The 57,001-nt window shown below is 67.7% G+C and carries 51 protein-coding genes (2 of these 51 cut by a window edge); 43 read left to right on the plus strand and 8 right to left on the minus strand.

Features of this window, described 5'->3' with window-relative positions; all coding sequences use genetic code 11:
- The 12 genes from ACR80S_RS02450 to ACR80S_RS02505 form a co-directional block, all read left to right on the plus strand.
- A protein-coding gene (locus ACR80S_RS02450; RefSeq protein WP_435400720.1) for a hypothetical protein crosses the window boundary here: on the plus strand, position 1 shows a 1-nt sliver of it. The gene continues 1,139 nt to the left of window position 1, outside the view; just 1 of its 1,140 coding nucleotides falls inside the window; its start codon lies beyond the left edge, outside the window; its stop codon straddles the left edge of the window (only 1 of its three bases is visible, at position 1).
- A 168-nt stretch (positions 2-169) separates the two neighbouring features.
- Complete coding sequence (gene glyA, locus ACR80S_RS02455; RefSeq protein ID WP_435400721.1) at positions 170-1,435, plus strand: serine hydroxymethyltransferase; 1,266 nt, start codon at positions 170-172, stop codon at positions 1,433-1,435.
- Positions 1,436-1,682: 247 nt separating this feature from the next.
- Positions 1,683-3,092 carry an MBL fold metallo-hydrolase RNA specificity domain-containing protein gene (locus tag ACR80S_RS02460; protein ID WP_435402490.1) on the plus strand — a complete coding sequence of 470 codons (1,410 nt, stop codon included), beginning with the start codon at positions 1,683-1,685 and terminating at the stop codon, positions 3,090-3,092.
- A 23-nt stretch (positions 3,093-3,115) separates the two neighbouring features.
- Complete coding sequence (locus ACR80S_RS02465) at positions 3,116-3,307, plus strand: YgaP family membrane protein (protein WP_435400723.1); 192 nt, start codon at positions 3,116-3,118, stop codon at positions 3,305-3,307.
- Positions 3,308-3,500: 193 nt separating this feature from the next.
- Positions 3,501-4,367: an MBL fold metallo-hydrolase gene (locus ACR80S_RS02470; RefSeq protein ID WP_435400881.1), complete on the plus strand. Its 867-nt coding sequence runs from the start codon at positions 3,501-3,503 to the stop codon at positions 4,365-4,367.
- A 10-nt stretch (positions 4,368-4,377) separates the two neighbouring features.
- Positions 4,378-6,135 (plus strand): SulP family inorganic anion transporter, encoded by a 1,758-nt coding sequence (locus ACR80S_RS02475; RefSeq protein WP_435402491.1) that lies wholly within the window; start codon positions 4,378-4,380, stop codon positions 6,133-6,135.
- 62 nt (positions 6,136-6,197) lie between these two features.
- Positions 6,198-6,659 carry a YeeE/YedE family protein gene (locus tag ACR80S_RS02480; RefSeq protein WP_435402492.1) on the plus strand — a complete coding sequence of 154 codons (462 nt, stop codon included), beginning with the start codon at positions 6,198-6,200 and terminating at the stop codon, positions 6,657-6,659.
- Entirely contained in the window at positions 6,656-7,084 is a 429-nt protein-coding gene (locus ACR80S_RS02485) for a DUF6691 family protein (protein WP_435400726.1), read from the plus strand. Before ACR80S_RS02480 ends, ACR80S_RS02485 begins: the two co-directional genes overlap by 4 nt.
- A 184-nt stretch (positions 7,085-7,268) precedes the next feature.
- The gene (locus ACR80S_RS02490; protein ID WP_435402493.1) at positions 7,269-7,964 is read left to right on the plus strand and encodes a response regulator; all 696 of its coding nucleotides are present in this window, start codon (positions 7,269-7,271) and stop codon (positions 7,962-7,964) included.
- Entirely contained in the window at positions 7,961-9,280 is a 1,320-nt protein-coding gene (locus tag ACR80S_RS02495) for an ATP-binding protein (RefSeq protein WP_435402494.1), read from the plus strand. The genes ACR80S_RS02490 and ACR80S_RS02495 overlap by 4 nt, the downstream gene beginning before the upstream one ends.
- A 57-nt stretch (positions 9,281-9,337) precedes the next feature.
- Complete coding sequence (locus ACR80S_RS02500; protein ID WP_435400728.1) at positions 9,338-10,021, plus strand: c-type cytochrome; 684 nt, start codon at positions 9,338-9,340, stop codon at positions 10,019-10,021.
- 12 nt (positions 10,022-10,033) lie between these two features.
- Positions 10,034-11,080, plus strand: a complete 1,047-nt coding sequence (locus tag ACR80S_RS02505) for a c-type cytochrome (RefSeq protein ID WP_435402495.1) — start codon at positions 10,034-10,036, stop codon at positions 11,078-11,080.
- 83 nt (positions 11,081-11,163) lie between these two features.
- On the opposite strand, the gene dsbG is transcribed toward ACR80S_RS02505, so the two are convergent.
- Together dsbG and ACR80S_RS02515 are read right to left on the minus strand one after the other, a co-directional pair.
- Positions 11,164-11,931, minus strand: a complete 768-nt coding sequence (dsbG, locus tag ACR80S_RS02510; RefSeq protein ID WP_435400730.1) for a thiol:disulfide interchange protein DsbG — start codon at positions 11,929-11,931, stop codon at positions 11,164-11,166.
- A 60-nt stretch (positions 11,932-11,991) separates the two neighbouring features.
- Positions 11,992-12,813 (minus strand): TlpA family protein disulfide reductase, encoded by an 822-nt coding sequence (locus tag ACR80S_RS02515; RefSeq protein ID WP_435402496.1) that lies wholly within the window; start codon positions 12,811-12,813, stop codon positions 11,992-11,994.
- Between the two features lie 212 nt (positions 12,814-13,025).
- Here ACR80S_RS02515 and ACR80S_RS02520 point away from each other — a divergent pair, with 212 nt between their 5' ends.
- The 12 genes from ACR80S_RS02520 to ACR80S_RS02575 all read left to right on the plus strand — a co-directional run bounded on the left by ACR80S_RS02520 (position 13,026) and on the right by ACR80S_RS02575 (position 26,131).
- The gene (locus ACR80S_RS02520) at positions 13,026-13,562 is read left to right on the plus strand and encodes a copper chaperone PCu(A)C (protein WP_435402497.1); all 537 of its coding nucleotides are present in this window, start codon (positions 13,026-13,028) and stop codon (positions 13,560-13,562) included.
- An 89-nt stretch (positions 13,563-13,651) separates the two neighbouring features.
- Positions 13,652-14,134, plus strand: coding sequence for a transcriptional regulator NrdR (nrdR, locus tag ACR80S_RS02525; RefSeq protein ID WP_435400733.1), 483 nt, complete (start codon positions 13,652-13,654; stop codon positions 14,132-14,134).
- A 31-nt stretch (positions 14,135-14,165) separates the two neighbouring features.
- Positions 14,166-15,311, plus strand: coding sequence for a bifunctional diaminohydroxyphosphoribosylaminopyrimidine deaminase/5-amino-6-(5-phosphoribosylamino)uracil reductase RibD (ribD, locus tag ACR80S_RS02530; protein WP_435402498.1), 1,146 nt, complete (start codon positions 14,166-14,168; stop codon positions 15,309-15,311).
- 114 nt (positions 15,312-15,425) lie between these two features.
- Positions 15,426-16,610, plus strand: coding sequence for a bifunctional 3,4-dihydroxy-2-butanone-4-phosphate synthase/GTP cyclohydrolase II (gene ribBA, locus ACR80S_RS02535; RefSeq protein WP_435402499.1), 1,185 nt, complete (start codon positions 15,426-15,428; stop codon positions 16,608-16,610).
- Positions 16,611-16,678: 68 nt separating this feature from the next.
- A complete protein-coding gene (ribH, locus tag ACR80S_RS02540) occupies positions 16,679-17,176 on the plus strand; it encodes a 6,7-dimethyl-8-ribityllumazine synthase (RefSeq protein WP_435400736.1) in 498 nt (165 codons plus the stop codon).
- A complete protein-coding gene (nusB, locus tag ACR80S_RS02545; RefSeq protein ID WP_435400737.1) occupies positions 17,173-17,676 on the plus strand; it encodes a transcription antitermination factor NusB in 504 nt (167 codons plus the stop codon). The genes ribH and nusB overlap by 4 nt, the downstream gene beginning before the upstream one ends.
- A gap of 13 nt (positions 17,677-17,689) precedes the next feature.
- Positions 17,690-18,703, plus strand: a complete 1,014-nt coding sequence (gene thiL, locus ACR80S_RS02550; RefSeq protein WP_435402500.1) for a thiamine-phosphate kinase — start codon at positions 17,690-17,692, stop codon at positions 18,701-18,703.
- On the plus strand, positions 18,700-19,179 hold the full coding sequence (locus ACR80S_RS02555; RefSeq protein WP_435400739.1) for a phosphatidylglycerophosphatase A family protein: 480 nt from the start codon (positions 18,700-18,702) through the stop codon (positions 19,177-19,179). Before thiL ends, ACR80S_RS02555 begins: the two co-directional genes overlap by 4 nt.
- 58 nt (positions 19,180-19,237) lie before the next feature.
- Entirely contained in the window at positions 19,238-20,473 is a 1,236-nt protein-coding gene (locus ACR80S_RS02560) for a DUF945 family protein (RefSeq protein ID WP_435400740.1), read from the plus strand.
- Between the two features lie 86 nt (positions 20,474-20,559).
- Positions 20,560-23,022, plus strand: a complete 2,463-nt coding sequence (gene lon / locus ACR80S_RS02565; RefSeq protein ID WP_435400741.1) for an endopeptidase La — start codon at positions 20,560-20,562, stop codon at positions 23,020-23,022.
- Positions 23,023-23,141: 119 nt separating this feature from the next.
- The gene (gene ilvD, locus ACR80S_RS02570) at positions 23,142-24,986 is read left to right on the plus strand and encodes a dihydroxy-acid dehydratase (RefSeq protein WP_435402501.1); all 1,845 of its coding nucleotides are present in this window, start codon (positions 23,142-23,144) and stop codon (positions 24,984-24,986) included.
- A 56-nt stretch (positions 24,987-25,042) separates the two neighbouring features.
- A complete protein-coding gene (locus ACR80S_RS02575; RefSeq protein WP_435400743.1) occupies positions 25,043-26,131 on the plus strand; it encodes an oxidoreductase in 1,089 nt (362 codons plus the stop codon).
- On the opposite strand, the gene nudE is transcribed toward ACR80S_RS02575, so the two are convergent.
- Complete coding sequence (nudE, locus tag ACR80S_RS02580) at positions 26,132-26,758, minus strand: ADP compounds hydrolase NudE (protein WP_435402502.1); 627 nt, start codon at positions 26,756-26,758, stop codon at positions 26,132-26,134.
- Between the two features lie 74 nt (positions 26,759-26,832).
- Between nudE and yrfG the strand changes: the two genes are divergently transcribed.
- The 8 genes from yrfG (at position 26,833) to rsd (ending at position 36,015) form a co-directional block, all read left to right on the plus strand.
- Positions 26,833-27,546, plus strand: coding sequence for a GMP/IMP nucleotidase (gene yrfG / locus ACR80S_RS02585; protein WP_435400745.1), 714 nt, complete (start codon positions 26,833-26,835; stop codon positions 27,544-27,546).
- Positions 27,539-27,928, plus strand: a complete 390-nt coding sequence (gene hslR / locus ACR80S_RS02590; RefSeq protein WP_379759182.1) for a ribosome-associated heat shock protein Hsp15 — start codon at positions 27,539-27,541, stop codon at positions 27,926-27,928. Before yrfG ends, hslR begins: the two co-directional genes overlap by 8 nt.
- A gap of 13 nt (positions 27,929-27,941) precedes the next feature.
- Positions 27,942-28,817, plus strand: a complete 876-nt coding sequence (hslO, locus tag ACR80S_RS02595; RefSeq protein ID WP_435402503.1) for an Hsp33 family molecular chaperone HslO — start codon at positions 27,942-27,944, stop codon at positions 28,815-28,817.
- Positions 28,818-29,063: 246 nt separating this feature from the next.
- Positions 29,064-30,617 carry a phosphoenolpyruvate carboxykinase gene (locus tag ACR80S_RS02600; RefSeq protein ID WP_435402504.1) on the plus strand — a complete coding sequence of 518 codons (1,554 nt, stop codon included), beginning with the start codon at positions 29,064-29,066 and terminating at the stop codon, positions 30,615-30,617.
- 158 nt (positions 30,618-30,775) lie between these two features.
- Positions 30,776-33,211 carry a Tex family protein gene (locus ACR80S_RS02605; RefSeq protein ID WP_435402505.1) on the plus strand — a complete coding sequence of 812 codons (2,436 nt, stop codon included), beginning with the start codon at positions 30,776-30,778 and terminating at the stop codon, positions 33,209-33,211.
- Between the two features lie 37 nt (positions 33,212-33,248).
- Positions 33,249-34,859: a glutamate--cysteine ligase gene (gshA, locus tag ACR80S_RS02610; RefSeq protein WP_435402506.1), complete on the plus strand. Its 1,611-nt coding sequence runs from the start codon at positions 33,249-33,251 to the stop codon at positions 34,857-34,859.
- Entirely contained in the window at positions 34,856-35,374 is a 519-nt protein-coding gene (locus ACR80S_RS02615; protein WP_435400750.1) for a disulfide bond formation protein B, read from the plus strand. Before gshA ends, ACR80S_RS02615 begins: the two co-directional genes overlap by 4 nt.
- A 140-nt stretch (positions 35,375-35,514) precedes the next feature.
- The gene (gene rsd, locus ACR80S_RS02620; RefSeq protein WP_435400751.1) at positions 35,515-36,015 is read left to right on the plus strand and encodes a sigma D regulator; all 501 of its coding nucleotides are present in this window, start codon (positions 35,515-35,517) and stop codon (positions 36,013-36,015) included.
- 9 nt (positions 36,016-36,024) lie between these two features.
- Here the strand turns inward: rsd and ACR80S_RS02625 are convergent, their stop codons facing one another.
- Both ACR80S_RS02625 and ACR80S_RS02630 read right to left on the minus strand, forming a co-directional pair.
- On the minus strand, positions 36,025-39,090 hold the full coding sequence (locus ACR80S_RS02625) for an efflux RND transporter permease subunit (RefSeq protein ID WP_435400752.1): 3,066 nt from the start codon (positions 39,088-39,090) through the stop codon (positions 36,025-36,027).
- A 1-nt stretch (position 39,091) separates the two neighbouring features.
- Positions 39,092-40,183 (minus strand): efflux RND transporter periplasmic adaptor subunit, encoded by a 1,092-nt coding sequence (locus ACR80S_RS02630; protein WP_435400753.1) that lies wholly within the window; start codon positions 40,181-40,183, stop codon positions 39,092-39,094.
- A 191-nt stretch (positions 40,184-40,374) separates the two neighbouring features.
- Here ACR80S_RS02630 and ACR80S_RS02635 point away from each other — a divergent pair, with 191 nt between their 5' ends.
- Positions 40,375-41,352 carry a malate dehydrogenase gene (locus tag ACR80S_RS02635; RefSeq protein ID WP_435402507.1) on the plus strand — a complete coding sequence of 326 codons (978 nt, stop codon included), beginning with the start codon at positions 40,375-40,377 and terminating at the stop codon, positions 41,350-41,352.
- Between the two features lie 111 nt (positions 41,353-41,463).
- On the opposite strand, the gene ACR80S_RS02640 is transcribed toward ACR80S_RS02635, so the two are convergent.
- The gene (locus tag ACR80S_RS02640; RefSeq protein WP_435400755.1) at positions 41,464-42,120 is read right to left on the minus strand and encodes a histidinol-phosphatase; all 657 of its coding nucleotides are present in this window, start codon (positions 42,118-42,120) and stop codon (positions 41,464-41,466) included.
- Between the two features lie 177 nt (positions 42,121-42,297).
- Here ACR80S_RS02640 and ACR80S_RS02645 point away from each other — a divergent pair, with 177 nt between their 5' ends.
- Positions 42,298-42,789: an RNA pyrophosphohydrolase gene (locus ACR80S_RS02645; RefSeq protein WP_435400756.1), complete on the plus strand. Its 492-nt coding sequence runs from the start codon at positions 42,298-42,300 to the stop codon at positions 42,787-42,789.
- A 117-nt stretch (positions 42,790-42,906) separates the two neighbouring features.
- On the plus strand, positions 42,907-45,165 hold the full coding sequence (ptsP, locus tag ACR80S_RS02650; RefSeq protein ID WP_435400757.1) for a phosphoenolpyruvate--protein phosphotransferase: 2,259 nt from the start codon (positions 42,907-42,909) through the stop codon (positions 45,163-45,165).
- An 81-nt stretch (positions 45,166-45,246) separates the two neighbouring features.
- On the opposite strand, the gene ACR80S_RS02655 is transcribed toward ptsP, so the two are convergent.
- Positions 45,247-46,014, minus strand: coding sequence for an NRDE family protein (locus ACR80S_RS02655; RefSeq protein WP_435400758.1), 768 nt, complete (start codon positions 46,012-46,014; stop codon positions 45,247-45,249).
- A gap of 133 nt (positions 46,015-46,147) precedes the next feature.
- Here ACR80S_RS02655 and ACR80S_RS02660 point away from each other — a divergent pair, with 133 nt between their 5' ends.
- The 6 genes from ACR80S_RS02660 (at position 46,148) to ACR80S_RS02685 (ending at position 52,360) form a co-directional block, all read left to right on the plus strand.
- Positions 46,148-47,164: a response regulator gene (locus ACR80S_RS02660; RefSeq protein ID WP_435402508.1), complete on the plus strand. Its 1,017-nt coding sequence runs from the start codon at positions 46,148-46,150 to the stop codon at positions 47,162-47,164.
- A 133-nt stretch (positions 47,165-47,297) separates the two neighbouring features.
- Positions 47,298-48,086 carry a prolipoprotein diacylglyceryl transferase gene (lgt, locus tag ACR80S_RS02665; protein WP_435400760.1) on the plus strand — a complete coding sequence of 263 codons (789 nt, stop codon included), beginning with the start codon at positions 47,298-47,300 and terminating at the stop codon, positions 48,084-48,086.
- Positions 48,087-48,216: 130 nt separating this feature from the next.
- Positions 48,217-49,038: a thymidylate synthase gene (locus ACR80S_RS02670; RefSeq protein WP_435402509.1), complete on the plus strand. Its 822-nt coding sequence runs from the start codon at positions 48,217-48,219 to the stop codon at positions 49,036-49,038.
- A gap of 18 nt (positions 49,039-49,056) precedes the next feature.
- Positions 49,057-49,617 (plus strand): dihydrofolate reductase, encoded by a 561-nt coding sequence (locus ACR80S_RS02675; RefSeq protein ID WP_435402510.1) that lies wholly within the window; start codon positions 49,057-49,059, stop codon positions 49,615-49,617.
- A gap of 81 nt (positions 49,618-49,698) precedes the next feature.
- The gene (locus ACR80S_RS02680) at positions 49,699-50,982 is read left to right on the plus strand and encodes a ProQ/FINO family protein (protein ID WP_435402511.1); all 1,284 of its coding nucleotides are present in this window, start codon (positions 49,699-49,701) and stop codon (positions 50,980-50,982) included.
- 301 nt (positions 50,983-51,283) lie between these two features.
- Positions 51,284-52,360 (plus strand): porin, encoded by a 1,077-nt coding sequence (locus ACR80S_RS02685; protein WP_435400764.1) that lies wholly within the window; start codon positions 51,284-51,286, stop codon positions 52,358-52,360.
- Positions 52,361-52,619: 259 nt separating this feature from the next.
- On the opposite strand, the gene ACR80S_RS02690 is transcribed toward ACR80S_RS02685, so the two are convergent.
- Positions 52,620-53,783: a DcaP family trimeric outer membrane transporter gene (locus ACR80S_RS02690; protein WP_435402512.1), complete on the minus strand. Its 1,164-nt coding sequence runs from the start codon at positions 53,781-53,783 to the stop codon at positions 52,620-52,622.
- A 339-nt stretch (positions 53,784-54,122) separates the two neighbouring features.
- On the opposite strand from ACR80S_RS02690, the gene ACR80S_RS02695 reads away from it, so the two are divergent.
- Both ACR80S_RS02695 and ACR80S_RS02700 read left to right on the plus strand, forming a co-directional pair.
- On the plus strand, positions 54,123-54,854 hold the full coding sequence (locus tag ACR80S_RS02695) for a helix-turn-helix domain-containing protein (protein WP_435400766.1): 732 nt from the start codon (positions 54,123-54,125) through the stop codon (positions 54,852-54,854).
- Between the two features lie 236 nt (positions 54,855-55,090).
- On the plus strand, positions 55,091-57,001 hold the 5' portion of the coding sequence (locus tag ACR80S_RS02700) for a sensor domain-containing diguanylate cyclase (RefSeq protein WP_435402513.1). The gene runs 63 nt beyond the window's last position; the window shows 1,911 of its 1,974 coding nt (coding positions 1-1,911); it begins with the start codon at positions 55,091-55,093; the stop codon falls past the right edge of the window.

Consider the following 57,001-nt stretch of genomic DNA (forward strand, 5'->3'; position numbering starts at 1 on the left):
ACCCCAGCGTCCAGGTCAGGCGCCAGGGCCGAGATGAGCGACGCCGCCAGGCGCGGGATGGGATGAAATCGCCTCAGCCCGGGATGATGGTGTTTCATATGAAAGCGCTTCGGGGCTGGGGTATCATAAGGGCCTTGGATTTTTACCTTTGATGCGAGGTCCCCCGCCCATGTTCAGCCGCGACATGACGATTGCCGGTTTCGATGATGCCCTGTTCGACGCGATGCAGAAGGAAGTCGCGCGCCAGGAAGCGCACATCGAACTCATCGCCTCCGAGAACTACGCAAGCCCAAGGGTGATGGAAGCCCAGGGCAGCCAGCTGACCAACAAGTACGCGGAAGGCTATCCCGGCAAGCGCTACTACGGCGGCTGTGAGTACGTCGACATCGTCGAGCAGCTGGCCATCGACTACGCCAAGCAGCTGTTCGGCGCGAGCTACGCCAACGTCCAGCCCCACTCCGGCTCCCAGGCCAACGGCGCTGTCTTCCAGGCGCTGATCAAGCCGGGCGACACCGTGCTGGGCATGAGCCTCGACGCCGGCGGCCACCTGACCCACGGCGCCAAGCCCAACTTTTCCGGCAAGCATTACCACGCCGTGCAGTACGGGATCGACGAGAGCGGTCGCATCGACTACGAAGAGGTAGCGAAGCTGGCCCACGAACACCGGCCGAAGATGATCATCGCCGGCTTCTCCGCCTATTCCCAGATCATCGACTGGGCGAAATTCCGCGAGATCGCCGATGAGGTGGGCGCCTACCTGCTGGTCGACATGGCCCACGTGGCCGGCCTGGTGGCCGCCGGTGTCTACCCGACCCCGCTGCCTCACGCCCATGTCGTCACCACCACCACCCACAAGACCCTGCGCGGCCCGCGCGGCGGCCTGATTCTTTCCGCCGAGAACGATGCCGACATCGAGAAGAAGCTGCAGTCCGCGGTCTTCCCGGGCATTCAGGGCGGCCCGCTGGAGCACGTCATCGCCGCCAAGGCGATCTGCTTCAAGGAGGCCATGGACCCCGGGTTCAAGACCTACCAGCAGCAGGTGGTGAAGAACGCCCAGACCATGGCCACCGTGTTCATCGAGCGGGGCTACGAGGTGGTCTCCGGCGGCACCGAGGATCACCTCTTCCTGCTCGCGCTGATCAAGCAGGGCCTGACCGGCAAGGACGCGGACGCGGCCCTGGGTCGCGCCCACATCACCGTCAACAAGAACGCTGTGCCGGGCGACCCCCAGAGCCCGTTCGTCACCTCCGGCCTGCGCATCGGAACCCCGGCGGTGACCACCCGCGGCTTCGGCGAGGGCGAGTGCAAGGAACTCGCCGGCTGGATCTGCGACATCCTCGACGTGATGGCGAAAGGTGAAGACCCCACCGCCATCGAGGCCGAGGTGAAGGCCAAGGTCGAGGCCGTCTGCGCACGGTTCCCTGTGTATCGCTGAGTCGGTCTTTCGCTGAGTCGGTCTTTCGCTGAGCCGGTCTTTCGCTGATCAGCCGGCGGCTTCGGCCGAGCTCCCAGCCCGCGCCCCGCCCCGTGACAACGGTGCGGGGCGCGGTCGTTATGTCATCCTTCATTGGCCAAGATCACATATCGTTATTTTCTGATGCGCACCCTCGCCTCCGATCCATTATTCTGCTTGTAAGAGGGAATCACCCAGGGCACCTCCGCTGGCAAAGGAGCGCACCACCATGTCGACATTGACCTTCCAGGGCGCGGTGAAGGAAGTCACCGGCTCTCGCTACCTGATCGAGCTGGACGGCAACGGTAGCCCGAAGACGCTGCTGCTGGAGTGTGGGCTGCACCAGGGCGGGCCCGATGCCGACGAGGCCAACGCCAGATCCTTCGGCAAGTTGGCCCATGAACTGGACGGGGTAGTGCTCTCCCACGGCCACCTGGACCACTCGGGCCTGCTGCCCAAGCTGGTGCGCGAGGGCTTCAGCGGTCCGATCCACTGCACCCGGGGCACCCGCGACCTGCTGGCGATCATGCTCCTGGATTCCGCCTTCATCATGGCCAAGGACGTCGAGTGGGAGAACAAGTGGCGCAGGCGCAACGGCAAGCCGCTGGTCGAGCCGCTCTACGAGCTGGACGACGTGGAGCGCACGCTGGCCCTGTGCGAGTCGCACCCCTACGGCAAGCCGGTCGATCTGCCGGGCGGGGCGACCCTGGTGTTCCGCGATGCCGGCCACATCCTCGGCTCGGCCATCGTCGAACTGGGCATCCCCTCCGGCGGCCAGACCAAGCGGCTGGTGTTCTCCGGCGACCTGGGCAACCCCAGCTCGGTACTGATGCGCGACCCCGACAAGGTCCATGAGGCCGATGTGGTGCTGATGGAGAGCACCTACGGCGATCGCGACCACCGCCCCCTGGACGAGACCCTGGAGGAGTTCGCACAGGTGCTGGAGGAGGCCCACGCGGCGGGCGGCAACGTGCTGATTCCCGCCTTCGCCGTGGGGCGCACCCAGGAGGTCCTCTACCACCTCAGCGTGCTCTACCACGAGGGGCGGCTGCGTCAGCAGATGGTGTTCCTCGACAGCCCCATGGCGATCAAGGTCACCGAACTTTACCACCGGGCGCGCAAGGCGCTGGATGCCGAGGATCTCAAGGTGCTCAACATCGCCGCTGGCGGCGACACCAGCCAGTACCTGCCGATCCTGCGCATGACCCGCACGGTGGAGGAGTCCATGGCCATCAACCGCATCCACGGCGGGGCCATCATCATCGCCGGGGCCGGCATGTGCACCGGCGGGCGCATCATCCACCACTTCCGCTACAACCTGGAGAAGCCCACGACCCGGCTGGTGATCGTCGGCTTCCAGGCCGCCGGCACCCTGGGCCGCCAGATCGTCGACGGCGCAAAGCGGGTGCGCGTGCTGGGCCATGACCTGGCGGTCAAGGCGAAGGTGCACACCATCGGTGGTTTCTCCGCCCACGCCGGCCAGACCGACATGATCGGCTGGGCCGGCGCCTTCAGAAACAACCCCCGATTCTACCTGGTCCATGGCGAGCCCGGGACCCAGGAAGCCTTCAAGGCCGCCCTGGCCGAAAGCGGCATCGAGGCCGAGATTCCCGCCTACGGCGACCGCATCGAGCTGTAGTCATTACCCGAGAGGAGAGCACCATGAAGAGCAACGTGGGAGGCATCGACAAGATTGCCCGTATCGTGATCGGCGCTGTGCTTATCGGCATGGCCATGACCGGCGTCATCGGCGCCTGGGGCTGGATCGGCGTTCTGCCGCTGGCCACCGGGCTGATCAACTTCTGCCCGGCCTACGGCTTGCTGGGCATCAGTACCTGCAAGCTGAAGAAGTAGCGGCAAGGCGTTGCCGCAGCGAAGCGAGGCCCATCGCCATGGCGGTGGGCCTCGTGCGTGTTTGAGGGGGGCCGGGGCAGAGACGAGGCTTAATATGCAATAATAATCTAACGTTATAACCTGTTTTGGGTTATACTGGGTTCATTCCCCAGCATTGACATCCAAGGAGGCTCCTTCCATGTCACATACGACCGTGCTTCATCCCATCGTGACCCACTTCTTCGACGAGCCCACCAATACCTTCAGCTATGTGGTTCAGGACCCCGATAGCCGTGCCTGTGCCATCCTCGATTCGGTGCTCGATTTCGACTATGCCGCCGGGCGTACCGACGTGCGCTCCGCCGATGAGATCATCGCCTTCGTGCGCGACAACAACCTGAAGGTGGAGTGGATCCTCGAGACCCACGTCCACGCCGATCATCTCTCCGCCGCGCCTTACCTCCACGAGGCACTAGGTGGCAAGACCGGTATCGGCGCCAGGATTACCGTGGTGCAGGACGTCTTCGGCAAGGCCTTCAACGCCGGCACCGAGTTCGCCCGGGACGGCAGCCAGTTCGACCGTCTCTTCGAGGAGGGCGACACCTTCACCATCGGTAGCCTGGAAGGGCGGGTGCTGCATACCCCGGGCCACACCCCGGCCTGCCTGACCTACGTGATCGGCGACGCCGCCTTCGTCGGCGACACCCTGTTCATGCCCGACTACGGCACCGCCCGCTGCGACTTCCCCGGCGGCGACGCGCGCACTCTCTACCGCTCCATCCAGAAGGTGCTGGCCCTGCCGGACGAGACCCGCCTCTTTCTGTGCCATGACTACAAGGCGCCGGAGCGCGAGGAGTTCCAGCACGAGACCAGCGTGGTCGATCAGCGAGAGCAGAATGTGCACGTGCACGAGGGCATCAGCGAGGATGAATTCGTCAAGATGCGCACCGAGCGCGACGCCACCCTCGACATGCCGAAGCTGATCCTGCCCTCGGTGCAGGTCAACATGCGTGCCGGCCATATGCCGCCTGCCGAGGACAACGGCCAGGTCTACCTCAAGGTGCCGATCAACACGTTCTGAGGCCCGCCGCGTGAATCCCAAGCGCTACCTGCCGATCCTTCAGTGGTTGCCGAGCTATGGCCGCGCCACCCTGACCAGCGACCTGCTGGCGGCGGTGATTGTCACCGTCATGCTGATCCCGCAGTCGCTGGCCTACGCCATGCTGGCCGGGCTGCCGCCCGAGGTTGGGCTCTACGCCAGCATCGCGCCGCTGATGGTCTACGCGGTATTCGGCACCAGCCGTACTTTAGCGGTGGGGCCGGTGGCGGTAGTCTCGCTGATGACCGCCGCGGCGGTGGGCCAGATCGCCCTCCAGGGCACGCCGGAATATCTCGGCGCAGCCCTGGTGCTGGCGCTGATGTCCGGCCTGATCCTCACCCTGATGGGGGTGGCGCGGCTCGGTTTTCTGGCCAACTTCCTCAGCCATCCGGTGATCTCGGGCTTCATTACCGCCTCGGGGCTGATCATCGCCGCCAGCCAGCTCAAGCATGTGCTGGGCGTGGAGGCCGGCGGCCATAATCTGCTGGAACTTCTTGTCAGCCTCGCCGACAGCCTGGGCCAGGTGAGTGCCCCGACCCTGGCGATCGGCCTCGGCGTTCTCACCTTCCTCTACGCCGCGCGGCGCTGGCTCAAGCCTTCCCTGGTGCGCCTGGGCGTGGCCCCTCGGCCGGCAGACATGTTGACCAAGGCCGCGCCGATCCTCGCCGTGGCGGTCACGACGCTGGCCACCTGGGGGGCCGGCCTCGACGCCCATGGCGTGGCCGTGGTGGGCGTAGTGCCGGCGGGCCTGCCGCCGCTGACGCTGCCCGGCTTCGACAGCGGCCTGTGGAGCCAGCTGTTCGTGGCGGCGCTGCTGATCAGCATCGTCGGCTTCGTCGAGTCGGTGTCGGTGGGCCAGACCCTGGCCGCCAAACGCCGCCAGCGCATCGACCCCGACCAGGAGCTGGTGGGCCTGGGTACCTCGAATATCGCCGCGTCGTTCACCGGGGGCATGCCGGTCACCGGGGGCTTCGCCCGCTCGGTGGTCAACTTCGACGCCGGCGCCGAGACCCCGGCGGCCGGGGCCTTCACCGCGGTGGGCATCGCCGGGGCGGCGCTGTTGCTCACCCCGCTGATCGCCTACCTGCCCATCGCCACCCTGGCGGCTACCATCATCGTCGCGGTGCTCTCGCTGGTTGACCTTCCTGCCATCAGGCGCACCTGGGCCTACTCCCGCGGTGACTTCGCCGCCATGTTGGCGACCATCGTCGTGACCCTGATCGTCGGTGTGGAGAGCGGCATCACGGTAGGGGTGGGGCTGTCGCTGGCGCTTCACCTCTACCGTACCAGCCGTCCCCACAGCGCCGTGGTGGGGCGGGTGCCGGGCAGCGAGCACTTCCGCAACGTGAAGCGCCATGAGGTGGAGACCGACGACCGACTGGCGATCCTGAGGGTCGACGAGAGCCTCTATTTCGCCAACGCCCGCTACCTCGAAGACACCGTGATGGAACTGGCCGCCCGCCAGCCGGGCCTCGACCACATCGTGCTGGCCTGTCAGGCGGTCAACGTCATCGACGCCTCGGCGCTGGAGAGCCTGGAGGCGATCAATGCACGACTCAAGGACTCGGGTGTCGCCTTGCACCTGGCGGAGGTGAAGGGTCCGGTGATGGATCGCCTCAAGCAGACCGAGTTCTGCCATGAGATGACCGGCCAGGTGTTCCTGAGCACCTATGACGCCTGGCGGGAGCTGCATGGCGAGAGCGATGGGACTCTGTCCCGCCGCTGCGCCGAGCTGCCGCCGCCGTCCTAGACGACAGGCGTCAACGATTCGACATACCCGCATCCGCGGATTCACAACGAGGAGAGAGTAGCGTGGACTGGAGTTCATCCCTGCAAGGGCTGGCCGGCGGCATCCTGATCGGTCTATCCGCCACCTGGCTGATGGCCACCCTGGGCCGTATCGCCGGCATCAGCGGCATCATCGGCACCCTGATCACCGCGCGGCCCCAGGGCGATAGCGCCTGGCGGCTGACCTTCCTGCTGGGCCTGATCAGCGGCCCGATCGTGTTGATACTGCTCGGCGGAGGCCTGGGCAACGTGGCTGGCAGCCCCGGCGAGGTCGTTGGCCAGCCCGCCGGCGGTGTGTTGCTGATGCTGGTCGCCGGCCTCTTGGTTGGCGTGGGGACCAGCCTGGGCAGCGGCTGCACCAGCGGCCATGGCGTCTGCGGCCTGGCGCGCCTCTCGCCGCGCTCCCTGGCGGCGACCCTGACCTTCCTGGTCGCGGCGATCATCACTGTCTATGTGGTTCGGCACTTGACAGGAGGTGGCGCATGAAAACGTCGATCTTGAAACCCGTGATGGGCTACATCGCCGGCCTGCTGTTCGGCCTCGGACTCGGCATCTCCGGCATGACCGACCCGGCCCGGGTCCTGGGTTTCCTCGACCTCTTCGGCGCCTGGGACCCGACCCTGATGTTCGTGCTCGGCGGCGCCGTGGTGACCAACTTCATCGGTTACCGTCTGGTCTTCAAGCGGCCCAACCCGATCTACGGCGAGGCCTTCCAGCTGCCCACCCGCCAGGATCTCGACGCTCGCCTGATCGGCGGCGCTGCGCTGTTCGGCATCGGCTGGGGGCTCTCCGGCTACTGTCCGGGTCCGGCCTTCGCCTCCATCGCCGGGCTCACCCTGCCGCTGGCGGCCATGCTGGTGGCCATGGTGGCCGGCTGGTTCCTGGCCAAGGCGATTCCGGCACGAAGCTGAATCACTCCCTCCGGGTGACACCTTTGCGTCCCCGCCGGTCTTGCCGGCGGGGACGCCTGCGTCTGGGCCGGTCGCGAGTGGCCTTTGACCAATGGACCAGTCGATCCGGTCGTACTCTTATCACGGGTTAACGCCGTCTTAATTGACGAGTGACACGATGTCGCTCACACGAGGATTCCATCTCATGCACATTCTGCTGATCGAGGATGACGCTCTGGTTGCCTCCGGTATCCAGGCCGGTCTGACCGTCCACGACTTCGTGGTCGACCATGTGGAGACGATGGCCGAGGCGCGAAGCGCCATGGAGACCGTCTCCAGCGACGCCGTGATCCTCGACCGGGGGCTACCCGACGGCGATGGCCTGGCGCTGCTGGAGGAGTGGCGCGCCGCTGGGGTTAACACCCCGGTGCTGGTGCTGACCGCACGTGACACCGTGCAGGACCGCGTGGCGGGTCTGCATGGGGGAGCAGACGACTACCTGATCAAGCCCTTCGACCTCGACGAACTGGTGGCTCGTCTGCAGGCCTTGCTGCGCCGTGCCGCCGGGCGTCCGCGCACCCTGATCGAGCATGGGGCGCTATGTCTCGACCCGTTGGCCCGGGAGGTCACCGTGGCCGGGCACCGGATCGCGCTGTCGCGCCGCGAGCTGGTGCTGCTTGAGACCTTCCTGCAGTCGCCGCGCAGAGTGCTCTCCGCCGACCAGCTCAAGGACAGCCTCTACGGCATGAACGACGAGGTGGAGAGTAATGCCCTCAATGTGCATATCCATCACTTGCGACGCAAGCTCGGCAGCCGAGTGATCGAGACGGTGCGTGGGCTGGGCTACCGGCTGGGCAAGCCCTCGGCGGTGGAGCTGCCCGACAAGGGGAGGGCGCCATGAGTCTGCGCACGCGACTGGTGCTGACCCTGGGGCTTACCCTGGCGTTGCTCTGGAGCCTGGCCGCGGCCTGGCTGATGCGTAATCTCGAGGAGCAGTTCGTCGCCACCCTGGATCAGCGCCTGGCTCAATCGGCGCGCATGGTGGCCGGGTTGATGGCCCAGTTCCCCGAGGACGTGTGGCTTCAGGCCGACCAGCGGGCGCTGTCGATCCCGCCCATCGAGGGGCTGGCCTGCCAGGTGCATTCGCCCCGTGGCGAGATCATGGCGCGTACCCACACCGATCTGGAGACGATTCTGGCCCCGGGCGAGCGGGGGCATGCCTACCGCGAGGAGGGCGGCGTCACCTGGCGGGTGTTCACCTACGAGCGTGGTGGGCTGACCATCACCACCGCCGACCGCATGGACGAGCGCGACATGCTGCTGCGCAACGTCTTCCAGGTGGCCGTGGTGCCCTTCGCGGTGGCGCTCTTGGGCAGCATGGCGGCGCTGTGGCTGGGCGTGTGGCGGGGCCTGGCCCCGCTCTCCCGGCTTCGCGACTCCCTGGCGCGCCGCCATCCGGATGCCCTCGCGCCGGTGGCGACCTACGGTGTGCCGGTGGAACTGCGTCCGCTGATCGAGACGCTCAACACCCTGCTGGCACGGATCCAGCAGGCCATCGTGCGCGAGCAGCGTTTCACCAGCGATGCCGCCCACGAGCTGAAGACGCCGCTCACCGCGATCAAGACCCACCTGCAGGTGGCGCGTCGCGTGGAGGGGGACGCCGCCCGCCAGTCGCTGGCCTATGCTGAAGAGGGAGTGGGGAGGCTCGCGCGCATCCTGGACCAGCTGCTGATGCTGGCCAGGGTGGAGGGGCGCGTGCAGTTCGAGGACGGTGAGCCGTGCCGCGTGGCCGACGTGGTCGAGCTGGCCCTGCGCGATACCGGGGTGGCCCCGGAACGCTTCGTGCTGCCTGAGGCGTGGCCCGAGGCGGAGCTAGCCCTGCCTCGGGAGCTGGCCGTTACCGCGCTGCGCAACCTGGTCGACAACGCCCTTCGCCACGGTGGCGAGAGCGAGCCGGTGGCGGTGAATGCCGAGTGGGACAAGGGGGCCGGTGAGCTGACCTTTCGGGTGCGCGATCAAGGACCGGGGGTGGACGACAAGGCGCTCACCCAGATGTCCCAGCGCTTCTGGCGAGCCAGCAAGCAGGGAGGCAGCGGCCTGGGGCTGGCCATCGTGATGGCCATCGCCGAGCGCTTCGCCGGCCGGCTGGATTTTGCCCGCCCTGAAGGGGATGGGCTGGAGGCTTGCCTGATCGTTCCGGTCAAGGTGGGTCGTTGAACTGCCCTTTCTGAACGTTCCGTACAGGGGTCGATGACAACACGAGGGGAAACCGCTATGTCCGACAAGGGGATCATGGGGACCAGCAAGAGGATCACGGGGAGGCTCGGCCTGCTGCTGGGCGTCGCCCTGGCCACTGGCCAGGCCATGGCATTGGAAGGGGATGCCGAGCGGGGCCAGGCGGCGGCGGGAACCTGCGTGGCCTGCCATCAGACCGACGGCAGCGGCATGAACCTGCCCGGCGGCGAATCCTGGCCGCGCCTGGCAGGAATGGACGCCGACTATATTGCCAAGCAGCTACACGACTTCAAGGAGGGTCGTCGCCAGAACGCCTCCATGATGGCCTTCGCCAACATGCTCGATGATCAGCAGATCGCCGACGTGGCGGCCTATTACAGCCAGATGTCGGTCACCGCCGCCCAGGGGGGCGACATCGATGACGAGTTGCTGGCCCGCGGCGAGCAGCTGGCCCTGCGCGGCGACTGGGACGAGTACATCGTCTCATGCAAGAGCTGCCACGGCCCGCGCAACGAGGGTGCCGGCAGCAGCTTCCCGGGCATCAGTAGTCAGCACGCCGGCTACATCGAGAGCCAGCTGCGCGCCTGGCAGGCCGACGAGCGCAGCAATGACCCGCAGAACCTGATGGGGGCCATTGCCAAGCGCATGAGCGACGAGGACATCCGCGCCGTTTCCGCCTGGCTGGCCAGCCAGTCCGTGGCGTCAGAAGTGGCGTCAGAATAAGGGGAGCAGACCATGAAACATCACAGGACAATCCTGGGCAGGACCACCCTGGCGGTGGCCAGTGCCACCCTGGTGGCCGGTGTCAGCCTGGGGGTGAGCGCCGAAACCCAGCACCCGGCGGTCGATACCCTGGTGGAGATGGGCTATCCGGCGCCCCAGGAGGGCGAGCTGGTGCACATCCCGCCCACCATGGCAGATCTCGAGGCTTCCGATCTGCACCCGGAGACCAAGCAGGTCATCCGTCGCGGCTACGATCTCTTCACCAACACCCAGCAGCTGCGCGGCGAGAACGTCTTCAACGACATGAACTGCTCCAGCTGCCACCTGGGCGAGGGGCGTCAGCCGTTCAGCGCGCCGGTGTGGGCGGCGGCGGTGACACTGCCCCACTACCGCGGCAAGAACGATCACGTCAACAACCTGGAGGAGCGCATCGCGGGCTGCTTCGCCTACTCCATGAACGGCGTGCCGCCGGCGTACGGCAGCGACGACATGCTGGCGATGACCGCCTACCACCAGTGGCTGGCCAAGGGTGCGCCCGTGTATCCCGACCAACCGATCTACGGTCGCGGCTTCCCGGCGCCGGATCGCCCCGACGAGCTCAGCTACGAGAACGGCGAGGCGCTCTATGTGGAGAACTGCGCGATCTGCCACAGCGAGGACGGCTCCGGTTACTACCAGGACGGTGAGTACATCTTCCCGCCGCCCTGGGGCGATGGCTCCAACAACTGGGGCGCGGGGATCGTGCGCCTGTTCACCGCGGCCGGATTCATCAAGAACAACATGCCGCTGGGTCAGCCGCTCTCGCTCTCCGACCAGGAGGCCTGGGACATCGCCTACTACATGAGCAGCCAGGAGCGGCCGCAGGATCCGCGCTATAACGGCGATGTGGCCGAGACCCTGGAGCGCTTCGGCCCGACCTTCCACCGCCACTCCCTCTACGGCCAGGAGGGCCAGGACGGCCAGGTGCTGGCCGACCACGCCAACTGGGGCGAGAAGGGCGACGAGGTGAAACCGTGGAACGTTGGCCAGCCGCGCTTCGAGGCTCTCAAGGAGGAGTGATCCCCGACGCCCTGGCGGCACCATGAGACGCCCCGCCTGGCCAAGCCAGGCGGGGCGTCACGCATCAGGGGTTTGCTTAGGCCTCAGGGCGCCTCGCCGCCCATCACCTCGATCATCCGCTCGTCGCTCGGCAGCCCCTGGACGCGGTCGACCCGCTCGCCGTCGCGAAACAACGTGGAGGGGGTGGCGATCATGCCTAGCTCCTCGAACAGCTGGTTGTTGGCATAGACCTGCTCCTCGATCTCGCGAGCCTGGGCGATGGGGATAACCTCCTCGCCGCCGTCGCTGTGGGCGTGCAGCGCCTCGGCCGGGTCTTCGGCGCCCAGCAGGGTCGCCGCCTTGGCGGGGCTGTTGGAGGCGAGGATGCCCACCATGATATGGCGAAGCTGCACCTCACCGGCCTCCACCCAGGGACGCGCCGCCTCCCAGAACTGCCGGCAGAAGGGGCAGTTGGGGTCGGTGAAGGTGTAGACCACCCGCGGTGCCTCGGCATCGCCGTCCTGGATCCAGTGGCTCTGCTCCAGACGCTCCCACACCTCGGCGAATTGGGCGGCGCGCACATGCTCGTCCAGGGCGGCGTCGGAGAGGTCGTTGCCCTCGGCGTCCACCAGGGTGCCGACGATGGCGTGCTCGCCGTCCGGGGTCAGGTAGATGGCCACCTCGCCGCTGGGGTAACTGGCCGCAAAGCCGGTGAGGCCGCCGGGGGCCTCGAACTCGGCGTGAATCTCCAGGCCCTGGGCGCTGAGCGCCTGCACCGGTGCAGGCCAGTGGTCATCGGCCAGGGTGGGTGTGGCCACGGCCAGGGCCAGGGCCAGGGCGCCTATCGGCAGCAGGGGGTAGGGCAGTCGCATGGGGAGATCCTTTCTCACAACATCGGGGGGCTCATGACATCGGGGGTAGCGGGGCGATCCTCAGCGCAGGCGCTCAAGCCCGCGCGTGAGGGTGGCGCGCGACAGTTCACCGAAGTGAGTGTCCACCAGGCGGCCCTCGGCGTTGTAATAGAGGGTGGTCGGCATGGCCATGGCGCCGGTGGCATCGCCCAGGGCGTTGCGGGCATCGAGCAGCACGTTGTCCAGGGTCAATGACTCGTGGTCAAGGAAACGGTTCACCAGGGTGGCGTCCTCACCCTGATTGACGAATACGAAGGTGATGTCGCTCTCCTCCTGCTGGGCCTGCTCGAACACCGGCATCTCCCGGCGGCAGGGCGGGCACCAGGTGGCCCAGAGGTTGATCACCATGGGTTGGCCGTCGCGCTCGGCCAGGGCCGGTAGGTCGATGATGTGCCCCTCGAGGGTCGCCAGTGCGACGTCCGGGATGGGTCGGCTCTGGCTCTCCAGCAGCAGCAGGGGGCCGGCGGTGAGACCCCAGGTGAAGGCGCCGGCCAGCAGGGCGCCAGAGAGCGCCGCCCGCTGGCGGGGTGCCTTCCACAGCCGCCATGCGGCGTAGCCCAAACCCGCCAGCAAGCCGCCCAGCGGGTCGAAACCGCCATCGCGAATATCCAGCATGGAGAGCGGACCCTCGTAGCTGCCCCAGTAGCGGGCCACGAACAGCAGGCGGGCGCCGACCAGGGCGACCAGCAGCAGGGTGAAGAGGGTGTCGGTGGTGGGCGTGCGATGGCGTCGCCCGATCAGCGCCCCGGCGAGCAGGGCGATGCCGAAGGCCAGCATGATCAGCAGCTGGCCGATGGAGAGGCCCAGCGGGCCGATCGCGATGCTCTGGTTCAGTCCGTGCATGTGGGGCTCCGTGTGGGTCGAGGTGACCGGGTGTCGGCAGGGTAGGGTGGCAGGGCTGCCGGTAGCGAGTGTGTCAGTCGTGGATTAGCGGGGTATTATCCGCCGTGCCTCAGCGGCGGCGTGGGGCGTTATGTCGCAAGGGCGTTCCGCGCGCTCGACAGTAGGATGGCCGGACACGCCCGCCCGCTAAACTCGCACAAGGAAGCTCTCCCATGCGTCATCCCGCCCTGTCTCTCCTTCGCGCGTCCCTTGCCGGCCTGGCCCTGGCGCTGGCCAGCCAAGGGGTATTGGCCCAGCCGCTGGCGGTCGAGAACGTCCAGGTGCGTGCCGTGCCGCCGGTCTCCACCACCACGGCGGCCTTCATGGTGCTGCATAACCGGGGTGATAGCGACCGGGCGGTGATCGATGCCCATTCGTCGGCCGCCGAGATTACCGAACTGCACAACCATGTGGACGTGGACGGCGTCATGCAGATGCGCCGCGTAGCCGAGGTCGCTGTGCCCGCCGGCGGACGCGTCGAACTGGCCCCGGGTGGCCTGCATCTGATGCTGATCGACCTGGTGGCGCCGCTCCACGAGGACGACGAGGTCGAGATCACCCTGGTGCTGGACAACGACGAGACCCTGACCCTGTCGGCTCCGGTCAAACGCATCGAGGTGATGGGTGGCGACATGCCCGGGATGGATAGCGGCCACGGTGGCGGCCACGGTGGCGGCCACCAGGGCCACCAGGGCCACCAGGGCCACTGAGGGGTTCTTGCGGGGTCACGCTGGGCGGGGGCGGTCGCAGTCGCTACAATGCGTCAACGCTCCCCGTCTCTCCAACCCGGAACCCCGCGATGCACTGCCCCTTCTGCGGTACCCATGACACCAAGGTCACCGATTCGCGGCTGGTCGCCGAGGGGGACCAGGTACGTCGCCGCCGCCAGTGCGTGGCCTGTGGCGAACGCTTCACCACCTACGAGACCGCCGAGCTGGTGATGCCCCGGGTGATCAAGGCCGACGGCTCCCGCGAATCCTTCGACGAGCAGAAGCTGCGCGCCGGCATGCTGAGAGCGCTGGAGAAGCGCCCGGTGAGCGCCGAATCCATCGAGGCGGCGGTGCAGCGCATCCGCCAGACACTGCGGGCCCGGGGCGAGCGGGAGATCCACGCTCGCGATATCGGCGAGCAGGTGATGCTCGCCCTCAAGCGTCTCGACCAGGTCGCCTACATCCGCTTCGCCTCTGTCTACCGCAGCTTCCAGGACATCGACGAGTTTCGCGCCGAGATCGATCGCCTGGCCCAGGAGCCGACCTTCGGCCCCGACGAGCCCCGCGGCTGACCGCCGCCTACCCGACACCCCAAGGAGTCCCATGGCCCAACAGCCTCCCGAAGCCTGGATGGCCCGGGCCCTGGAACTGGCCCGCCGCGGCCTCTATACCACCGACCCCAACCCCCGCGTCGGCTGCGTGCTGGTCAGGCACGAGCGCCTGGTCGGCGAGGGTTTTCACCTGCGCGCTGGCGCGCCCCACGCCGAGGTCCACGCCCTGGCCCAGGCCGGCGAGGCCGCCTGCGGTGCCACTGCCTATGTCACGTTGGAACCCTGCTCTCACCAGGGTCGCACCGGGCCCTGCGCCGTGGCGCTGGTCGAGGCCGGCGTGGCGCGGGTGGTGGTGGCCATGGCCGACCCCAACCCGGCGGTGGCCGGACGCGGCATCGCCCTGCTGCGCGAGGCCGGCATCGAGGTGGAGGTCGGCGTGCTGGAAGAACAAGCCCGCGCGCTCAATCCCGGCTTTATCATGCGCATGGACCACGGCCGCCCCTTCGTGCGGCTGAAAATGGCCATGAGTCTCGACGGCCGCACCGCCATGCGCTCCGGCGAGTCCCAGTGGATCACCGGCCCCCAGGCCCGTCGCGAGGTGCAGCGCCTGCGCGCCCGCTCCAGTGCCGTGCTGACCGGGGTGGACTCGGTGATCTTCGACAACTCGCGCCTCACCGTGCGGCCGGAGCAGGCCGAGCTCGAGGGCGTCGAGCTGATCGCTGGCCGCCAGCCGCTGCGGGTGGTGGTGGATACCCACCTGCGCCTGCCCGAGGCCGCAGCCTGCCTGATCGAGCCCGGTCGTACCCTGGTGGCCACCGTCGAGGAGCACGCGCCGGAGCGGCGCGAACGGCTCGAGGCCGCCGGCGCCGAGGTGGTGTCCCTGCCGGCCGACGGCAATGGCCGCGTCGACCTCCATGCCGTGCTGCGTTATCTGGCCGACGTGGAGCAGGCTAACGAGGTGCTGCTGGAGACCGGCGCGACGCTGGCCGGGGCCATGCTCGACGAGGGCCTGGTGGACGAGATGCAGCTGTTCGTGGCGCCAACCCTGCTGGGCGGCGAGGCCCGGCCGCTGTTCCAGCTTGCCGGCATCGAGAGCATGGCCCAGCAGCGCGGCCTTACGATCCTCGATATCCGCGCCGTGGGCCGCGACTGGCGCATCACCGCCCGGCCCGAGCGCCGCACACTGGCCGAAAAGTAGCGCCCGACGCCGCGCCACGTTACTCTGACGCCGTTTCGAGGCGGGGTGCTGCCTGCGGACGACACCGCTGTCGCCGTCTGCCGACGCCCGCCAGGCTGAATTTCTGGAGAACTCATGGTGAACTCAACTGCCGGCGGTCTGGCTCCCATCGAGGACCTGATCGAGGACATCCGCCAGGGCAAGATGGTGATCCTCATGGACGATGAGGATCGCGAAAACGAAGGCGACCTGATCATGGCCGCCGAGAAGGTGCAGGCCGAGCACATCAACTTCATGGCGCGCTACGGCCGTGGGCTGATCTGCCTGCCCATGACCCGCGAGCGCTGCGAACGTCTCAACCTGCCGCTGATGGTCAGCGACAACGGGTCGGGGTTTGCCACCAAGTTTACCGTCTCCATCGAGGCCGCCGAGGGCGTGACCACCGGCATCTCCGCCGCCGATCGTGCGCGCACCGTGCAGGCCGCGGTCACTCGGGATGCCACCGCCGCGGATATCGTCCAGCCGGGGCATATCTTCCCGCTGATGGCCGAGCCTGGCGGCGTGCTGCGCCGTGCCGGCCACACCGAGGCCGCCTGCGACCTCTCCGCCCTGGCCGGGTTCGACCCCAGCGGCGTGATCTGCGAGATCATGAACGAAGACGGCACCATGGCCCGCCGCTCGGAGCTCGAGGTGTTCGCCGCAGAACACGGCCTGAAGATGGGCACCATCGCCGACCTGATCCACTACCGCATCCATAACGAGCAGACCGTGCAGCATGTGGAAGCCACGCCGGTCCACACCGCCCACGGCGAGCTGACCCTGCACGTATTCCGCGACAGCATCCAGGGCGCCCACCACCTGGCGCTGGTCAAGGGGCGCCCCAGCCCCGAGACGCCGACCACGGTGCGCGTCCACCTGGCCGATGCCATGCGGGACCTGCTCTGCCTGCAGAAGGGGGAAAGCGCCCAGTGGAATTCCCACCGGGCCATCGCCGAGGTGGCGCGCGCCGATCGCGGTGTTTTCGTGCTGATCGACGACGGCCGCCCGCGGCAGGACCTGCGTGACTACCTGGACACCTTCCTGGAGCGCCGGCGGGCGCCGCGCACCAGCGACTCCGACGGCGCCGGCAACTACCTGACCATCGGCACCGGCTCGCAGATCCTGCGCCACCTGGGCGTGGGCAAGATGCGCCTGCTCAGCTCGCCCTGGAAGTTCTCGGCCCTCTCCGGCTTCGACCTGGAAGTGGTCGAACGGCTGAGCCCCGAGGACATCGCATACCCCGCCGCCGAGGCCGAGCCCTCCGAGACCCGCGGCGACTGACGCCGACGCCCCGACCATCGAGCGGGCGCGGCCATGGGTCGCGCCCCCGCATCATCAGGAAGACTGACATGGAACCCATTTCTCAAGTGGAAGGCAGCTTCATCGACGTGGATGGCCGCTACGTCATCGTCGTGGGCCGCTTCAATCATCACGTGGTCGACAGCCTGGTGGAGGGCGCCGTCGACAGCCTGGTGCGCCATGGCGTCGCCGGTGAGAACATCGATATCGTCCACGTGCCGGGTGCCTGGGAGCTGCCGCTGGCGGTCAAGAAGGTCCTCAGGGTGGCACGCCCCGATGCGGTGATCGCGCTAGGCGCGGTGATCCGCGGCGGCACCCCCCACTTCGAGTACGTGGCCGGCGGCTGCAACGCGGCCCTGGGCACCCTGCAGCTGGAGTTCGAGACTCCCATCGCCAACGGCGTGCTCACCGTCAACTCCATCGAGCAGGCCATCGAGCGCTCCGGTACCAAGGCCGGCAACAAGGGTGCCGAGGCGGCCATGGCGGCCATGGAGATGGTGTCGCTCTTGCGCTGCTTCGGCGACGACGAAGAGGGGGAAGAAGCATGAGTCGCGAGCGTGATCGCGGACCCTCGAAGGCGCAGCTCTCTCGTCGTGCCGCTCGGGAGCTGGCGGTGCAGGGCCTCTACCAGTGGCAGATGACCGGCAAGTCGATCAGCGCGGTAGAGGCGGAGTTTCGCAGCCAGCTGGCCGATGATGACCTCGAGGACCACGAGAACTGGCTCAAGGTCATGGAGATCGCCGACCTGGCGCTGTTTCATGAGCTGCTGCACAACGTGGCGCGCTTCAAGGCCGACCTGGATGCCAGCATCGCGCCGCTGCTCGACCGCAAGCTCGAGGAGCTTGACCTCATCGAACTCTCCATCCTGCGCCTGGGGGCCTATGAGCTCTCGCGCCGCCTGGAGGTGCCCTACCGGGTGGTGATCAACGAGGGCGTCGAGCTGGCAAAGTCCTTCGGCGGCACCGATGGCCACAAATACGTCAACGGTATCCTCGACAAGCTCGCCGGACGCCTGCGCGCCTCCGAGGTGGCCGCCCGCCGCCGCTGAAGGGGATCTCCCCATGGTCAGTGAAACCATGCCCAGTGGAACCGTGCCCAGTCAATCTCCGCACGGTGAGTTCGGGCTGATCGCCCGCTACTTCACCCCGCCGCCGCCCGGGCCTGATGCCGGCGTGGCGCTGGGGGTGGGTGACGACTGCTCGCTGCTGGTCCCCGCGGCGGGGCGGCAGCTGGTGGTGAGCGTCGATACCTCGGTGGCCGGCATTCACTACCCCGAGGATGCGCCCGCCGACGCGGTGGGACATCGTGCCCTGGCGGTCAGCCTCAGCGACCTGGCGGCCATGGGCGCCCGTGCCCGCTGGTGCCTGATGGCGCTGACCCTGGCCGAGGTCGACGAGGCCTGGCTCGACGGCTTCTCGCGGGGCTTTCGCGCGCTCGCCGAGGCCAGCGGCACCGCCCTGGTGGGCGGCGACGTGACCCGGGGGGCCACCGCCATCGGCGTCACGGTGATGGGAGAGGTGGCGCCCGGGGCGGCGCTGACCCGTCATGGCGGGCGCCCGGGCGATCTGGTCGCGGTGACCGGCGCGCTGGGCGGCGGGGGCGGCGGCCTGGCGCTCTGGGAGCGCGGCGAACGCGACCCGTCCCATCCGCTGCTGGTCCGCTACCTGCGACCCCAGCCGCGCCTGGCGGCCGGCGAGGCGCTGGTGGGGCTGGCTACCGCGGCCATCGATGTCTCCGACGGCCTGCTGGCCGACCTGGGCCATCTCCTGGAGCGTACAGGCCTGGGTGCTTCCCTTGTCCCCGAGGCGCTGCCCCTGGCGGAAGGGCTCATCGAGGCGCTTGGCGAGGAGGAGGCCCGCCAGGCGGCGCTGACCGGCGGCGACGACTACGAGTTGCTGTTGGCCCTTCCCGGGGAATGCATCGACGAGGCCCGCGCGCGACTCGCCGCCCTGGGCCTGCCGCTCACCGTCATCGGCCGCCTCGAAACCGAGCCCGGTCTGCGAGGTGTGGAGGACCAGTGGGAAGGCGGCTGGCAGCACTTCCATGGTCGGTCATCACCGGGGGAGAGCCCATGAAAAAGAAAAACGCACCTGCCAGCGTCTGGCATCGCCCGACCCACTTCCTGGCCTTCGGCCTGGGCAGCGGGGCATCGCCCTGGGCCCCGGGGACCTTCGGCACCCTGGCCGCCATTCCCTTCTACTGGCTGCTCTCCGAGCTGCCCTTGGGCTGGTACCTGTCGGTGGTGTTCGTGGCCTTCGTCTGGGGGGTCTGGCTGTGCGAGAAGACCTCCCATGACCTCGGCGTCCATGACCATTCCGGCATCGTCTGGGACGAGTTCGTGGGCTACTGGATCACCATGGCCGCGGTGCCCTTCTCCTGGGAGGCGGCGCTGTGGGGGTTCGTGCTCTTCCGCATTTTCGATGTCATCAAGCCCTGGCCGATTCGCTGGGCGGACCGCCGGGTGGCGGGTGGCTTCGGCATCATGATCGACGACGTGATGGCGGGCATCTACGCCTGGAGCATCATGCACATCTGGTTCTGGTTACACTGAGCGGCCTGGGCGTTGCGGCTCGCCCGCCCGGACGACGCCGAGCAGGGAAGGGGGTGCCATGCGCAAGGAACGACTGATCGTCCCCGTGGTGGTGGCGTTGGCCGTGGCCTGGGCGGTGGCTCAGTACCTCGCCTCCTGGCTCTTCGAGCGGGAGCTGGTCCGTGCCCTGGTCGATCTGGAGGCCCGCGGCGAGATGGTGATGGAACGCAGCGAGGTGGAGCGGGGCTGGCTGGGCTCTTCGGGGGTCGTGCAGGTCTCCCCGGTGCTGGGCGACGGCTGGCGGCTCGAGCTCTCCTACGCGGCTCGCCATGGCGTCTTCAGTACCCGCATCGAGGGCGACGCGCGCCCCTTCACCGGCACCCGCCAGCTGCGCCTGTTCGGCGACTGGCTGCCGTCGAGCCCCCCGCGCTGGCATGCCCGCTACCAGACCCTGGGCGGCACCCTGGAGGGCAGCATTCAGCTGGCCCCTTTCCTCATCAGCCAGGGCCCCCGCGAGCTCGACTTTCGCGGCGGCCAGCTCGGCTTCGGGGGGCAGCAGGGCGACTGGCGGCTGCGCGCTCGGCTGCAGCCCTGGCGGCTGACCGACGGCACGGCCATGCTGGAGTCCGGGCCGGTCTCCCTGGAGAGTCGCTACGCCTATACCGCCGGCGCCCACCACTTCACCCAGCTGGACCTGCTGCATATCGACCAGCTGACCTGGCAGCAGCCCGGCCTGGAACTCGAGGCTCATGAGCTGCTCTACCGCAGCCGCATGCAGCTCGATGACAGCGAGTTGAGAATCGACAGCGAGCTGACCCTTGGCGAGGTGCTGGCGGCGGAACAGGTGCTGTTGAGTGGGCGGGTGGCCATGGAGGTGTCGCGGATCAATGCCGACGCGCTGCGCGAGGCGCTGGCCGGGCTGCGCCGGGAGGCGGCCCAGGCTCGAGAGCTCTCCCCCCGGGAGCTGCTCGCCCGCCTGGAGCCGGAACTGCTGGCGACCCTGATCGATTCGCCGCGCCTGGACCTGACCGAGGTGGCCCTGGAAAGCCCGATGCTGGGGCTTGCCGCCCGCGCCGACGGGTCGCTGTTCTTCGACCCGCGTCGCCTCGACGAGCTAAGCCTGGTGCGTCTCGACGACGAGGCCGAGCAGGCACGTTGGCTGTCGCGGCTGGACGGCGACTTCACCTGGCATGAGGTGCCGGCGGTGGTGGCCCTGTGGCTGGGCCTGCCGCTGGGCACCAAGGACCTGGAGATCGACGTGATCCGCGGCAGGCTCAGGGTCAACGGTCGGCCGATGCCGCCTCTCTGGCGCTGATATCTCCCCGATGACTTGAAGTGGCGGCCGTTCGCCCGCATTCCTGAGCCAACGGCACGAGCCATCATCGGATCAGGACGATAACCATGAGCGACGAGCAGGATCGCCACCACGACCCGGACACGCCGGAGTGGCTGCACGACTCCCAGGACGAGGACGAGCTCTTCGGCCTCGATGACCCGCACGGTGATCGCCAGCCCGGCGAGAGCCAGCGCGCCATGGTGCCGGCCCGTGACGCCCTTCCCGAACGTATCTACCTGCTGCCGATCCACAATCGCCCCTTCTTCCCGGCTCAGGTGCAGCCGCTGGTGATCAACCGCGAGCGCTGGGAAGAGACGATACAGCGCGTCGCCAAGACGGCGCACCACACCGTGGGGCTGGCCTTCGTCGGCGAGGCCGCCGTGGAGGGGCTGGCCCACGACGACTTCCCCGAGATAGGCACTGCGGTGAAGATGCACAAGCTGCAGGGCGAGGAGGGGCAGCTGCAGTTCATCGCCCAGGGCCTGCAGCGCTTTCGTATCCAGCGCTGGCTCTCCAAGGAGCCGCCCTATCTGGTGGAGGTGAGCTACCCCCGCGAGCCGGTGGACGCCGAGGCCGACGAGGCCCGCGCCTATGCCATGGCGCTGATCAACGGCATCAAGGAGCTGCTGCCGATCAACCCCCTCTATGGCGAGGAGCTCAAGCACTACCTCAACCGCTTCAGCCCCCACGAGCCGAGCCCGCTCACCGACTTCGCCGCCGCCATCACCTCCGCCAAGGGGCGCGAGCTGCAGGACGTGCTGGCCACCCTGCCGGTGCTTGCCCGCATGCAGAAGGTGCTACCGCTGCTGCGCAAGGAGATCGAGGTCGCCCAGCTCCAGAGCGAGATCAGCGACCAGGTCAACGCCCAGATGCAGGAGCGCCAGCGGGAGTTCTTCCTGCGCGAGCAGCTCAAGGTGATTCAGCGTGAGCTGGGCATCTCCAAGGACGACCGCGAGAATGACGTCGACACCTTCCGCGACCGCCTGGAGAGCCTCGTCGTGCCGCCCAAGGTGCTGACCCGCATCGAGGAGGAGCTCGACAAGCTCTCGGTGCTGGAGACCGGTTCGCCGGAGTACGGCACCACCCGCAACTACCTGGACTGGTTGACCAGCATGCCCTGGGGCGTGCACAGCCAGGACCAGCTCGACCTGACCCACGCCCGAGAGGTGCTCGACCGCGACCACGACGGCCTGGCCGACGTGAAGGAGCGCATCGTCGAGTTCCTCGCCGAGGGCACCTTCAAGGGCGACGTGGGCGGCTCCATCCTGCTGCTGGTGGGCCCGCCCGGGGTCGGCAAGACCTCGGTGGGCCGTTCCATCGCCGAGACGCTGGGGCGCGAGTTCTACCGCTTCTCGGTGGGCGGCATGCGCGACGAGGCGGAGATCAAGGGCCATCGGCGCACCTACATCGGCGCCATGCCCGGCAAGCTTGCCCAGGCGCTCAAGGAGGTCGAGGTCGAGAACCCGGTGATCATGCTCGACGAGATCGACAAGATGGGCCAGTCCTTCCAGGGCGACCCCGGCTCGGCGCTGCTCGAGGTGCTCGACCCGGAGCAGAACGTCGACTTCCTCGACCACTACCTGGACGTGCGCCTGGACCTCTCCCGGGTGCTCTTTGTGTGCACCGCCAATACCCTGGATTCGATCCCGGGGCCGCTGCTCGATCGCATGGAGCAGATCCGCCTCTCCGGCTACATCGCCGAGGAGAAGCTGGCCATCGCCCGCAACCACCTGTGGCCCAAGTTGCTCAAGCGCGCCAACATCCCGAAGAAGCGCATCAACCTCACCGAGGCGGCCCTGCGTCAGGTGGTCGAGGGCTATGCCCGGGAGGCCGGGGTGCGTCAGCTCGAGAAGCAGCTGCACCGCATCGTGCGCAAGGCGGCGGTGAGACTGCTGGAGAACGATCAGCAGTCGGTGAAGGTCTCGGTGAAGAACCTCGAGACCTTCCTCGGCGCGCCCATCTTCCGCAAGGAGCAGGTGCTCAAGGGGGAGGGGGTGGTCACCGGCCTGGCCTGGACCTCTATGGGCGGCGCCACCCTGCCCATCGAGGCGGGCAAGGTGCACTCGCTTACCCGCGGCTTCAAGCTCACCGGCAAGCTCGGCGAGGTGATGCAGGAGTCGGCCAACATCGCCTACAGCTATGTGCTGGGCCACCTGGCCGAGTACGGCGCCGACGCCGACTTCTTCGACTCCGCCTTCGTGCACCTGCACGTGCCGGAGGGCGCCACCCCCAAGGACGGCCCCTCGGCGGGGGTCACCATGGCCACGGCGCTGCTCTCGCTGGCCAGGCACCACTCCATCGATCGGTCGCTGGCCATGACCGGCGAGCTGACCCTCACCGGCCAGGTGCTGCCGGTGGGCGGTATCCGCGAGAAGGTGATCGCCGCCCGGCGCAGCGGCATCTTCGAGGTGATACTTCCCGACGCCAATCGCCGCGACTACGATGAGCTGCCCGACCACCTCAAGGAGGGCATGACAGTGCACTTCGCCAGGCGCTACCAGGACGTGGCCAGACTGGTGTTTGGCTAGCGAGATGCGCTTGGCCGGCGCCGGTGGCAAGGCCGCGTCGGCCATGCCAGAATCCCCGGCTGACTGAACAGCAGAACCGCCCGGGCCCTGTCACGGGCGGCGCACCACGAGAGGACACCATGCCCGAGTATCGTTCCCGCACCACCACCGCCGGCCGCAACATGGCCGGCGCCCGCGCCCTGTGGCGTGCCACCGGCATGAAGGACGACGACTTCCACAAGCCGATCATTGCCGTGGCCAACTCCTTCACCCAGTTCGTGCCCGGTCACGTGCACCTGAAGGACATGGGGCAGCTGGTGGCCCGCGAGATCGAGAAGGCCGGCGGCGTGGCCAAGGAGTTCAACACCATCGCCGTGGATGACGGCATCGCCATGGGCCACGACGGCATGCTCTATTCGCTGCCGAGCCGTGACCTGATCGCCGACAGCGTCGAGTACATGGTCAATGCCCACTGCGCCGACGCCCTGGTGTGCATCTCCAACTGCGACAAGATCACCCCCGGGATGCTCAACGCCGCCATGCGCCTGAACATTCCGGTGATGTTCGTCTCCGGCGGTCCCATGGAGGCCGGCAAGACCAAGCTGCTCGACCACGGCCTCGACCTGGTGGACGCCATGGTGATGGCCGCCGACGACAGCGTCGACGACGAGACCCTGGCCGAGGTGGAACGCAGCGCCTGCCCCACCTGCGGCAGCTGCTCGGGCATGTTCACCGCCAACTCCATGAATTGCCTGACCGAGGCGCTGGGACTGGCGCTGCCCGGCAACGGCACCGTGCTGGCCACCCACGCCGACCGCCGCCGCCTGTTCGAGACCGCGGGCCACCGCATCGTCGAGCTGGCCAAGCGCGTCTACGAAGGCGACGAGAGCCAGCTGCTGCCCCGCGCCATCGGTTCGAAGGCGGCCTTTCGCAATGCGATGACCCTCGATATCGCCATGGGCGGCTCCACCAACACCATCCTGCACCTGCTGGCCGCGGCCCAGGAGGCCGAGGTCGACTTCACCATGTCCGATATCGACCGCCTGTCGCGGGAAGTGCCTCAGCTGTGCAAGGTGGCGCCCAACACCCAGAAGTACCACATCGAGGACGTGCACCGTGCCGGTGGCATCATGGCGATCCTCGGCGAGCTCGACCGCGCCGGAGTGCTGGATACCTCGGTGCCCACCGTCTACGGCGACTCCCTCAAGTCAGCACTGGAGGAGTGGGACATCATGCGCAGCCCCAGCGCCGAGGTGGTGGAGTTCTTCAAGGCCGGCCCCGGCGGAGTGCCCACCCAGGTGGCCTTCTCCCAGAGTGTGCGCTGGCCGAGCCTCGACGGTGACCGTGCCACCGGCTGCATCCGCGACCTGGAGCATGCCTTCTCGCAGCAGGGCGGGCTCGCCGTGCTCTCCGGCAACATCGCCCTGGACGGCTGCGTGGTGAAGACCGCCGGTGTCGATGACTCCATCCTGGTCTTCGAGGGCTCGGCCCACGTGGTCGAGTCCCAGGACCAGGCCGTGGCGGACATCCTCGACGGCAAGGTGAAGGAGGGCGACGTGGTGGTGATCCGCTACGAGGGGCCAAAGGGAGGCCCGGGCATGCAGGAGATGCTCTACCCGACCTCCTACCTGAAGTCCCGGGGACTCGGCAAGGCGTGTGCGCTGCTCACCGACGGGCGCTTCTCCGGCGGCACCTCGGGGCTCTCCATTGGCCATGTCTCGCCGGAAGCCGCCGCCGGCGGCGCCATCGGCCTGGTGGAGCAGGGCGACACCATCCAGATCGACATCCCCAACCGGGCGATAAACGTCAAGTTGACCGACGCCGAGCTGGCCGCCCGCCGCGAGGCCATGGAGGCGAAGGGCGCAGAGGCCTGGAAGCCTGACACCCCGCGCGACCGCAAGGTATCGGCGGCGCTCAAGGCCTACGCCATGCTGGCCACCTCCGCCGACAAGGGCGCGGTGCGAGACCTCTCCAAGCTTGACTGAGCCGCTCCTGCCCCGGCCCTGCGCCGGGGCGTCCATTTCAGCAGGGAAGCCTCATCATGAAGACCCACACCCTTAGCGTCGGCCTGATCGGCTACGGCATGGCGGGCCAGTTCCTTCATGCTCCCCTGATCCAGGCCACCCCCGGCATGCAGCTGACCGCCGTGGTCAGCAGTGAGGTCGACAGGGTTCACGCCGACCTGCCCGATGTGGAGGTGCTGGCCAAGGCCCCGGCGCTGCTTGCTCGGCGGGATATCGACCTGGTAGTGATCGCCACCCCCAACGAGACCCACTACCCGCTGGCCAAGGCGGCGCTGGCGGCGGGCAAGCACCTGGTCATCGACCAGCCCTTCACGGTATCGCTCTCCGAGGCGCGGCTGCTGCGTACCCAGGCAGAAGGCGCCGAGCGGCTAGTCAGCGTCTTCCACAATCGCCGCTGGGACAGCGACTTCCTGACCTTGCAGGCACTGCTGGAGGCCGGGACCCTGGGGCGGGTGGCGGCGCTGGAATCGCGCCTCGACCGCTTTCGACCCACGGTCACCGACCGCTGGCGGGACCACCATCAGCCGGGCGGAGGGATCTGGTTCGACCTGGGGCCGCCCCTGCTCGATCAGGTGCGAGCCCTGTTCGGCATGCCTCGGGCGATCCTGCTGGAGTTGGCTACGGTGCGTGACGGCGCCGAAGTGGATGATGACTTCCTGTGCCTGCTGGAGTATGACGGCCTGCGGGTGACCCTGCAGGCGAGCTCGCTGGTGGCCGATCCGACGCCGCGCTTCAGGGTCCACGGCACCCGCGGCAGCTACGTGACGTTCGGGCTGGACCCTCAGGAGGCGTGGCTCAAGGCGGGGCGTATTCCGTCACCCGGCTGGGGGGCCGATCCCGTGATGGGGCGTTTGACCCCGGCCGAAGGCGATGGTGAATCAGTCGAGAGTCGGGAGTATCCCAACCTGCCGGGCGACTGGCCCGCCTACTATGCGGGCCTCGCCGAGGCCCTGCTGCACGGAGCGGCACCGCCGGTGACCCTCGATGAGGCCATGGACGTCATGACCCTGCTCGAATCCGGCCTGGACAGCTATCGCCAGGGGCGCTGGCTGCGCCTCAAGGAGGGCAACGACCTGAGGCGCCGGCTGCACGCCGCAGGACGCTGACTACCAGAGCGAATCCTGGCTGGCCTCGGCGCGCAGCCGATCTCGGGCGATGTAGAGGGCAGCGATGGCCCTGGCCTCATGAAAGTCGTCTCGGGCGAGCAGTGCGGTCAGCTCGTCGATCGGGTGGGTCTCGACGATCAGCGGCTCGGGCTCGTCGCCGGGCAGCCGCTTCGGGTAGAGGTCCTTGGCCAGCAGCACCTGCATGCGATGGCGCATGTAGTTGGGCGCCAGCGACAGCTCCACCAGCGGCTCGATGCTGCGCGCGCCGAAGCCGCACTCTTCCATCAGCTCTCGATTGGCGGCGGTGACGATATCCTCGCCCGGGTCCACCAGCCCCTTGGGCAGGGTCAGCACATAGTCCTCGAAGCCGGCGGCGTACTCGCGGATCAGCAGCACATGCTCGGGGTCGGGCATGGCGACGATCATCACCGCGCCCTGGTCGCTGCCGGTGAGCCGCTCGAAGGTACGCTCCTCGCCATTGGAGAAGCGCAGATCCAGGGATTCGACGTGGAAGAGGCGGCTCCTGGCCACCGTCTGGCGGGCGAGGACCCGGGGTTTCTGCGGCCACTGTGGCTCTGATCCGGGAGCGTTGGGCGCGGGGGCCCGGGACCTGGGGGCGTCAGACATGGAGGCTCCGTTTCTGGGAGGGGAGGGCGCCTGATACAATAGCATTCCTTGCCAGCTACCACCCGGGAGTCGCGATGATCGACTGGCGTGCCATCGATACCGTCCTGCTCGACATGGACGGTACCCTGCTGGACCTGCATTTCGACAGCCACTTCTGGCTGGAGCACCTGCCCAGGCGCTACGTGGAGCTGCACCAGCTCGACGAGGCCACCCAGGAGGTGGTGCGCTCCAAGGTGCTTCACGAGCAGGGCACCCTCAACTGGTACAGCCTGGCCTACTGGAGCCGCGAGCTGGACCTCGACATCGTGGCGCTCAAGCGCGAGATCCAGCACCTGATCGGCCTGAGAAGCGACGCCCTGGACTTCCTCAAGTGGCTCAAGCTGGCCCACCCCCGGGTGGTGCTGGCCACCAATGCCGACCGCGCCAGCCTCGAACTGAAGCTGCCGCTCACCGGCCTGGAAGAGTACCTGGACGCCATCGTCTCCTCGGCAGATCTGGGCGTGCCCAAGGAGGAGCAGGCCTTCTGGCCCGCCCTGCAACGGGTCGAGCCCTTCGACCCGGCCCGCACCCTGTTCATCGATGACAACCCCAGGGTGCTGGCGAGCGCCCGGGAGTTCGGTATCCGCCACCTGCTCGGCATCAAGCAGCCCGACAGCACTCGGCCTGAGAAGGAGCTCGAGGAGTTCGTCGCCCTGGATCGCTTCGCCGCCATCCTGCCCGGCCATCGCCCTCCCGGCCTGCGGGCCACGAAGGGCGACAACGCGCCGGAGGAGGAGGCTCATGGATAGCGTGCGGCTCGACAAGTGGCTGTGGGCGGCGCGCTTCTTCAAGACCCGAGGCCTGGCCAAGAAGGCCATCGAAGGCGGCAAGGTGCACTACAACGGCGCCCGGGCCAAGACCAGCAGGAGCGTCGAGCTGGGGGCCCTGGTGCGCGTGCCCCAGGGCTGGGACCTCATGGAGGTCGAGGTCGTTGCGCTCAGTGACCAGCGCCGCGGCGCCCCCGAGGCCCGCGCCCTCTATCGCGAGACCGAGGAGAGCGCGGTGCGTCGCGAACGCGAGGCCGAGGCGCGGCGTCTCACCAACCAGGCCATGCAGCACCCGCTCAAGCGCCCCGACAAGAAGCAGCGCCGGGACATCCAGCGTTTCCAGCGTCAGCAGCCCGACGACTAGCCAGAGAGTCAAGATGACCGACCAGATCCAGCGTTTCCTCTTTGATAACACCAACGTCCGCGGCGAGCTCGTCACCCTCGAGCGGGCCTACGCCGAGGTGCTCGACCGCCACGCCTACCCGCCGGTGGTCAACCGTCTGCTGGGTGAGCTGCTCGCCGCCGTGGCGTTGCTCACCGACACCGTCAAGCTCGATGGCACCCTGAGCATCGAGGTGCGCGGCAAGGGCGCCCTGGCCCTGCTGATGGCCGAATCGAACCCCGGCGGCGAGCTGCGCGCCATCGCTCGCCTGACCGAGGACGCGCCGACGCCGGCCGATGACGCGGGCTTCCTCGAGCTGCTGGGCGAGGGCCAGATCATGATCACCCTGGACCCCCGCGAGGGGCACCGCTACCAGGGCATCGTCGCCCTGGATCACGACAGCCTGGCCGGCTGCCTGGCCGCCTACTTCGTCCAGTCGGAGCAGCTGCCCACCCACCTGTGGCTGGCCGCGGATGGCCACCGTGCCGGCGGCCTGCTGCTGCAGCGCATGCCAGACGAGTCGCAGAACCAGGACCAGGACGCCTGGGATCGCTGCGTGCTGCTGGCCGATACGGTCAAGGACGAGGAACTGTTGACCCTCGGCCCCGAGATGCTGCTGCACCGCCTCTACCACGAGGAGACGGTGCGGATCTTCGACCCCAAGCCGCTGCGCTTCGGCTGCACCTGCTCCCGGGAGCGTATCGCCTCGGCCCTGCTGACCCTTGGCCAGGTGGAATTGCGCGAGGTGCTGGCCGAGCACGGCAGCATCGATACCCAGTGCCATTTCTGCCACACCCGCTATCACTTCGACGAGGTCGAGGTCGAGGCGTTGCTGGCCCAGGGCGATTCATCGCCCCCCGTGGTCCACTGACGCTGCTGCGATGCACAATGAATTCTGTAGTCAAATGGCGTGATGTTGTAGAAAAACTACATGAATTTCGCCCAAAAACGGCGTTCCCCGCGGTGGCACTTTTTGCCATAATGGTGCCGCTTTTTCGGCTCGATCGCTTCGCCTCCAGACGGGATATCCGCAGCGGCGATCGATGGCAGGTACCCGCTGCGTCGCCACCCGACGCCCGGCACACGAGAGAATCGGCCGCAAGGCCCAGGAACCGACATGACCACACCCCAAGCTCCCAAAGCCCACGTCAACCTCAGCAGCGCCGAACTGATCGAGCGTGCAGTGGCCACCGGCGAGGGCCGCCTGGCCGCCAATGGCGCCCTGGTGGTGAATACCGGTGTGCGCACCGGGCGCTCGCCCAAGGACCGTTTCCTTGTCGATGAGCCCTCCACCAGCGCGCAGATCGACTGGGGCAGCGTGAACCGTCCCTTCGACGTCGAAAAGTTCGATGCCCTCTGGGCCCGCGTCGAAGACTACCTGCTGGGTCGCGAGCACTACGTGTCGGAGCTCCACGTGGGCAGCGATCCGACCTACTACCTGCCGGTGCGGGTGCAGACCGAGACCGCATGGCAGAACCTGTTCGGCCGCACCTTGTTCGTGCGCCCGGCGGCCTACAACCCTTCCGCCAAGGAGGAGTGGACCATCATCAACGCCGCCGGCTTCGAGTGTCAGCCGTCCCGCGACGGCACCCACTCCGACGGCGCCGTGATCATCAACTTCGCCCAGAAGAAGGTGCTGATCGCCGGGATGCGCTACGCCGGCGAGATGAAGAAGGCCATGTTCTCCGTGCAGAACTTCCTGCTGCCGGCCTTTGACGTGTTGCCGATGCACTGCTCCGCCAACGTCGGCGAGGACGGCGAGACCTGCCTTTTCTTCGGCCTCTCCGGCACCGGCAAGACCACCCTCTCCGCCGATACGGCCCGCTATCTGATCGGTGACGACGAGCACTCCTGGGGCCCGGGCACCGTCTTCAACATCGAGGGCGGCTGCTACGCCAAGTGCATCGATCTCTCCGAGAAGAACGAGCCGGTCATCTGGAACGCCATCAAGTTCGGCACCGTGCTGGAGAACGTGGTTCTCGACGACCGCCGTGAGCCGGACTACGCCGACGACAGCCTGACCCAGAACTCCCGCGCCGCCTACCCGCTGGAGCACGTCGAGAAGCGTGTGCCCGAGAACCGCGCCGGTGAGCCCAATGCCATCGTCTTCCTGACCTGTGACATGAGCGGCGTGCTGCCCCCGGTCTCGGTGCTCTCCAAGGAAGCCGCGGCCTATCACTTCCTCTCCGGTTATACCGCCAAGGTGGGCTCCACCGAGATGGGCTCCGCCGAAGGTCTCTCCACCACCTTCTCCACCTGTTTCGGCGCCCCCTTCTTCCCGCGTCCGGCTCGGGAATACGCGGATCTGCTGATCAAGCGCGTGGACGAGAAGGACGCCCAGGTCTACCTGGTCAACACCGGCTGGACCGGCGGCTCCTACGGTGAGGGCGGCTCACGTTTCTCCATCCCCACCACCCGAGCCATCATCAGCGCCATCCAGACCGGCGTGCTGCGCGAGGTCGAGACCCGGCACATCGACGGGCTCAACCTGGAGGTGCCGGTGGCGGTGCCGGGCGTCGACTCCAGCCTGCTCGACCCGCGCGAAACCTGGGAAGACAAGGCCGCCTACGACCGCAAGCGTCAGGACCTGGCCGCGCAGTTCGTCGACAACTTCAAGAAGTTCGACGGCGTCAACGAAACGATCGTCAAGGCAGGCCCCAGTCTGACCTGATCACTCGGCGGCGCTAGCAAGTCTCGCTACCCCTGCAACACAGCCCCGCGTGCCCCGGCCGCGGGGCTGTTGCTTTACACGGACGTCAAGCCTGCCGCAGGCGGAGCGCTTGTGATACCTTGTCGCGATCGATTTTCGAGCATCAGCGAAGGGGTTACATGGACGCCACCAGCCGCATCATCACGCGCCTCGCCGAGGAGCTTTCCGTTCGCCCGCAGCAGGTCTCGGCCACGGTGGAGCTGCTCGACGGTGGGGCGACGGTGCCCTTCATCGCCCGCTATCGCAAGGAGGTGACCGGCGGGCTCGACGACATCCAGCTGCGCAACCTTCATGAGCGGCTCGGCTATCTGCGGGAGCTGGAGGAGCGCCGCGCCGCGGTGCTGTCCGCCGTCGACGAGCAAGGCAAGCTGACCGCGGAGCTTGCGGGGCTGATCCAGGCCGCCGACACCAAGCAGCGCCTGGAAGACCTCTACCTGCCCTACAAGAAGAAGCGTCGCACCAAGGCTCAGATCGCACGCGAAGCGGGCCTCGAGCCCCTGGCCGATGCGCTGCTGGCCGACCCGACCCTGGATCCGGACACCGAGGCGGCCAAGTACCTTCGCCCGGCAGAAGGTGACATCCCCGCCGTCGAGGACACGAAAGCGGCCCTGGACGGCGCCCGCCAGATCCTGATGGAGCGCTTCGCCGAGGACGCCGAGCTGGTGGGCCGGCTGCGCGAGCGGCTGTGGCAGGAGGGTGAGCTCAGCGCCCGGCTGATTGCCGGCAAGGAGCAGGAGGGCGCCAAGTTCTCCGACTACTTCGAGCATGACGAGAAGCTCGCCAGGACGCCGTCCCACCGGGCCCTGGCCATGTTCCGCGGCCGCAACGAGGGGGTGCTGACACTTGCCATCAGGCTGCCCGGCGAGGACGAGGCGCCCATCCATCCCGCCCAAGTGGCCATCGCCCGCCACTTCGATATTTTCAACGGGAGCCGCGACGAGGGGCGCGCCGCCGACAAGTGGCTGCGCGACGTGGTGCGCTGGACCTGGCGGGTCAAGCTCTACACCCATCTCGAGACCGAGCTGATGGGCCGACTGCGCGAGCGCGCCGAGCTTGCCGCCATCGAGGTGTTCGCCGCCAACCTCAAGGACCTGCTGCTGGCCGCGCCGGCGGGGCAGAAGGCGACCCTGGCCATCGACCCTGGCCTGCGTACCGGCTGCAAGGTCGCCGTGGTGGACGCCACCGGCCAGTTCCTCGAGGACGCCACCATCTATCCCCATGCGCCGCGCAACGCCTGGGAGGCGTCCCTGGCCGAGCTGGCTCGGCTGGTCGAGAAGCACGACGTGGCGCTGATCGCCGTGGGCAACGGCACCGCCAGCCGTGAGACCGACCGCCTGGCCGGTGACCTGGTCAAGGCATTCTCTTCAAGGTCCGGGGCCGGCAAGCGTGCGCTTTCCAAGGTGATGGTCAGCGAGGCAGGCGCCTCTGTCTACTCCGCCTCGGAGTACGCCTCCCGTGAACTGCCGGATCTCGATGTCACCATCCGCGGCGCGGTCTCCATCGCCCGCCGCCTGCAGGATCCGCTGGCCGAGCTGGTCAAGATCGAGCCCAAGTCCATCGGCGTGGGCCAGTACCAGCACGACGTTTCCCAACTGCAGCTGTCGAGAAGCCTCGAGGCGGTGATCGAGGACTGCGTGAACGGTGTGGGGGTCGACCTCAACACCGCCTCCAGCGCGCTGCTCTCCCGGGTGGCGGGACTCTCGCCGGCCCTGGCCGAGGCGGTCGTCGCCCGACGCAACGCGCAAGGCGCCTTCTCCAGCCGCCGTGAGCTGCTCGACGTCAGCCGCCTGGGGCCCAAGACCTTCGAGCAGTGCGCCGGTTTCTTGCGCATCATGAACGGCGAGAACCCGCTGGATGCCAGCGCCGTGCACCCGGAGGCCTATCCGCTGGTGGAGCGCATCGCCAGGCAGAGCGGCCGAGACCTCGGCAGCCTGATCGGCGACAGCGCGACGCTGAAGGCCGTGAAGCCCGCCGACTTTGCCGACGAGCGCTTCGGTGTGCCCACGGTGACCGATATCCTCGCCGAGTTGGACAAGCCCGGCCGTGACCCGCGGCCCGAGTTCAAGGCCGCCGAGTTCCGCGAGGGGGTCGAGACCCTCAAGGACCTGGAGCCCGGCATGGTGCTCGAGGGCAGCGTCACCAACGTCACCCACTTCGGCGCGTTCGTCGATATTGGCGTCCATCAGGACGGCCTGGTGCATATCTCGGTGCTCTCCGACAGGTTCATCGAGGACCCGCGCTCGGTGGTCAAGGCCGGCGACATCGTCAAGGTCAAGGTGATGAGCGTCGATCTCCCCCGCGCCCGCATCGGCCTCTCCATGCGCCTGGACGACCAGCCGGACGAGGAGGGCGATAACCTCCGCCGCGGTGGCGAGCGTCGCCAGCCCGGGGGCGAGAGATCCAGCGCCCAGACAAGCGGGACTCAGAGAGCCGCGAGCCAGAAAACCGATGGGCAGAAGCCTTCCCGGAAGAGCGGCGGGGGCCGTCAGGACGATCAACAGGGGCAGGTGGGCGCGCTCGGTGCCGCCCTGCTCAAGGCCAAAAAGAAGCGCTAATCTTCCACGCTAATTTTCCAATACCAGGGGTGTTACCTTGTCCGACTCACTCGCCACCCTCATCGAGCGCCTGACCGGGCCCGCCCGGCAGGGGCAGTTCAGCCGGCTGCGCCGTGGCCTCGAGAAGGAGGGGCTGCGCGTCGACCCCGCGGGGCGCATCGCCCAGACCCCGCACCCGGCCGCGCTGGGCTCCAAGCTGACCCATCCGCACATCACCACCGACTACTCCGAGGCGCTGCTGGAGTACATCACACCGGTCTATTGCCGTCCCGCGGATGCCATGGCCTTCCTCGGCGACCTGCACCGCTTCACCTATCGCTATCTGGGTGACGAGCTGATCTGGCCGGCCAGCATGCCCTCGCGCCTTTCCGGCAACGACAGCGTGCCGATCGCCGACTACGGCACCTCCAACGTGGGCACCATGAAGCGGGTCTACCGCAAGGGCCTGGACGTGCGTTACGGACGCATCATGCAGGCCATCGCCGGGGTGCACTACAACGTCTCGCTGCCCGATGACCTCTGGGAGCTGTTGCGCGAGATCGATGGCGCGGCCGACACCCCAATGAGCGAGTATCGCTCCCAGCGCTACTTCGGGCTGATCCGCAACTTCCGCCGCCACAGCTGGCTGCTGCTCTACCTCTTCGGCGCCTCCCCGGCGCTGGATCGCAGCTTCCTGCCCGACGGCGAGATCCCCGACAAGCTTGAGGCCCACGGCGCAGAGACCCTGATCTCCCCCTGGGCCACCAGCTTGCGCATGTCGGACCTGGGCTACCAGAACAAGGTACAGGCCCAACTGAAGATCTGCTTCAACTCGCTCTCCAACTATGTGGGCACGTTGCGTAGCGCCATCTCCACTCCCTGGCCCACCTACGCGGCGCTGGGCGTGAAGAAGGGCGATGCCTGGCGGCAGCTCAACGCCAATATCCTGCAGATCGAGAACGAGTACTACAGCGACATCCGCCCCAAGCGGGTGACCCGCCACGGCGAGACCCCGAGCCAGGCCCTGGAGGCCAGCGGGGTGGAGTACATCGAGGTGCGCTGCCTCGACCTCAACCCGCTGCTGACCCTGGGGCTGGACGAGGGGCAGATCTACTTTGTCGACGCCTTCGTGATGTGGTGCCTGCTCGCCGAGAGCCCCTGGATCTCCGACGAGGAGTGCGAGAGCCTCGACGACAACCGTCGCCTGGTGGTGGAGCGCGGCCGCGATCCGGAGCTGCGCCTTTGCGACCAGGGCCGCTGCCGCAGCGTGGCGGAGTGGGGCGGCGATATCCTGGCCGCGCTCGACGGCGTGGCCGGCCTGCTCGACCAGCTTGAGGAGGACAGCCCCCATCGGGACGCCCTGGCCGCTCTGGCACCGCGTCTGGCCGACCCCTCGCTCACGCCCTCGGGGCAGCTGCTGGCGCGCCTGCAGGAGAACGACGAGGAGTTCAGTGACGCCATGCTGGCCATTGCCCGGGAGCAGGCCGAGCGGCTGCGCCGCGAGCCCATGGACCCGGCCCGGGAGGCGCTCTTCGAGGAGCTGGTAGGAACGTCCATGCGCCAGCAGGCTGAGATCGAGGCCGCCGACCGCCTCGCCTTCGATGACTTCCTGGCCGACTACTTCGCCCGCGCCCGGGAGTCGCGACTCCTCGGGGAGGCCAGCCAATGAGCCCCCATCTGGCTCGCCTGAGCGTGCGCCACTGGAGCCTCGCCGGGCTGGCCTTCTGCGCGCTGATGATGGCCGTGGCGCTCTACCTCGAGCATGTCGTCGGGCTCGAGCCCTGCCCGCTGTGTATCTTCCAACGGGTGGCGGTGCTCGCCGCCGCGGCGGTCTTCGTTATTGCCGCCCTTCACAACCCCCAGGGACGGGTCGCTCCGGCCGTCTATGGCGCGCTGGGTCTGGCCGCGGTGATTGGCGGCATCGGTGTCGCCTGGCGTCACCTGTGGCTGCAGGCGCTGCCCCCGGAGGAGGTGCCCAGTTGTGGCCCCGGGCTCGATTACATGATGGACCTGCTGCCTTGGCGCGATGTCGTCGCCATGGTGCTCTCCGGTTCCGGCGAGTGCGCCGAGATCGACTTCCTGCTGCTCGGCATCTCGCTGCCTGGCTGGACACTGATCGGCTTCGTGGTGCTGGCCGTGGCGCCGCTGGGTCTTGTGCTCTCGGCGTTTCGGGAGCGGGTCTGAGTGTCCCCAACGCCCTTGGCCATTGGCCTTCCGCTCGGGGATTGACACCGCCGGCGGCAGGGGCGAGTCTTGAGTGCCAACCGGGCGTAGGACGCTCCCGGCCTCACGGAGCAGGCTCCACCAAACGAAGGGAGGCCCCCATGCTGGAAGATTGCAAGAATGCGCTGGAGCGCTGGGGCGGCGTGCACAGGCTGATCGATCGCTGGCTGGACGAGCGCCGCGAATTACTGGTCCACTTCGTCGAGCTCAAGGAGGCCTGCGACGTCGAGCTGGAAGCGGTGAGCAAGGCCCAGATCGACCGCTTCAGCGAGCTGCTGATGGACTACATCAGCGCCGGGCATTTCGAGATCTATCCCCAATTGCGTGAAGAGGCTCGTGATTTCGACGATCCCGAGGCGCTGGTGCTTGCCGACCAGCTGCTGGAGCGCCTGGAGATGTCCACCGAGCTGGTGCTCTCCTTCGATGCCGAGTACGACAGCCCCGGGCGCGTGCGCCAGCACCTCGGTCGGCTACCCGCCTGGCTCGAACGGCTGGCCCACGGTCTCACCGAGCGCTTCAGCCTCGAGGACCGCTTGATCGGCCGGGTCCACGCCGCCCATGCCCCGGATGCCGCCCGCGCCGAGCTTCGCTCGGAGCTTTAGGAACCTGATTTATCGGGCGCGCATCTCGAAGCGCCCACCCAGCACCAGCATGCAGGGTGTGAGCAGCAGCGTCAGGGCGGTGGCGAAGGTCAGGCCGCCGGCGATGGCGCTGGAGAGCTGGGTCCACCACTGGGTCGAGGGGGCGCCGAGCCCCAGGCTCGGCGCAAACAGGTTCACGTTCACCCCCAGCACCATGGGCAGAAGCCCTAGCACCGTGGTGATCGCTGTCAGCAGCACCGGGCGCAGGCGCAGCCCGCCCGCCTCCAGGGCCGCCTCGAGGGGTGCCAGGCCCTCGCCCCGCAGCTGGTTGTAGGTGTCGATCAGCACGATGTTGTTGTTCACCACAATCCCCGCCAGGGCGATGATGCCCATCCCCACCATCACGATGCCGAAGGGCTGGCCGTTGACCAGCAGGCCCAGCAGCACCCCCGCGGTGGAGAAGACGATCGCCGTGAGCACCAGCCCCGCCTGGTAGAGGCTGTTGAACTGGGTCACGAGGATCAGCGTCATCATGGCGATGGCGATCAGGAAGGCGCTGGCCAGGAAGCGGCTCGCCTCCTGCTGATCCTGCTGTTCGCCGGCCACCTCGACCATCACTCCCTCGGGCGGTGTGCCGCCGGCCTCCAGCAGGGCGCGCAGCCGCTCGTCGCTGCGGTATCCGTCGGCCACGTCGGCCTCCAGGGTCACCGCGCGGCGCCCGTCGATGCGGTGCAGGGTGCCCACCTTGGGCGCTGGCACCAGCTCCACGAAGTTGGAGATCGGCACCTGGCCTCGGGCGGTGTTGAGCGTCAGCCGGCCCAGCTGGTCCAGGGAGCGGTAGCCCGCCGGCAGGCGCACGCGGATGTCCACCTCGTCACTGACCCCGGCGGGGCGGTAGCTGGCCACCTGCAGGCCGGTGGTGATCAGCTGCACGGCGCTGCCCACCGCCGCGACGTCGGCGCCGAAACGCGCCGCCGCCTCGCGATCCACCATCACCCGCCACTCCACCCCGGGCAGGCTGCGGTCATCCTCGATGTCGCGAAAGCCGCCCAGTTCGCCCATCAGCTCGCGCAGGCGCTCCACCGCGCGGTCGGTGGCAGCATCGTCATGGCCGCTCACCTCCAGCACGATGGGCTTGCCCTCGCCGGGCCCCATCTCCTGCTCGCGGAACTCCAGCACCACGCCGGGCAGATCGGCGGTGCGCTCGCTCATCTCCGTGAAGATCGCCACCACCGGGCGGCGATGCTGCCAGTCGATCAGCTGGAACTGCAGCACGCCGATCACGTCGCTGCCGAGCTGCTGGTTGGGCGTGGCAAAGGAGCGGGCGTAGAGCGCCTCCACCTCGCTCATGCCGGCCAGGCGCGCCTCGACCCGGCGCACCACGGCGTCCTTCTCCTTGGCGGAGAAGTCGCCCCGGGTGCGCACCAGCACCTGGGCGCTATCCGGCTCCACCGCCGGGAAGAACTCTACCCCGTGGTTGAAGCGGGCATAGGCGGTGGTGATCAGCGCCAGCAGCAGCAAGGCGAACAGCAGGGTCAGTCCCGGCATGGCCAGCAGGCGGGCGAGCAGGGCGCGGTAGAGCCGCCCGCCGGCGCTGACCCGGTCCTGTTCCGTCTCCCGGTGCGAGGCGCGAACCCCGAAGACGCCGCCCAGGGTGGGCAGGAACACCAGCGCCATGGCCAGCGAGGCGAGCAGGCAGAGGATCACCGTGGCCGGCAGGTACTTCATGAACTCGCCCACCACCCCGGGCCAGAACAGCAGCGGCACGAAGACGGCCAGGGTGGTGGCGGTGGAGGCGATCACCGGCCAGCTCATGCGCGCGGCGGCGTTGACCCAGGCCTCCCGGGGCGGCTGACCCTGGCGCAGGTGGCGGTCGGCCAGCTCCGAGACCACGATGGCGCCGTCCACCAGCATGCCGGCGACGAGGATCAGCGAGAAGAGCACCACGATGTTGAGGGTGAACCCCAGGGTCCAGATCAGCAGGATGCCGGTGAGGAAGGCCCCCGGGATGGTCAGGCCCACCATCAGGGCGCTGCGCAGCCCCATGGCGGCGAGGATCACCACCAGCACCATTACCACCGCGGTGAGCACGTTGTTGAGCAGCTCGTCGAGCATCTCCTCCACCATCTCGGACTGGTCCATGATGGTGGTGATCTCGAGCCCCTCGGGGATCAGCCCACCGGCCTCCTCGAGCAGCCCCTGCACCTGCTCGATGGTGGCGATGATGTTGGCGCCAGCACGCTTGGAGATCTCCAGCACCAGCGCCGGCTGGTCATCGATGCGGGCGAAGCCGTCGGGGTCCTTGAAGGTGGGGCGTACCCAGGCCACATCGCCGAAGGTGACCACCCGGTCGCCGTCCACCTTCACCGGCATGGCCATCACGTCCTCGAGGCGCTCGATCACCCCGGGCACCTTGAGCGCCAGGCGTCCGGCGCCGGTGTCCAGGCTGCCGGCGGCCACCAGGCGGTTGTTGCGACTGACCAGGTTGAACAGGGAACCGAAGTCGACGCCGTAGCTGTCGAGCACGAGCGGGTCGACGACGATCTCCAGCAGCTCCTCGCGGTCGCCGCCGATGTCCACCTCCAGCACCTCGCCGATGCCCTCGATCTCCTCCTTGAGGCGGCGTGCCACGGCCAGCCGCCGGGTCTCCTCGAGCGGGCCGGAGAGGCCGATGGAGAGCACCGGGAAGAGCCCCACGTTAACCTCCATCACCCGCGGCTCGTCGGCCTCCTGGGGCAGCTCGGCGCGGGCGATGTCGACCTTCTCGCGCACGTCGGTGAGCGCCTGGTCGGGGTCGAAGCCCGCGTCGAACTCGAGCGTCACCGCGGCGTGGCCCTCGCTTGCCTGGGAGGTCATCTTGCGCACTCCCTCGATGCTGCGCAGCTCCTGCTCCATGGGGCGCACCAGCAAGCGCTCGCCGTCCTCGGGGCTGACCCCTTCCAGCGACAACGACACATAGATGATGGGGATGGCGACGTCGGGGTTGGCCTCCTTGGGGATCGCCTGCCAGGCGGCAAGCCCGGCCAACAGCAGCGCGACCAGCAGCAGCAGGGTAGTGCGCGAGCGGTCCAGCGCCGCCTCGATCAGGGCCCGCATCTCAGGGTGACGCCTGGGTAGCGTCAACCGCCACCGGCACGACGCGTTCGCCGGGCGCCACGAGGCCGCCGCCCAGGGTGATCAGCCGCACCCGTGGGGGCAGCCCCGCGACCCGGGCCTCGTCGGTGGAGGCGTCGACCAGGGTCACCGGCGTGCGCACCACCCGATCCTCGTCATCCAGGTGCTTGACCACCAGCTGGCCGCCGTCGCCCAACTCCAGCAGAGCGGGGGAGAGGCGGTGTACCTGCCGCTCCGGCAGGGTGACCACCAGGGTGGCGCTGGCGCCGGCCAGGCGGCGCCCCTCGGGGTTGGCCACCCGGGCCTCCACGACGAAGGTGCGCGCCTCGGCCTCGGCGCGGCGTCCCACCAGGCTCACCTCGCCCTCGAGTCGCGAGCCGTCCAGCAGGCGCAGCTCGGCGGGTAGGCCGGCCTCGAGCTCATGGGCGTCGCGCTGGGGGGCCCAGGCCCTGGCCACCAGATGGCCGTCGTCCACCAGCTGGCCGAAGGCCTCGCCCACCTGGACCAGCTCGCCGAGTTCCACGTCGAGGCGGTCGAACACGCCGTCGAAGGGGGCGGTGGGGCGGGTGTCGTCCAGCTGGCGGCGCAGGCTCGCCACCTCCGCCACGGCCCGGGAGGCGCCACTCTGCAGGCGCAGGTGGTCGGTGTTGGAGATGAGCTGGCGGCGGCGCAGGTCGTCGGCACCGGCCAGCTCCGCCCGGGCCAGGGCCAGCTCCGCCTGGGCCTGCTCGAGCCGAGCCGGCAGCTCGTCACGGGCCAGCGCGATCAGCACCGTGCCGGTTTCGACCCGGCTGCCCGCCGCCACCGGCAGCGCCTCGACGCGCCCCGCCTGGCGAACGCGCAGCGTGAGCTCCCGGTCGGCCTCCAGTTGCCCCTGGAGCACCAGCCTTGGAGCGTGGGGCTCCGCCTCCTGCACCGCTACCTCGACCCGGGCGGCCGGCGTTTCCTCGACAGGCTCGCTATCCGGCGCGGCGTCCTGGAAGCGCTGCAGGTCGCCGAAGGCCAGCCACACCCCCAGGGCGAGGGTGACGGCGATGGCCAGCAGTGGGGAGAGGGGAAGACGACGGCGGGGCATGCGGTGTGATCCATCAGCGGGCATGAGGTGCCAGCATATCACCCCTCATCATTCGGCCCTCATCCTAGGTCGCATTGAGTTTTGTGCAGCGCAGGCATAACATCTTGGCGTTCGAAATTCAGGCCCGGCGGCGTGTCCGGCGGGCCCGTCCTCACGGCGATAATCCGTGCGTTGACAACCAAGGAGCCTCCATGAAACAGCCCGTCCGTATTGCCATCACCGGCGCTGCCGGCCAGATCAGCTACTCCCTCGCCTTCCGCATCGCCTCAGGCGACATGCTGGGCAAGGACCAGCCGATCATCCTGCAGCTGCTCGAGATTACCCCGGCCATGGAAGCCCTGAACGGCGTGGTGATGGAGCTGAACGACTGCGCCTTCCCGCTGGTGCAGGAAATCGTCGCCACCGACGACCCCAATGTCGCCTTCAAGGATGCCGACTTCGCCCTGCTGGTCGGCGCCCGCCCGCGCGGCCCGGGCATGGAGCGCAAGGACCTGCTGGAAGCCAACGCGGCGATCTTCTCCGTGCAGGGCAAGGCTCTGAACGACAGCGCCAGCCGCGACGTCAAGGTGCTGGTGGTGGGCAACCCGGCCAACACCAACGCCTTGATTGCTTCCTGCAACGCGCCGGACCTGGATGCCAAGCAGTTCACCGCCATGACCCGCCTGGACCACAACCGCGCCCTGACCCAGCTGGCTCAGAAGACCGGTATGCACGTCACCGACGTCGAGAGCATGATCATCTGGGGCAACCACAGCGCCACCCAGTACCCCGACATCGCCCACTGCAAGGTGGACGGCAAGCCGGCGGCCGAGCTGGTCGAGCGCGACTGGTACGAGAGCACCTTCATTCCCGACGTGCAGCAGCGCGGCGCGGCCATCATCAAGGCCCGCGGTGCCTCTTCCGCGGCCTCTGCGGCCTCGTCTGCCATTGACCACATGCGCGACTGGGCGCTGGGCACCAACGGCCAGGTCGTCAGCATGGCGATCCCGTCAGACGGCAGCTACGGCGTCGAGCCGGGCATCATCTACTCCTACCCGGTGACTTGCCAGGGCGGCAAGTACGAGATCGTCCAGGGCCTCGAGCTGGACGACTTCAGCAAGCAGAAGATGAAGGCCACCGAAGACGAACTGCGCGAAGAGCGCGCCGCCGTCGAGCACCTGCTGGGCTGAACTCCAGTTTCAAGTGTTAAGCCGCAAGAAAACCCCGCTTAGGTATGCCCTGGCGGGGTTTTTTTGTAGTCACCAATCGCTCAGATCGCCTCGGTCGCGCGATGTGGTACGTCAGTCTCTCAAACTGATGATCCGCCAGTCGCGGGTCTCGGCCACCTCGCGCAGGGTGGGGTCGGGGTCCACCGCCACCGGATGGTCGACCCTCTCCAGCAGCGCCAGATCGTTGTGGGAGTCGCTGTAGAACCAGGCCTCGTCCAGGCTCAGTTCCTTGTCGGCCAACCACGCCTCCAGGCGCACCACCTTGCCCTCGCGATAGCTGGGGGTGCCCGTCACCCGTCCGGTGTAGCGGCCGTTCACCACCTCGGGCTCCACGGCGATCAGCTCATCGATTCCCAGTCGCTCGGCGATGGGGCCAGTGATGAAGCGGTTGGTGGCGGTGATGATCAGCAGGGTGTCGCCGCGGCTGCGGTGGCGGGCCACCAGCTCCTCGCCCCTGGGCAGGATATGGGGCTCGATCTTGCTGGCCATGAACTGCTGGTGCCAGGCCGCCAGCTGTTCGGGGCTGTTCTCGGCCAGGGGCTTAAGCGCCACCTCGAGGAAGGCATGGATATCCAGGGTGCCGGCCTCGTAGTCGGCCAGGAAACGATCATTGGCATCGCGGTAGGCCACCGGGTCCACGGCGCCCTGCTCGAGCAGAAACTCCCCCCAGGCGTGATCGCTGTCGATCGACAGCAGGGTGTTGTCCAGGTCGAAAATGGCCAGGCTCACGATGACTCCCTTGGGCAGGTGACAGAGGGTATAGGCAGGCTTGAAAGTCGGCGATTATCGCAGAACGCGCGGTCGGCTGCGACCCGGGCCCGGCAGGCCCGTCCGCAAGGCGTATTGATGCGGTTCGTGGCCTTGTGGAAGAATGGTCCCAATTCAGGTTTCAACAAGGTGAAGTCCGTGATCGACGCTGACGGCTTTCGCCCCAACGTTGGCATCATCATCGCCAACGATCAGGGGCAGCTGCTCTGGGCGCGTCGGGTAGGGCAGAATGCTTGGCAGTTTCCCCAGGGAGGCATCAAGGCGAACGAGACACCGAAAGAGGCACTTTTTCGCGAACTGTTCGAGGAGATCGGCTTGACGGACGACGACGTCGAGATCCTTGCCTGCACCCGGGGTTGGCTGCGCTACCGCCTGCCGCGACGCATGATTCGTACCCATTCAAGGCCGGTATGCATCGGCCAGAAACAGAAGTGGTTCCTGCTCCGGATTCGCTGCCAGGAGAGCCAGATCTGCATGGACGGGACTGAGCAGCCGGAGTTCGACGGCTGGCGCTGGGTCAGCTACTGGTATCCGCTTGCCCAGGTGGTGCCCTTCAAGCGCGAGGTCTACCGACGCGCCCTCAAGGAACTCTCCCCCCGCGCCCAGCGCCTGGCACTGGGGATGGGTTGACTCGTCTGGCATGAGGCTTGTGCCGTATCGAGGAACCCCGCCCCGGTGAGGCAGTCACAGGGACTCGAGTTTATTTCCCGCCTTCCTACCAACGACAACAATGGAAAACGGCACCCCATGCTTGAGGTCCTGCGCCGCATTACACAGGAAGTTACCGGGGCCCGCACCCTGGAGGCGGCTCTCGCCACTATGGTGCGGCGCATCCGCAAGGCCATGGAGGCCGATGTCTGCTCCTTCTACCTCTACGATGAGGAGGTCGAGCGGCTGGTGCTGATGGAGACCATCGGCCTGCGCAGTCAGGCGGTGGGGCGAGTGGCCCTGCCCGTGGGCGAGGGCCTGGTGGGGCTGGTGGCCAGTCGCGAGGAGCCTCTCAACCTCGAGGACGCCCAGGCTCATCCCCAGTTTCGTTACTTCGAATCCACTGGCGAGGAGCGCTATTCCAGCTTCCTCGGCGTGCCGATCATCCACCAGCGCCGCATGCTCGGCGTGCTGGTCGTCCAGCAGGAGGAGAAGCGCCGCTACGGCGAGGAGGACGAGGCCTTCCTGGTCACCATGGCGGCCCAGTTGGCCGGGGTGCTGGCTCATGCCCTGGCCACCGGCAACCTCACCCGGCCGAGCCTCGAGGGGCAGGTGCACTTCAAGGGGGTGGCCGGCGCCCCGGGCATGAGCATCGGCGAGGCGGTGGTGATCGCCCCGCCCGCCGATCTCGACAGCGTGGCGGACCTGGTTCCCACCGACGTGGAGTACGAGATCGCCCGCCTCAAGGAGGCGATCGGCCGCGTTCGCGAGGAGCTCCGCGCCGCCGCCGAGCGCTTGGCCAACCGCGTCTCCGCCCAGGAGCTGGCGCTGTTCGAGGTCTACCAACAGATGCTCAGCGAGGCGGCGCTCTCCCAGGAGGTGGAGAAGCGCATCCGTGAGGGACAGTGGGCCCCCGGTGCGCTCGCCGACGTGGTCAAGCGCCACGTGCAGTACCTGGAGCGGGTCGACGACGACTACCTGCGTGAACGCGCCGCCGACGTGCGCGACCTGGGGCGGCGCGTGTTGGCCCACCTGCAGGAGGAGACGCCCCAGACGCCCGAGGTCTTCCCCGACAGCACCGTGCTGGTGGGCGACGAACTCAGCGTGGCGATGCTCGGCGAGGTGCCCCGCGACAAGCTCGTCGGGCTGGTCTCGGTGCGCGGGTCGAGTACCTCCCACGTGGCGATCATCGCTCGCGCCATGGGCATCCCTACGGTGCTCGGCATGGTCGACCTGCCGCTGCCACGGCTCTCCGGCGCACGGGTGATCCTCGATGGCCACCGCGGGCGTCTCTTCGTGCGCCCCGGGGAGGAGCTGCTCAGCCACTACCGGGGGCTGATCGCCGAGGAGCAGGCGCTGACCGAGGTGCTGGAGCACGAGCAGGATTTGCCCAGCCGTACCCCGGACGGTCACGACATGCCGCTCATGGTCAACACCGGCCTGGTGGTGGATGCGGTGGCCTCGCTGAAGAGCCGCATCAGCGGGGTGGGCCTCTACCGCACCGAGGTGCCCTTCATGGTCACCGAGCGCTTCCCCGGCGAGCAGGAGCAGACGCGGCTCTACCGCGACCAGCTGGAGAGCTTCGCCCCGCTGCCGGTGGTGATGCGCACCCTGGATATCGGCGGCGACAAGGCCCTGCCCTATTTCCCCATCGAGGAGGCCAATCCCTTCCTTGGCTGGCGCGGCATGCGCGTCACCCTGGATCACCCCGAAGTGCTGATGGTGCAGCTGCGCGCCATGCTGCGTGCCTCTCAGGGGCTGGACAACCTCCAGGTGCTGCTGCCCATGATCACCAACGTCGACGAGGTCGACGACGCCCTGCGTCTTCTCGACCGCGCCATTGTCGAACTGGGCGAGGAGGGCGTGGCGGTGCCGCGGCCGAAGGTGGGCGTGATGATCGAGGTGCCAGCGACTCTCTACCAGCTCGACGCTCTGGCTCGTCGTGCCGACTTTTTCTCGGTGGGCAGCAATGACCTCACCCAGTACCTGCTGGCCGTGGACCGCAACAATCCGCGGGTCGCCGCTCTCTTCGACGCCTGCCATCCGGCGGTGCTCAGTGCCATGGCGACCCTGGCCCGGGAGGCGGCGCGGCTCGATAAGCCGATCTCGGTGTGCGGCGAACTGGCCGGCGACCCCGCCGGCGCCCTGCTGCTGATGGGCATGGGCTTCGATGCACTCTCCATGAATGCCCCCAGCCTGCCCCGGGTGCGCGCCGCCATCCGCCGCGTGACTCTGGAAGGCGCCCGGGAGTTGGTGGCGGAGACCCTGCGGCTGGACAGCCCCGGCGACGTTCGTCGCCATCTGGCCACGCGTCTGGGAGGCTGGGATCTCGGCCACCTTCTGCCGCCAAGGGATTGATCAGTTGAATCGCCAATTGACACAACCCTCGCTCGGCAGAGCGTGGCTCCCACCAGAAGCAATGAGCCTCGGTAGTATTGCCTAGGTGGTGAGGTGCTCCACGCTCTCCCCCAGCGCCATGCCCCCCGGGCCGAAGCGCCGCTCCCCGATCTCGATGCGTCCACTGGCGTGCCAGCTCACCCAGGTCATGGCGCGGGTACCATAGCGCTCGCCAACGATGAAGGGAGAGGAGAGCATCCGCTCCATCTCCAGGCCCACCCCGGTTTCCGGCAGCTGGTCATCGTCGGCGGGGTGGGGGTCGGCCATGGCGGCCAGGGCATCCTCGGGCCAGCGACCGTGGCGCAGGCAGGCCCCGAGCCCCTGGCGCGCCTCGATCAGCTTGGGCCAGGGGGTGTTGAGGCTGTCGTTGGAAACCCCGTGCAGGCCGCGGGGAACTTCGCTCAGATGAATGCCATCCAGGCCGCGGTGGAGGTGCCACAGGCGCTTCCCATCGCCGGCCAGCAGGTTGAAGCCGGAAAAGCGCGCGGCGGCACCTCCGGCCAGGCGGTCGAGCCACGCAGAGAGATCGGGGCTGGTGAGGGCGTCACGCACCAGGTCGCCGCGGCTGGGCGCATCGCTCGCCACCTTGAGGCGCGGGTCTCGCACGTTGGTCACCGCGGCGAAGCGCCCGCGGCGATGCACCGCCAGCCAGCTACCGCCGGCCTCCAGGTCGCGGCCGCCGACGATGGCGGGTACCTCCGCCCAGCTGGCGAGCGGGGCGGCGGGGCGGGCGTGGAACTCGTCGCGGTTGGCGACCAGCCGCAGCGGCCACTCTTCGCCGGGGCGATGGTCGAAGGCAATCAGGCACATTCCGGCAGCTTAGCGGCTCTAGGAGCCCTCGGGAAGCGTTCCGCCGGTGGTAAAATCCCCCCGCCATGACAGCCGGCCGCCCCCGGCGTACACTCATCCGCCACTCTTTCGCGAATCACGTGATCGACCAGGGATGACAATGCGAGTCGACCATCGCCGCCAACCTCGGCGGCTTCCTTCCTATCTTCGCCTTGCGCTGCTGGTGCAGCTGGGCCTGCTGCTGGCCGGCCTGCTGGCGCTGCTGGTGGCCGATGCGCCCGGCGGCTGGCTGGCCCTGATGCTGCTGGCCTCAGCGTGCATTCTCGCCGCGGTCGTGGCCGGTGTCCTACGCCACCCCCCGGGGCAGGCCGAACGCGGTGACGGCGTCCCGGCGCCCCGACGCACTCCCGCTGCGGCGCCGACGGTGGAGTTCGTCGCCGCCGGCGAGGAGCCCCTGCGGCGCCGCCTGCAGAACCTGGAAGATGACCTGGCCCGGCGCGAGCAGCGCCTTGATCGCCTGGCCGCCGGGCGCGAACGCGCGCGGGAGGAGTCGCGGCTCAAGTCCGACTACCTGACCCTGCTCGGCCGCGAACTGCTGCCGCTCAAGGCCCGTCTGGATAGCCTGCTGACGGCGGAAGACGAGCCCCTCAGTGACCCGCAGCGCCGCACCCTGGGCGAGCTACGCGAGCGGCTCGGCGACCTGGCGGTGCTGCTCGAGGGCATCTCCGGTGAAGAGCCGGCTGCCGCCAGCCCGCCACCCGTCCGCCGGGCGAGTCGAGTGCTGATCGTCGACGACGGCCCCGTCAACCTGATGCTGGCCCGCCAGGTGCTGGAGCGTCAGGGGTTTGAGGTGCGCACCGCCACCAGCGGTGCCGAGGCCCTGGCCTGCCTGGAGCAGGTGCCCTTCGACCTGGTGCTGATGGACATCTTCATGCCCGGCATGGATGGCATGGAGGCCAGCCGGCGCTGGCGCGACGTCGAGGCCGAGCGCTACCCGGATCATCGCAGCGTGTTGGTGGCGTTGACCGCCAACGCCAGCGAGGAGGATCGCCAGCGCTTCGCCGAGGCGGGCCTGGATGACTATCTGGCCAAGCCCTACCGCCCCCAGCAGCTGATCGAACGGGTCAGGCGCTGGCTGCCGGCCCAGCTCGACGCCCCCGATACCCCATGATTCCGCGCCCGGTCCTGACGCGCCGGGCCTGCCCCTTGTTCCTTTGCAACTCTTCCCCCTTCAACGTTTCCCTCTACAACGTTTCCCTCTACAACGTTTCCCTCTACAACTATGTCTTCTACAAGGAGTCCCGATGCTCGCATACCCCGACATTGATCCCGTGGCCATCTCCCTGGGCCCCTTCCAGGTGCACTGGTATGGCCTGATGTACGTGGTGGGTTTCGTTGCCGCCTGGTTCCTGGGCCGCCGTCGCGCCGCGCGCATCGGCCTGACCCACGACGACATCGGCGACCTGCTCTTCTACTCCGCCATTGGCGTGGTGGTGGGGGGGCGCCTGGGCTATGCGCTCTTCTACGGCCTGGGCCAGTGGGCCAATGATCCGCTGTGGGTCTTCCGCGTCTGGGACGGCGGCATGAGCTTCCACGGCGGCCTGGCTGGCGTGCTGCTCGCCACCTGGTGGTTCGCCCGGAAGAAGGGGTTGGCCTACTTCACTCTCACCGATTTCATCGCGCCGCTGGTGCCCATCGGCCTCGGCGCCGGGCGCATCGGCAACTTCATCAATCGCGAGCTGCCGGGCCGCGTCACGGAGCTGCCCTGGGGCATGCCGTTTCCGGGGCTGGGGCCCGAGCCACGCCACCCCTCGGCGCTCTACGAGGCGGTGCTGGAAGGGCTGGTGCTCTTCCTGGTGCTGTGGTTCGTCTCCGCGAAGCCCCGCGCCCGCGGGCTGGTCTCCGGGCTTTTTCTGACGCTCTATGGCGGGTTCCGCTTCGCGGTGGAGTTCGTGCGACTACCCGATGCCCATATCGGCTATCTCGCCTTTGGCTGGGTGACCATGGGCATGCTGCTGACCTTGCCGATGATCGTTGTCGGCCTGGCGCTGATCGCCTGGTCGCGGAATCAGCCGGTGGATAGGAGGGTGTAAGGGCCAAGGGCCAAGGGCCAAGGGCCAAGGGCTAACCAGTCGTCGCCAGCGTGATAATCTGGCTGGTTGGCTTTTGGTGCCGAAGGATGTGTAGAATTTCCCGCCCCGTCCATTCAAGCCAGGCAACGCCGTGACCGACCCGACGCTTCCCGCCCTCGAACAACCCTACCTCGACCTGATGCGCCAGGTGCTCGACCACGGCGTGGAGCGTGGCGACCGCACCGGCGTGGGCACCCGTTCGCTCTTCGGCCACCAGATGCGCTTCGACCTGGCCCGTGGCTTCCCGCTGGTCACCACCAAGAAGCTGCACACCCGCTCGATCGTCTTTGAACTGCTGTGGTTCCTGGCCGGCGATACCAATATCGCCTACCTGAAGGAGAACGGCGTCAGCATCTGGGACGACTGGGCCGACGCGAACGGCGACCTGGGCCCCGTCTACGGCTACCAGTGGCGCAGCTGGCCCGACCCCCGCGGCGGCCAGGTCGACCAGATCGCCGGGCTGCTCGAGCAGATTCGCGTGAACCCCCAGTCGCGGCGGCTGATCGTTTCCGCCTGGAACCCGGCGCTGGTGGACGAGATGGCCCTGCCGCCGTGCCACTGCCTGTTCCAGTTCTACGTGGCCGAGGGGCGGCTCTCCTGCCAGCTCTACCAGCGCAGCGCCGACATCTTCCTGGGTGTGCCCTTCAATATCGCCAGCTACGCGCTGCTGACGCAGATGATCGCCCAGGTGGCGGGCCTTGCGCCGGGGGAGTTTATCCACACCCTGGGCGACGCTCATCTATACCTGAATCACCTGGAGCAGGCTGAGCTGCAGCTCACCCGCGCTCCGCGGGCGGCACCGCGGCTGGCGCTCGACCCGAGCGTGACGGAGCTGTTCGACTTCCGCTTCGAGCACATCGCCATCGAGGGCTACGACCCCCACCCCCATATCAAGGCCGCCGTTGCGGTGTAAGAAGTATTGAGAGGCCGTATGAGCGACACGATGACCGACGAGACCCTGATTCCCGTGGCCATGATCGCTGCCATGGACCGCCACCGGGTGATCGGCGTGGACAACCAGCTGCCCTGGTACCTGCCCGAAGACCTCAGGTTCTTCAAGCGCATGACCCAGGCCAAGCCGCTGGTGATGGGTCGCAAGACCTTCCAGTCCATCGGTCGGCCGCTGCCGGGGCGGCTCAATATCGTGGTGACCCGCGACCCTGATTTTTACAACGACGGTATCCACCACGACGCCATCCGCGTCTGTCACGACCTGGCGTCTGCCCTGGCGCTGGCTGACCAGCAGGCCACCATCGACGGGGCGGAGGAGATCATGGTGATGGGCGGCGCCGAGATCTACGCCCAGGCGCTGCCGTTCGCCAGCCGGCTCTACCTCACCGAGGTGGCCGTCGAGGTGGAGGGCGACGCCCGTTTCCCCGAGCTCGACCCCAGTGAGTGGAAGGAACTGCAGCGCGTGCCCGGCAGCCCCGCCGAGGGCCAGCCCGCCTATGAGTTCGTGGAGTATCGCCGCCGCGGTGCTGTCGGCGCCTGACGACATTTGTCATGGGGCGGCATCTGGCACAGACTGGCCGGCACGGCCTCGCTCTCTGGCTCACGCGTGGAGGACAACGGTTTGACCGAGGAACGCTCAATACGCCTGCTGGACGCCCTCGAGGGGCGCACCGACACCCTGCTTGGCCTGATACGGCAGGAACGCGAGTCGCGCCTGGCCCTTCAGCAGCGCCTGGCCGAGCTGGAGGCCGCCCGCCTGACGCTTGCCGAGAAGGCTCGCGAGCTCGAGGCCAATCGGCTGGAGCTTGTCGAGGAAAACCGTGAGCTCGACGAGCAGAATCGAGAGCTGGAGGAGCATAACCGCCACCTCCATGACCGGCTGGCCAAGGGCCCGGGCGAGAATACCTTCCCGCGCCCCGCCCGCCGCTCCCAGGGGCTCTCCGCGCTGATGGGCCGCCGCGCCGCGCCGTCGCCCGACGCGTCGCGTAAAACCCTCGAGGCCAGCCGACCCGAGACGCCCGCCCCTGCGGCGGCTACACCTGTCGAGGGACCGGCTGCTGAGGATCAGGTTGCCAAGGAACAGGCCGCCCCTGCAGGAGTGAGCCTCGCTGAGGGGGCGACCTCGCGGCGAGACATGGATAACGCCCTTCCGGCAGGCTCTTCCCCCTCTATCGCCTCCACCTCTACTGCGTCCACCTCTAGAGCGCCCACCTCTCTAGAGAGAACAGAAGAAAGGAGAAAAGACGCAGAAAGCACGGAAGCGTCGGGCGCCCAGGCCCCCGACCAGCAGGACGCCCTCACCATTGGCGAGGCGCCATCCCCCCAGGCGCTGCTCACCGAGTGGTACCGGCGCTACCCCGGCGCCTTCTTCAAGGGCCACACCCGGCCGCTCAAGGTGGGTATCCACGAAGAGCTGGCCGAACGTGAGCCCTGGCCCGAGAAGCTGGTGCGCCGTGCGCTGGCCTGCTATGTGAATCTGCCCCGTTACCTCAAGGCGGTGCGCGAGGGCGCCGAGCGCATCGATCTGGAAGGCCACCCCGCCGGTGGCGTGGATGCCAAGGCCGCCGAGCACGCCAGAAAGAAGCTCGACCGCCTGCAGGCGGAGCGTCGCGGCAAGGCGCGGCCCGACACGCCTGGTCGCGAAAATAGCCGCGGAAATAGCCGTGAAAATAGCCGCGAGAGCAGTCGAGGGAAGGCCGGCCTCAAGCGCACCGGGCCCGGCGTTCAGCCTGAAGCGAAACCTGAGCTTGGCCGTTCCAGTGAGACGCCCTTGGTCAAGGGTGAATCCGCCACGCCATCTTCCCTCGAGTCTAAAGCGGCCAAGCCCCGGCCCGCCGGCGAGGCGCGCTTCGTCACCATGGAGGAGAAGCTGGCCGCCCTGGTGGCCAAGCACCGTCAACCCTGAGCGATTCGCGCCACGGCGGCGGGTGACTGCGGGCGGTAGCGAAAGTTCCGAGGGAAGGGTGAAGCTCGAAGGGAAACAGTGTTTTTTCTTGTTGCGTTCACCTTCCACCCGGTATAGAGTTCCTCTTGCGAGCATTGGAATATAACAAGGTTTCGCCGAGGCATGCCGCCAGCTAGCCGTTTCTCAAGACGAGAATCGACCAGCTAGAGAAGAGTAGACCCGGCAAGCCGGCTGCGGTGACCGCCCAACGCGGTCCGCAGGAAAACGATCGAAACAGACTGCTAGTCAAAGGAACCTAACGATGAAAAAGACACTTTTAGCGACTGCTATCGCTGGTGCCATCGCCGCTACCGGCATGATGGCGACCACCGCCCAAGCCGCCACCGTTTATGACCAGGACGGCACCCGTCTCGACCTGTACGGCCGCATCGCCCTGGGCGTTTCCGGCGGCGGTCCGGAAGTCAACGAAGACGGCGACAAGATCAACGGCTCCGAGTTCCGTGATGTCTACTCCCGCTTCGGCCTGCGCGGCACCCAGCGCGTCTCCGACGACCTGACCGCCTTCGGTAACTTCGAACTGCGTCCGCGTCTGGACGAAGTCAACCGCGATGGCCAGCAGGTGCGTAACAGCTTCCTGGGTCTGCGCAGCAACGCCTTCGGTACCGTCCAGGCAGGTAACTTCGATAACTTCTACCTGAACACCGTGGCCGCTCCGTTCGACGTCTATCTGGACCGTGGCCTCGAACTGACCGGCGGTGGTTTCCAGGGTCGCGGCGACTCTGTTGGCTACATCTCGCCGAACCTGGAAGGCTTCCAGGTCTACCTGATGGGCAAGCACTACTCCGGTAACGGTGAACCGGCTGGCTCCGAGGGCAGCAACTCCTCTACCATCAACACCGCCGGTGGCGCCGTCTACGAAATCGACGCCCTGCGCCTGGCCCTGGGTTACACCCAGGATCGCGAGAGTGCCGGTGGGGTTGGCGAGAACGTCTACGGCGGCTCTGCCTCCTACGAGTTCGTTCCGGGCTTTTCCGGTCGTCTGGCCTATGAGTCCCAGTCCGATTTCGAAGACAAGATCGGCGTGGGCATGACCTATGCCATGAACGAGTGGGCCTTCAACTTGGACTACTACCGCATCGAGTCCCAGGGCGATCTGAAGGCCGCACAGGAAGATGCGAACCTCGACACCAGCCGCAACGCCTGGGCCGCCGGCGCCTACTACAAGGTCTCCAGTAACTTCGACGTCTTCGCAGAGCTGCATGAGTCCGATCAGGGCACCCTCATCGACAGCGACACCACCGGTAGCGACTTTACCGACAACGTTCGTGATCTTCGCGACAGCGTCTACTGGCTGACCGGCGTTCGCTACCACTTCTAAGCGGCACTCAGCCCTTTGAAGCAGCGATAACGCAACAGCAGTAAACACAGAAGCCGGCCCCCAGGGGCCGGCTTTCTTGTGCTTGTACTAACCTCGAGTCACTCCATTTCGTCTCTACTTTCACTCCGTCCTTGCCCCCACCTTGCCGGCAGCCATGAAAAAGCCCCGGCGCATGGCCGGGGCGAAGGGATCGAAATTCTGCTTGTTCTGGGAACTGCTTTAACCCAGGCGGCGCTTGACGCGCCGCCGTTGGACAGGCTCAGAAGTTGTACTGCACCATGCCCTGCACGCGAACGGCGTCGCCGTCTTCGCCACCAACGGTCTCACGAGAGTGCCAGCCGGCTTCGATGCCGTAGGTTACGTTGCGAGCCGGCGACCAGATATAGTTGAGATAGACGCTTTCGAACGTGTCATTGGCTCCAGCGCCGACTGCTCCGGCCTCAAAGGCATCGTCGAGGTCCACGGTGGCAATGCCATAACCGAGGTTCATGTTGCCGGGGCCAGCGGCAATGGTAATGCCCGCGGTACCGCCGGTGCCTTCGATCGTGCTTACACCGCCGTCAGCGTTGACATAGCCCGGGCCGGAGGGGCTGCCGTACATGTAACTGCCCAGGCCGTCGCCGTGGGTGATGGCGCCACGCAGGGTCACGCCTTCCGCAATCTTGGCGTTGGCTTCCAAATTCAAGCCCCAGCCGGTGGAACGCTTGTCGCTGGCTTCGACGGTGTTGTAATACTCCACTTCGCGGAGTACGGCAGAGGCCGCGTAATTGAAGTCGCCGGCGCTGTTCTGATAGCGCATGGTCAGGTGAGGTAGGCTGTTCTTGCTCTCGCCATCTTCGCCGGCGGCCACAGCCCCACCGATGGCGGTCGGCTCTTCCAGGGCAACGGAGAAGCCCTCCACGGTATAACGAATCTGGGCCTGACGGCCGATGTTGGCCTGGCCGACCTGGCCGGTGAAGTCGATGGTTGGGGTCATGCCCAGGAAGCCGCCGAAGTTGGTCCAGGTCTGGCCGGCCAGCAGGCCATTCCACTCGCCGTAGGCGTGGCGCAGACGAAGCTCGCCGCCGCCGCTGCCGTAGAAGTCGCCTTCGACCATGGTCTTCAGATCACTACCGCTTACCGGCGTGGAGGTGGTGAACCCCAGGCGGCTCTGGTAGGCATGCATGGTAGTGTGGCCATCGGAGCCCGGCTGACCATCGAGGCGGATGTTGCCATGGCCGACAGAATTTCCAAGCTTTGCATCGACGTCATAGATCATATCGAGCTTGGCGTAGCCATAGATATTGGCGGTGGTGTCCCCGGCCTCGATGGTATACGCCTGGGCGGCGCCGGCAACGGCCAGCGCCAGGGCGGAGGCGGTGAAGATCGATGCGGTCTTGTTCATTGTCACTTGCTGGTCCTTGTTGTGCTTTGTTGTGTTCAACGGCGCCCCTCGCAGGGGTGGCGCTCTTTATTGGTTGCTGTCTTACGCTTACGTCAGCTACATCCAACTAAATGTGTAGGCGAACTGATGCGCGACGGTACGAAACTAGCCATCCAAAACGTTGATGACAATCATTCGACAGCATTATGAGACAAAAGAATAAGGTCATCGCGGGAACTTTCCATGCGACTGGTGCGCCTTGGCCATGCAACGGCTGTGATGCGTGTCGCGATGAGCAGCGGGGATGAGAAGAGGAGGGGAGATTTGCCTCACCCCGGCTGGGATGGTCTAACCTGACCTAGGTCAACCACGCCAGCTCACGACGCCAAGGATGTGCGTATGACGATTACCAGCCAGACCAAACTGCGGCCGGGGGAGAGGCACTGCGAGGGCTGCTCGCTGCACCCGACTTGCCTGACGCGTGGCCTCTCCCAGGCCGCCCTCGACGCCTTCGATGAGATCATCGTGCAACCCCGGCCGCTCAAGCGCGGCCAGACGCTGGTGCGCCAGGGGCAGCCCTTCCGCAGCCTCTACCTGGTGCGCACCGGCAGCCTCAAGCAGGTGATGCGCCTGCCGGGCCGCCATGACGAACAGGTGATTCATTTCTACCTGCCCAGCGAGGCGGTGGGGCTGGAGGCGATCGGCGAGGCGTACTGTCCCGCCTCGGTGGTGGCCCTGGAGACTACCTTCGTCTGCGAGCTGCCCTTCGAGCAGCTCGAATCTCTGGCGGTGCGTCATGACGCCCTGCGTGCCGAGCTGATGCGCTGCATGAGCCGTGAACTGCGAGGCGATCAGCGCCAGGTCTGCCTGTTGTCCGGGCGAACCGCCGAGCAGCGCCTGGCGGGCTTCCTGCTGGGCCTCTCCCAGCGCTTCCATGCCCGCGGCTACTCCCGCTATCGCTTCCAGCTCACCATGTCCCGCGCGGACATGGGCAGCCATCTCGGGCTGGCCCTGGAGACGGTGAGTCGGGTGATGGGGCGCTTCCAGCGGCAGGGGCTGGTGAAGGTGGCGGGGCGCGAACTCACCCTTCGCTCGCTGGAGGGCCTGGAGGCGCTGGGTGAGGAGGTCTGATGACGGGCTCCAGCGGGTTCACCTGCTCCAGGGTTGAAGCCCCGTGATTCCAGCGGCTCGGCTTGGCGGCGACGTCGACGTCAGGGCCTGATAGCATCTGCTTAATCAAGCCATTCTTTAGCATGATGTATCTGCCCCGATGGACCGCCGGACGTTCGCTCGCCGATGACGATTCTCACCCCTATCTATCTTGCCACGAGATTTCGCCCCCCTACCTTGCCCGGTCGGGGGGCCGCTTGGGCGGCTGGCTGAACCTGTCGCTGCGCCAGCGGCTGCTGCTGGGCATCGGTCTGGGTTGGCTGGCGCTGGTGGCGGCGCTGCTCGGCTACAGCCACCTGAGCGGCGGAAACATGACGCGCCACGAGAACCGCCTCCACCTGGAATACGAAGCGCAGCTGCTGGCGGATCAGCTCTCCCGGGAGCTGGCCGAGCGCAAGCGGGTGCTGGCGCGGCTGGCCGACGACATCGCCATCGATGACCCCGGCCTCGGGCTGCGCCTGGGAGGCCAGCAACCCATGCTGGCACTGTTCGATCGATTGATGGTGTTCGATGCCAAGGGGCACCCCGTGGCGGAGTGGCCGCCCTTCCCCGAGGGCGGTCCCGAGATCGGCCAGCGCCCCTACTTCCAGCACGTGAAGGCCTTTCGCCGCCCCTATGTCAGCGAGCCCTATCGCGGGGGCGAGACCGGCATCGATCAGGTCATGGTGATTCACCCGCTGCTCGGCGAAGGGGGAGAGTTCCTGGGCCTGCTCGGCGGCAACACCAGCCTGCGCGACGGTGAGGCCTACCTCAACCTGCGCGGCCGGCGGCTGGGCGAGACGGGACACGTGATGCTGGCCACCGCCGATGGGCGGGTGATCAGCCATCCGAACGAGGCGTGGCTGACTCGACCGCTGCCCGGGGGCGACACCCACCCGCTGGTCGAGCAGGCGCTGCTCGGCTGGCAGGGGAGCGGTGAGGGGCTGACCCTGGACGGCGAGCCGGCGCTGGCCGCCTTCCGCCAGGTGTGGCCGGCGGCCTGGGTGGTGGCCGTCTATCTGCCGCTTGCCCAGCTTCAGGAACCGGTCAACCGCTATGCCCGCGAGCTGCGCTGGGTGGGCGTGGGCAGCGTGGCGCTGATGCTGCCCCTGCTGTGGTGGCTGCTGGGGCTCGGCCTGCGCCCGCTGCATCGCCTGGAGCGCCAGATCGCCCGGGTGGGGCAGGGCAAGGCCGACCGCCTGGAACTCAATACCGGCATGGTCGAACTGCAGCAGGTCGCCGAGGCATTCAACCGCGTGGAAGCGGATCGCCGCGACGCCATGGAGTCTCTGGAGGCCCGCGAGGCCTTCCTGCAGGCGGTGCTGGCCTCCTCGCCGGTGGGCATGTTCCTCACCGACCCCCGCGGCCAGGTGAACTACCTCAACCCGGCGCTGACGCGGCTTTCCGGCATCGCGCTTGCCGACTATCGGTCGCTGGCCTGGCTGCGTCGAGTCCATCCGGAGGACCGCGGCACCGTCCTGGCGGGCTGGCGCGGGGCGCTGCTGCCGGGGGGTGCCCTGACCCAGCTCTACCGCTTCCGCGGCGCTGAAGGCGCCTGGCGCTGGCTGGAGGTGCACGCCAGTCGGGTCAGTGGGGGCGGTCGTGTGCTGGGTTTCGTGGGGCTGGTGCAGGACATCACCGATCGCCACGAGCGTGAGCAGCGCCAGCGCTGGGAGGCGGAGCACGACCCCCTGACCCGCTGCTTCAATCGTCGCGGCTTTGCCCGCCGCCTGGCGGCGGCCTGCGATCTGTCGCGGCGCCGGGCCGACCACGCGCTGGCACTGGTAATGCTCGACCTGGACCACTTCAAGGAGGTCAACGACAGCGCCGGCCACGCGGTGGGTGATGAGCTGTTGCAGCGGGTGGCCGAGGCGCTGGGTGACGCAGTGCGCGGCGAAGACGCCGTGGCGCGCCTGGGGGGCGACGAGTTCGCCATCCTGCTCGCCGGGGCGTCCCCCGAGGTGGCTCAGGAGATCGCCAAGCGGGTGCGCCAGCGGCTGGCGACCATCGACTTTCGCCACGGCGGCCGCCGCTTCGGGGTCAGCGCCAGCCTGGGGGTGGCCCTCCTCACCGAGGATGACAACGACGCCAGCCTGATGGAGCGTGCGGACAGGGCCAGCTATCGTGCC

Origin of the sequence: Halomonas salsilacus (assembly GCF_051216275.1) — a bacterium.
Classification (GTDB): domain Bacteria; phylum Pseudomonadota; class Gammaproteobacteria; order Pseudomonadales; family Halomonadaceae; genus Halomonas.

Excerpts from the sequence above, each read along its gene's own strand:
- glyA (WP_435400721.1), top strand. The coding sequence starts at position 170 with ATGTTCAGCCGCGACATGACGATTGCCGGTTTCGATGATGCCCTGTTC.
- ACR80S_RS02460 (WP_435402490.1), top strand. The coding sequence starts at position 1,683 with ATGTCGACATTGACCTTCCAGGGCGCGGTGAAGGAAGTCACCGGCTCT.
- ACR80S_RS02465 (WP_435400723.1), top strand. The coding sequence starts at position 3,116 with ATGAAGAGCAACGTGGGAGGCATCGACAAGATTGCCCGTATCGTGATC.
- ACR80S_RS02485 (WP_435400726.1), top strand. The coding sequence starts at position 6,656 with ATGAAAACGTCGATCTTGAAACCCGTGATGGGCTACATCGCCGGCCTG.
- ACR80S_RS02490 (WP_435402493.1), top strand. The coding sequence starts at position 7,269 with ATGCACATTCTGCTGATCGAGGATGACGCTCTGGTTGCCTCCGGTATC.
- ACR80S_RS02495 (WP_435402494.1), top strand. The coding sequence starts at position 7,961 with ATGAGTCTGCGCACGCGACTGGTGCTGACCCTGGGGCTTACCCTGGCG.
- ACR80S_RS02500 (WP_435400728.1), top strand. The coding sequence starts at position 9,338 with ATGTCCGACAAGGGGATCATGGGGACCAGCAAGAGGATCACGGGGAGG.
- ACR80S_RS02505 (WP_435402495.1), top strand. The coding sequence starts at position 10,034 with ATGAAACATCACAGGACAATCCTGGGCAGGACCACCCTGGCGGTGGCC.
- dsbG (WP_435400730.1), bottom strand. The coding sequence starts at position 11,931 with ATGCGACTGCCCTACCCCCTGCTGCCGATAGGCGCCCTGGCCCTGGCC.
- ACR80S_RS02515 (WP_435402496.1), bottom strand. The coding sequence starts at position 12,813 with ATGCACGGACTGAACCAGAGCATCGCGATCGGCCCGCTGGGCCTCTCC.
- ACR80S_RS02520 (WP_435402497.1), top strand. The coding sequence starts at position 13,026 with ATGCGTCATCCCGCCCTGTCTCTCCTTCGCGCGTCCCTTGCCGGCCTG.
- nrdR (WP_435400733.1), top strand. The coding sequence starts at position 13,652 with ATGCACTGCCCCTTCTGCGGTACCCATGACACCAAGGTCACCGATTCG.
- ribD (WP_435402498.1), top strand. The coding sequence starts at position 14,166 with ATGGCCCAACAGCCTCCCGAAGCCTGGATGGCCCGGGCCCTGGAACTG.
- ribBA (WP_435402499.1), top strand. The coding sequence starts at position 15,426 with ATGGTGAACTCAACTGCCGGCGGTCTGGCTCCCATCGAGGACCTGATC.
- ribH (WP_435400736.1), top strand. The coding sequence starts at position 16,679 with ATGGAACCCATTTCTCAAGTGGAAGGCAGCTTCATCGACGTGGATGGC.
- nusB (WP_435400737.1), top strand. The coding sequence starts at position 17,173 with ATGAGTCGCGAGCGTGATCGCGGACCCTCGAAGGCGCAGCTCTCTCGT.
- thiL (WP_435402500.1), top strand. The coding sequence starts at position 17,690 with ATGGTCAGTGAAACCATGCCCAGTGGAACCGTGCCCAGTCAATCTCCG.
- ACR80S_RS02555 (WP_435400739.1), top strand. The coding sequence starts at position 18,700 with ATGAAAAAGAAAAACGCACCTGCCAGCGTCTGGCATCGCCCGACCCAC.
- ACR80S_RS02560 (WP_435400740.1), top strand. The coding sequence starts at position 19,238 with ATGCGCAAGGAACGACTGATCGTCCCCGTGGTGGTGGCGTTGGCCGTG.
- lon (WP_435400741.1), top strand. The coding sequence starts at position 20,560 with ATGAGCGACGAGCAGGATCGCCACCACGACCCGGACACGCCGGAGTGG.
- ilvD (WP_435402501.1), top strand. The coding sequence starts at position 23,142 with ATGCCCGAGTATCGTTCCCGCACCACCACCGCCGGCCGCAACATGGCC.
- ACR80S_RS02575 (WP_435400743.1), top strand. The coding sequence starts at position 25,043 with ATGAAGACCCACACCCTTAGCGTCGGCCTGATCGGCTACGGCATGGCG.
- nudE (WP_435402502.1), bottom strand. The coding sequence starts at position 26,758 with ATGTCTGACGCCCCCAGGTCCCGGGCCCCCGCGCCCAACGCTCCCGGA.
- yrfG (WP_435400745.1), top strand. The coding sequence starts at position 26,833 with ATGATCGACTGGCGTGCCATCGATACCGTCCTGCTCGACATGGACGGT.
- hslR (WP_379759182.1), top strand. The coding sequence starts at position 27,539 with ATGGATAGCGTGCGGCTCGACAAGTGGCTGTGGGCGGCGCGCTTCTTC.
- hslO (WP_435402503.1), top strand. The coding sequence starts at position 27,942 with ATGACCGACCAGATCCAGCGTTTCCTCTTTGATAACACCAACGTCCGC.
- ACR80S_RS02600 (WP_435402504.1), top strand. The coding sequence starts at position 29,064 with ATGACCACACCCCAAGCTCCCAAAGCCCACGTCAACCTCAGCAGCGCC.
- ACR80S_RS02605 (WP_435402505.1), top strand. The coding sequence starts at position 30,776 with ATGGACGCCACCAGCCGCATCATCACGCGCCTCGCCGAGGAGCTTTCC.
- ACR80S_RS02615 (WP_435400750.1), top strand. The coding sequence starts at position 34,856 with ATGAGCCCCCATCTGGCTCGCCTGAGCGTGCGCCACTGGAGCCTCGCC.
- rsd (WP_435400751.1), top strand. The coding sequence starts at position 35,515 with ATGCTGGAAGATTGCAAGAATGCGCTGGAGCGCTGGGGCGGCGTGCAC.
- ACR80S_RS02625 (WP_435400752.1), bottom strand. The coding sequence starts at position 39,090 with ATGCGGGCCCTGATCGAGGCGGCGCTGGACCGCTCGCGCACTACCCTG.
- ACR80S_RS02630 (WP_435400753.1), bottom strand. The coding sequence starts at position 40,183 with ATGCCCCGCCGTCGTCTTCCCCTCTCCCCACTGCTGGCCATCGCCGTC.
- ACR80S_RS02635 (WP_435402507.1), top strand. The coding sequence starts at position 40,375 with ATGAAACAGCCCGTCCGTATTGCCATCACCGGCGCTGCCGGCCAGATC.
- ptsP (WP_435400757.1), top strand. The coding sequence starts at position 42,907 with ATGCTTGAGGTCCTGCGCCGCATTACACAGGAAGTTACCGGGGCCCGC.
- ACR80S_RS02655 (WP_435400758.1), bottom strand. The coding sequence starts at position 46,014 with ATGTGCCTGATTGCCTTCGACCATCGCCCCGGCGAAGAGTGGCCGCTG.
- ACR80S_RS02660 (WP_435402508.1), top strand. The coding sequence starts at position 46,148 with ATGACAATGCGAGTCGACCATCGCCGCCAACCTCGGCGGCTTCCTTCC.
- lgt (WP_435400760.1), top strand. The coding sequence starts at position 47,298 with ATGCTCGCATACCCCGACATTGATCCCGTGGCCATCTCCCTGGGCCCC.
- ACR80S_RS02675 (WP_435402510.1), top strand. The coding sequence starts at position 49,057 with ATGAGCGACACGATGACCGACGAGACCCTGATTCCCGTGGCCATGATC.
- ACR80S_RS02685 (WP_435400764.1), top strand. The coding sequence starts at position 51,284 with ATGAAAAAGACACTTTTAGCGACTGCTATCGCTGGTGCCATCGCCGCT.
- ACR80S_RS02695 (WP_435400766.1), top strand. The coding sequence starts at position 54,123 with ATGACGATTACCAGCCAGACCAAACTGCGGCCGGGGGAGAGGCACTGC.